This is a genomic window from Streptomyces sp. CA-111067, from assembly GCF_050956065.1.
In the GTDB taxonomy this organism is placed as follows: domain Bacteria; phylum Actinomycetota; class Actinomycetes; order Streptomycetales; family Streptomycetaceae; genus Actinacidiphila.
Window position 1 is genome coordinate 1,194,163 of sequence record NZ_CP192103.1, and the last position, 55,818, is coordinate 1,249,980.

A 55,818-nucleotide genomic window follows, 5' to 3' on the forward strand; every position below is an offset into this window, starting at 1 on the left:
TCGGAGGCGGCCGACACGGCCAGCGTGACCAGCAGCGGCCCGACGGTGAACAGCACCTCCTGGGCGGCGGCGTCCAGCGCGTACGCCTTCTGCACCTGGTCCTCGTGCCGCAGCACGGCCGGCCACAGCGCCCGCAGGCCGCCCTCCAGCGGCGGGGTGGCGAGACCGGCCAGCACGACGGCGAGGACGGTGACCGGCAGCGGGCTCGGGCCGACGGCGGCGAGCAGCGCGAAGCCGGCCGCCGACAGCAGGGCGGCGGCCGTCATCACCCGGGGCTGGCCGCGGCGGTCGACCGCCCGGCCCAGCAGCGGCTGGCCGATCGCGACGGCCAGCCCGTAGACGGCGGACAGGGTGCCGGCCAGGCCGTAGCCGGACCCTTGCGAGCGCAGGAAGAGCACGATGGCGAGCGCCGCCATGGCGTTGGGCAGCCGGCCGAGCAGGGTGCCGCCGAGCAGCCGTGCGGCGTGCGGAGTCCGCAGCAGATCCCGGTACCCGCTCGCCGCCATCGCCCGCCCCTTTGGTGTTACGTATAACGCTCAGGGTCATACGTACCATGGCGGCAGCTCCTGGTCCACCCGCGCGGAGCCGTCGATCCGACCGAAAGGCCCGATTCCATGAGCGTGACCGGTCCATGAGCGTGACCGGGCGGCCCACCTCACGGGACGTGGCGCGGGTCGCGGGGGTGTCGCAGGCGACGGTGTCGCTGGTGCTCGGCGGGAAGTGGCGCGGCCGGGTCTCCGAGCGGACCGCGGCGGCCGTGCGGACGGCCGCGGACGAGCTCGGCTACCGGCCGAACCTGGCCGCGCGCAGCCTGCGGCTCGGGCAGACCAGGACGGCACTGCTGGTGGTGCCGGCACTCACCCACGAGTACTTCGCCCGGATCTACACCGGGGCGGCCCGGGTGGCCGCGGAGCACGGGTTCGGGGTGGTGCTCTACCCGTCGCCGGCGGGCATCGGCCCGGCGCCCGACCCGTTCGGCTCGGCGCGGGCCGCGATCGACGGGGTGATCGCCTCGTCGATGGCCGCGGACGCGCTCTCCGGGATCGGCGACGGGGGGCTGCCGCTGGTGATGCTGGACAGCGAACCGGCGCCGGCCGGCGGCGCCCCGACGGTGAACCTCGCGGTCGCGGACGGGATCAGGCAGGTGACCCGGCATCTGCTGGGCCTGGGGCACCGGCGGTTCGCGCACATCGCGGCGGACGTGGACACCTGGACGTTCCGGGTGCGGACGGAGACGGTGGCGGCGGAGCTGGCGGGGGTGGACGGGGTGCGGCTCCGCACGGAACGCTGCGCGCTGGACGTGGAGGCGGCGCGGGCCGCCGCGCGGCGGGCCCTCGGCGGGCCCGGGCCGCGGCCGACGGTGCTTCTGTGTGACGGGGATGTGCTCGCCGCGGGCGCGTGCAAGGCCGCGCGGGGGCTGGGGTTGCGGGTGCCGCAGGACCTGTCGGTGTCGGGCTTCGACGATCTGGCGCTGGCCACGGCGCTTGATCCGGAGCTGACGAGTGTGGCGCTGCCGGCGGAGGAGGTGGGCGCGGCGGGCATGTCCGCGCTTCTCGCCCTGCTGGCGGGCTCGCCGGTCGTCCCGGCTGAGCTCCCCGTCGAGCTTGTCGTCCGGTCTTCAACGGCGCCCCCGCCGCCCTCGCCGTAGGGGTTGCGGCGCCTCCCCCGGCCGCGCCGCCGTCGTGGCTTGTCGCGCAGTTCCCCGCGCCCCTATGGGGCGCGTCTCCCGGTCGGGTGTGCCCCGTAAGGGGCGCGGGGAACTGCGCGAACGGCCCCCACCGGGGCGCGGACGGGAACGAGGCCGCAACCCCTGCGGCGGGAACGCCTACGGCGGAGAAAGCGTCAGCTCTCCTCTTCCTCCTCGTCGGAGGGGTCGTCGGTCTTGGCCGTTGCCGCGCTCTCCGTGTCCAGGAGGCGGGAGAGCTGGCGGCCGAGGATGCGCTTGAACTTGCGTTGCTGGGGGCGCGTGCGGTCCAGGACGGCCACCTCCAGCTGTTCGGCCGTCAGCTGGCGGTCGCTGCCGTTGTTGTCGCGGCCCAGGGACTCCACCGCCAGCGCGAGCGCCTCCGCCAGGGTCATGCCGTCCCGGTGGCGCTGGTCGAGGTAGCTGCCGATCTGGTCGGAGTTGCCGCCGACGGCCACCGCGCCGTGCTCGTCGACGATCGAACCGTCGTGCGGCAGCCGGTAGATCTGGTCGTCCTCGGCGGCCGAGCCGACCTCCGCGACGATCAGCTCCACCTCGTAGGGCTTCTCGCCGACGCTGGAGAAGATCGTGCCCAGCGTCTGGGCGTAGACGTTGGCCAGCCCACGGGCCGTCACATCGTCCCGGTCGTAGGTGTATCCGCGCAGATCGGCGTAGCGCACCCCGCCGATCCGCAGGTTCTCGAACTCGTTGTACTTGCCGACCGCGGCGAACGCGATCCGGTCGTAGATCTCACTGACCTTGTGCAGCGCGCGGGACGGGTTCTCGGCGACGAACACGATGCCGTCGGTGTACTGGAGCACGACGACGCTGCGGCCGCGCGCGATGCCCTTGCGGGCGTACTCGGCGCGGTCCGCCATGGCCTGCTGCGGTGAGACGTAAAAGGGCGTGGACACCGGCTAACCGTGCCTTTCTGCTGTCAGCGCTGGGGGCACCCGCGGGCCCTGAGGCCGCGGCGGGAGGGTGGGCGGGGAGTACGTCACCTGACCGGCTCTCGCCTGACCCGCCGTCACAGCACCTGTGCCTGCGGTCCGTCGGGACGCTCGAGCCGGCCGTCGAGCACCGACCGGGCGATCTCGGAGACCTCGCTCTCGGCCAGCCGCCGGTAGCCCTCCTCGGTGATCACCGTGATGATCGGGAAGATCTGCCGGGTCAGGTCGGGGCCGCCGGTGGCCGAGTCGTCGTCGGCCGCGTCGTAGAGCGCCTGGATGACCGCGGTGGTCATCTGCTGCTCGGTGAGGTCCTTGCGGTAGAGCTTCTTGAGCGCGCCGCGGGCGAACACCGAGCCGGAGCCGGTGGAGGCGAAGCCCAGCTCCTCGCTGCGGCCGCCGGTGACGTCGTAGGAGAAGATCCGGCCGCGCTCCCGCTCGGTGTCGTACCCGGCGAAGAGCGGCACCACGGCGAGGCCCTGCAGGGCCATCCCCAGGTTGCTGCGGATCATGGTGGACAGCCGGTTGGCCTTGCCCTCGAGGGACAGCGTGGCCCCTTCGATCTTCTCGTAGTGCTCCAGCTCCAGCTGGAAGAGCTTCACCATCTCCACGGCGAGGCCGGCGGTGCCGGCGATGCCGACCGCGGAGAACTCGTCGGCCGGGAAGACCTTCTCGATGTCGCGCTGTGCGATCACGTTCCCCATCGTGGCCCGCCGGTCGCCGGCCAGGATGACCCCGCCGTCGAAGGTGGCGGCCACGATCGTCGTGCCGTGGGGAAGCTCCACCGCGCCCTTGAGCGGCGGCAGCGTGCGGTTCCCCGGCAGCAGGTCGGGCGAGTGGTCGCCCAGGAAGTCGATGAAGGATGACGAGCCGGGCGTCAGGAAGGCGGCCGGCAGACGCCCGGTGCTACGAGTGTTGGCTTCCACGCGATTCCTTCCACACGATCTTGAGAAGTCGTACGGGACCATACCCCGGGCCCTGAAGTCCATCCGCCCCGCGGTCGATGAGACGCGGGGCGGACGGGACGAGGGCTACTGGCCGCCCTTCTGGACGAAGGACCGCACGAAGTCCTCGGCATTCTCCTCGAGTACGTCGTCGATCTCGTCGAGGACGGAGTCCACGTCGTCCGAGAGCTTCTCGTGGCGTTCCTTGAGTTCGTCGGCGGCCTGGGTGTCCTGCTGGACTTCCTCGACCTCCTCCGTGGAACGCGTCGCCTTCTGCTGTCCGCCGTCGGTGTCCTTGGTAGCCATGTCCCTCACCCCGCTTGATTCAGTGCGCTGGGAAACCTGCCATGCACGATCTGCCTTCAAGATCAGACCCTACAAGCAGGGCCCGACATCGGCGCTCGATTACCTCAACGTACGAACACCACTGGGTTGTTTCCCGGTTCTGGACCGTTTCAGGCCGGAATCAGCCACCGGAGAGGATCCGGACCAGATCCTCGGCCGTGCGGCAGCGGTCCAGCAGCTCTTTCACGTGGTTGCGGGTGCCCCGCAGCGGCTCCAGGGTGGGGACCCGCTGCAGCGAGTCACGGCCGGGCAGATCGAAGATCACCGAGTCCCAGGAGGCGGCGGCGACGTCGTCCGCGTACTGTTCGAGGCAGCGGCCCCTGAAGTACGCCCTGGTGTCCTCCGGCGGGTTGGTGGCGGCCCTGACGACGTCGGGCTCGTCCAGCAGGCGCTGCATGCGTCCGCGGGCCACCAGGCGGTTGTAGAGGCCCTTGTCGGGCCGCACGTCGGCGTACTGGAGATCCACCAGGTGCAGCCTGGCCGCGTCCCAGCCGAGGTTGTCGCGGCGCCGGTAGCCCTCCAGGAGCTCCCGCTTGGCGACCCAGTCCAGCTCCCCCGACAGGCTCATCGGGTCGTTCTCCAGCCGGTTCAGCACGTCTTCCCAGCGTCCGAGCACGTCGAGGGTCTGCTCGTCGGCGTCGGAGCCGTAGCGCTCCTCCACGTACTTGCGGGCCAGCTCGTAGTACTCCATCTGGAGCTGTACCGCGGTCAGCTTGCGGCCGTTACGCAGCGTGACGAGCTGTCGCAGTGTGGGGTCGTGCGAGACCTCGTGCAGGGTGCGGACCGGCTGGTCCACCACGAGGTCCACCTTGATGAAGGACTCCTCGATCATCGACAGCACCAGGGAGGCGGTGCCGAGCTTGAGGTAGGTGGAGATCTCCGAGAGGTTGGCGTCGCCGATGATGACGTGCAGCCTGCGGTACTTCTCGGCGTCGGAGTGCGGCTCGTCGCGGGTGTTGATGATCGGCCGCTTCAGGGTGGTCTCCAGGCCGACCTCGACCTCGAAGTAGTCCGCCCGCTGGCTGATCTGGAAGCCCTGCTCGTGGCCGTCCTGGCCGATGCCGACCCGGCCCGCGCCGGTCACCACCTGCCGGGAGACGAAGAACGGGGTCAGGTGCCTGACGATGTCGGAGAACGGGGTCTCCCGGCGCATCAGGTAGTTCTCGTGGGTGCCGTAGGAGGCGCCCTTGTTGTCGGTGTTGTTCTTGTACAGCAGGATCGGCTGGGCGCCGGGCAGCTGGGCCGCCCGCAGCGCCGCCTCCGCCATGATCCGCTCGCCGGCCTTGTCCCACAGCACCGCGTCCCGCGGGTTGGTGATCTCCGGCGAGGAGTACTCGGGGTGGGCGTGGTCGACGTAGAGCCGGGCGCCGTTGGTGAGGATCACATTGGCCAGGCCGATGTCCTCGTCGGTGAGCTGGGTGGAGTCCGCCGTGTCGCGGGCGAGGTCGAAGCCGCGGGCGTCCCGCAGCGGGTTCTCCTCCTCGAAGTCCCAGCGGGCCCGCCTGGCCCGGTGCATCGCCGCCGCGTAGGCGTTGACGATCTGGGACGAGGTGAGCATGGCATTGGCGTTCGGGTGGCCGGGAACGGAGATTCCGTACTCCGTCTCGATGCCCATTACTCGCCGTACGGTCATGCGGCCCTCCTTGCCCGGCTCCGGCCCGTCCGGGCCGGAAAACACACCGGCTGCGGGTACCCGCTGTCGGGACCCGCAGCCGGAGGGTAGTGCTTACAGATACTGTCCGGTGTTCGCCACGGTGTCGATGGAGCGGCCGGTGTCCGCTCCCTGCTTTCCGGTCACCAGGGTGCGGATGAAAACGATCCGCTCGCCCTTCTTACCGGAGATCCGTGCCCAGTCGTCGGGGTTGGTGGTGTTGGGCAGGTCCTCGTTCTCCTTGAACTCGTCCACGCAGGCGGCGAGCAGGTGGGAGACGCGCAGACCGCGCTGGCTGTGGTCGAGGAAGTCCTTGATCGCCATCTTCTTGGCCCGGTCCACGATGTTCTGGATCATGGCGCCGGAGTTGAAGTCCTTGAAGTACAGGACCTCCTTGTCACCGTTGGCGTAGGTGACCTCCAGGAAGCGGTTCTCCTCGGTCTCGGAGTACATCCGTTCGACCACGGACTGGATCATGGCGTCCACGGTGCCGGCGGTGGATCCGCCGTGCTCGGACAGGTCCTCGCTGTGCAGCGGCAGGGTGTCCACCAGGTACTTGGAGAAGATGTCCTTGGCCGCCTCGGCGTCCGGACGCTCGATCTTGATCTTCACATCGAGCCGGCCCGGCCGCAGGATCGCCGGGTCGATCATGTCCTCGCGGTTGGAGGCGCCGATCACGATGACGTTCTCCAGGCCCTCCACACCGTCGATCTCGGCGAGCAGCTGCGGGACGATGGTGTTCTCCACGTCCGAGCTGACACCGGATCCGCGGGTGCGGAAGAGGGACTCCATCTCGTCGAAGAAGACGATGACGGGGGTGCCCTCGCTGGCCTTCTCCCTGGCCCGCTGGAAGACCAGCCGGATCTGCCGCTCGGTCTCGCCGACGTACTTGTTGAGCAGCTCGGGGCCCTTGATGTTCAGGAAGTAGCTCTTGCCCTGCGGCTTCCCGGTGACCTCGGCGACCTTCTTCGCCAGCGAGTTGGCGACCGCCTTCGCGATGAGGGTCTTTCCGCAGCCGGGAGGGCCGTAGAGCAGCACGCCCTTGGGCGGGCGAAGTTCGTACTCCTTGAACAGGTCGGCGTGCAGGTAGGGCAGCTCCACCGCGTCGCGGATCTGCTCGATCTGGTTGCCGAGACCGCCGATCTGGCGGTAGTCGATGTCGGGCACCTCTTCGAGGACGAGCTCCTCGACCTCGCTCTTGGGCACCCGTTCGTAGACGTAGCCGGAGCGCGGTTCGAGCAGCAGCGCGTCGCCGGCCCGCAGGGCGCCGTCGAGCAGCGGTTCGGCGAGCCGGACCACCCGCTCCTCGTCGGTGTGCCCGATGACCAGGGCGCGTTCGCCGTCGTCCAGGATCTCCTTGAGGGTGACGATGTCGCCGACGCGCTCGAACTCCATGGCTTCCACCACGTTGAGCGCCTCATTGAGCATCAGCTCCTGGCCGCGCCGGAGCTCGTCGAGCTCGACGGCCGGGCTGACGTTCACCCGGAGCTTGCGCCCGCCGGTGAAGATGTCCGCCGTGCCGTCGTCGTTCGCCTGCAGGAACACGCCGAATCCGGCGGGCGGCTGCGCGAGCCGGTCGACCTCCTCCTTGAGGGCCACGATCTGGTCGCGGGCCTCCCGGAGGGTGTTCGCCAGCCGTTCGTTCTGCGCGGACACGCCTGCCAGGTTGGTCTGCAGCTCGACGATCCGCTCCTCGAGAATCCTCGTGTGCCGCGGAGAGTCGGCGAGCTTGCGTCGCAGGACGGCGATCTCCTGCTCAAGAAAGGCGACCTGGCTCATGGGGTCTTCCGAACCACGAGCGGGTCGGCCGCTGCGGTTGTAGTCGTCGTCGTGGGCCGCCACGGTCCTCACCTCCTCCAAGGGGAGCTGGACGTTTCCAGACCCTACCTGGGCCGGTGGGGCTGTAAACCCCTAGATCACAAACAAGATCGCGGTGTGTCCGATCTTCACCCTTGCGTACGTCCCTTCGCCACTGGGATACCCACCGATCACGTTACGAAAGCCGCCGGTTGTATCGTCGATTCGGTCAACAGCCTCCGAGGGCGGTTGCTTCCCGAACGACGAACGGCAGGCGAGGTTTTCCGTGGGCGACGAGACGGCCGAGAAGCTTGAGGTCTGGATCGACCAGGACCTGTGCACCGGCGACGGGATCTGCGTGCAGTACGCACCGGAGGTGTTCGAGTTGGACATCGACGGTCTGGCCTACGTCAAGGGCGAGGACGACGAGCTCCGTCAGTCCCCTGGTGCCACCGTACCCGTACCCCTGGCTCTGCTGCGGGATGTCGCCGATTCGGCCAAAGAGTGTCCTGGCGACTGCATCCACGTTCGGCGGGCGGCCGACCGGGTCGAGGTCTACGGGCCGGACGTGCCGTAGCGGCCTCGCCCGCCGCGCCGGGCACGGAGGGCGTTCGCGCCGGTCAGACGCTGCCGGGCGCCGCTCCGGGTATCGCCACGTAGCGGCCGTCGCGCCACTCCCAGGAGTAGTCGCGCTTCAGGTCGGGGCAGCAGCGCGGGGTGGTGGCGCTGGAGTAGCCGAGCACGGTGGCCTTCACCGTGCGGCCCTCCAGGCGGAAGCCGGTGACGTCGCGCTGGTCCTCCGGCTTGACCAGGGTGACCGCGATCTTCGGCCTGCCGCCGGGGGTGGCCGGCGCGGACAGGATGTACACCCCGCTGGGCGGGGTGCCGGTCGAGGCGTGGCAGCGGACCACCACGGCTGTCTCGGGCCTGCCGTCGCCGTCCAGGTCGCCGGACACCTTCGCCACCACGTCCACCGGACTGCCCGCCGTGCAGCCCAGCGGATAGCTGGCCGCCCTCGGGTCGGGCGCCGCCACCGGCGCCTGCGGGCTGCCGGAGGGCTTGCCCGCGGCGCCCGGGGTGGCGTCCGCGGGCTGTACCAGGGCGACGGCGGCCACCACGGCCCCCAGCGCCGCGCCGGTGGTGATCCAGTGCACGAAGCGGCTGCGGGTGTGCGGGAGGGCCGGGCCTGCGGGCGGCTGCACTCGCCTGTCTCCTGGGGGTAGAACGGCGGGGTGCCAGGCATCGTGCCATACGTCACACGGCGGTGGAACGGCGGGGCCGCCGCGACCGCGAAACGCCGCCGCCGGCGCCCGGAACGGACAAACCAGCGGCGGCGCGGTGAAGTTGGCCGAAAACCACCCGTACGGTCAGCTCGGCGACCGCCGGCCGGGCGTCACTCCTCGGCGGCGGCACCGCCGGAGGCGCTGCCGGGCCCGGTGTAGTCCTCGCCGTAGGCGCCCTTGGCGGGGCGGCGGCGGCGCAGCGGCGGCTCGACGCCGTCGGCCAGCCGGCGGGCGGTGAGCAGGAAGCCGGTGTGTCCGATCATCCGGTGGTCGGGGCGCACGGCCAGGCCCTCGACGTGCCAGGTGCGCACCATGGTCTCCCAGGCGGCCGGCTCGTTGAACGTGCCGTGCTCCCTGATCGCCTCCACCGTGCGGGCCAGCTGGGTGGTGGTGGCCACGTAGGCGCACAGGATGCCGCCGGGCACCAGGGCCTTGGTGACCGGGCCCAGGCACTCCCAGGGCGCCAGCATGTCCAGGATCACCCGGTCCACCTCGGTGTCCGACAGGTTGTCCTGGAGGTCGCCGACGGTGAGCTGCCAGGCCGGGTGCGGGCCGCCGAAGTAGCGCTCGACGTTCTGGGTGGCGATCTCGGCGAAGTCCGCGCGGCGCTCGTAGCTGTGCAGCATGCCGTGGTCGCCGATCGCCCGGAGCAGGAAGCTGCTGAGCGAGCCCGAGCCCACCCCGGCCTCCACGACGCGCGCGCCGGCGAAGATGTCGGCCATCGCCAGGATCTGCCCCGCGTCCTTGGGGTAGACCACGGCGGCACCGCGGGGCATGGACAGGACGTAGTCGGGGAGCAGGGGGCGCAGCGCGAGGTAGGCGACGTTTCCCGTGGTACGGACAACACTGCCCTCGGGAGCACCGATCAGCTCGTCGTGCGGGAAAGCACCCTTGTGGGTGTGGAACTGCTTCCCGGCTTCGAGCGTGAAGGTGTAGTGGCGTCCCTTGGGATCGGTGAGCTGCACTTGGTCCCCGACTCGGAAGGGCCCGCGACGGCGGGCGGCACCAGTCGGTTCGGACATAGGTCCACCTTATCGGCTGAACGCCACGATCCCGACCGCGTCAGAGTTCAGGAGGGCCGGGACATGGCGGCCAGGAAGGCGCGCTCGACATCCGCCGTGGAGAGGACTCCGTAGATCTCGCCGGTGGCCTCGGTGACCAGGTACTCGGTGGCCGGGGTGGCGCGCAGCACGTCGAGAAGCTCCTCGCCCGACAGGTCAGCGGAGACGCGCATGCCGGCGGTGAGGTCCTGGGCGAGGCCGCTGACCGCGACCCAGGGGCGGCGGTGCTCCGGGATCGAGACGATCGCGGTCTCCCGGACCAGCGCGGTGGGCTCGCCCCTGCCGTCGACCACCACCAGCGCGCGGGCGCCGGCCTCGGTGGCCCGGCGCAGCGCCTCCGACAGCGGGGTGTCGGAGCCGACCGGCACCGCCCGCCGGGTGAGGGTGCGGGCCTGGAGGGCGGGGAGCCGTTCGCGGAGCCGGGCCATCCGCAGGCTGTTGCCCGCGCCGGTCCAGATGATCGCCGCCAGGATCGCCGCGAGCAGCGCGTCGGTCAGCGAGTCCACGCCGCTGGAGTCGTTGCCGTCGCCGCCGATGCCGCCCGCGTAGGACAGCAGCGGCAGCCCGATCAGCACCGCGATGGCCAGCCCGCGGCCGACCCAGGCCGCGGCCACCGTGCCGGTCATCGGCTTGCCGCTGACCTTCCAGACCACGGCCCGCAGCATCCGGCCGCCGTCCAGCGGCAGCCCGGGCAGGAAGTTGAAGATCGCGACGATCAGGTTGCTGATCATCAGCCCGGCCAGCAGCACGCCGGGCACCGTGCCGGACTCCACCAGCTGCATGCCGCCGAAGAAGACCGCCGCGAGCACCAGCGAGAGCAGCGGGCCGACGAAGGCGAGGACGAACTCGCGGCCCGGGGTGTCCGACTCCTTCTCGATCTCCGACACGCCGCCGAAGAACTGGAGCTGGATCCGCCGGACCGGCAGGTCGAAGCGCAGCGCGGCGACGGTGTGCGCCAGTTCGTGCACCAGCACCGAGGCGTAGAAGGCGACGGCGAAGAACAGCGAGACGAGGTAGCGGACCTTGCCGAGCTCGGGCAGTACGGTGTCCAGCTGGCCGCCGAAGACCCAGGTGATCAGCGCGGCGACCAGGAACCAGCTCGGGGCCACGTAGATGGGCACGCCGAAGAACCGGCCCATCAGGATGCCGCCGCCGGGATTGCCGGAGGGCTTGTCGGTTTCGCCGTCCTGGCCAGGGGCGTCGCTCTTCCGGGACGGCGGCCGACCGCTATCGCTCACTGCTTCCCCTCGATCGGAACGGACCCTCGCCGTTCGCAGACGGGCCCTCATACCGATCATGCGCGACAACGGGCTCCTAGCCCATGCTATTGCCCCGCTGTCCTGGGCGGTCATCGGCACCGCCGGGCGGTCACCGGGAGTGTCAGTGCCAGGCCGTAGGGTCTGGTGCCATGGGGACCAGCACCGAGAGCATTCCGCCGCGTCCGCCCACGTCGCTTTCGCCGTCGCGGGCGGCCGACTTCATGCGCTGTCCGCTGCTGTACCGGCTGCGGGTGATCGACCGGCTGCCGGAGAAGCCCAGCGAGGCCGCCACCCGCGGCACCGTGGTGCACGCGGTGCTTGAGCGGCTGTTCGACGCGCCCGCGGCGCAGCGCACCGCCGAGCAGGCCCGGCAGATGGTCTCCGGCGAGTGGGAGCGGCTGCTCGCCGCCCGCCCGGAGCTGGCCGCGCTGTTCGAGGCCGCCGAGCCGGCGGCGCTCGCCGAGTGGCTGGAAAGCGCCCGGCGGCTGGTCGACCGCTGGTTCACCCTGGAGGACCCGACGCGTCTGGAGCCCGCCGAGCGCGAGCTGTATGTGGAAACCGTGCTGGAGTCGGGGCTGACGCTGCGCGGGTACGTGGACCGGCTGGATGTCGCGCCGGCCACCGGCGACCTGCGGGTGGTGGACTACAAGACCGGCAAGGCGCCGCGCCCGCAGTATGCCGACGAGCCGCTGTTCCAGATGAAGTTCTACGCGCTGGTGCTGTGGCGGCTGCGCGGGGTGGTGCCGCGCCGGCTCCAGCTGGTCTACCTGGGCAGCGGAGATGTGCTCACCTACGACCCGACGGAGGCCGACCTGCGGCTCACCGAGCGCAAGCTGCTGGCGCTGTGGGAGGCGATCAGGGAGGCCACCGCGAGCGGTGACTGGCGGCCGCGCCGCAGCCCGCTGTGCGGCTGGTGCGATCACCAGGCGCTGTGCCCGGAGTTCGGCGGCACCCCGCCGCCGTACCCGCTGGCGGAAATAGCGGGTGCGCTGCCCCTGGTGGGCGAGAATGGTCCGGTCTAGCGAAGGCAGAGGAGAATCCGTGGCTATTCGCGTCCTGCTGGTGGACGATCAGCCCCTGTTGCGTACCGGTTTCCGGATGATCCTGGAGGCCGAGGCCGACCTCGTGGTGGTCGGCGAGGCCGGCGACGGGCAGCAGGCGCTCGACCAGGTGCGGGCGCTGCAGCCCGATGTGGTGCTGATGGACATCCGGATGCCCAGGATGGACGGGGTGGAGGCGACCCGGCAGATCACCGGCCCCGACCGGTCGGGTCCTGCCAAGGTGCTGGTGCTGACCACCTTCGACCTCGACGAGTACGTGGTGGAGGCGCTGCGTGCCGGGGCCAGCGGCTTCCTGCTCAAGGACGCGCCGGCCGCGGAGCTGGTGCAGGCGATCCGGGTGGTGGCGGCCGGCGAGGCGATGCTCGCGCCGAGCATCACCCGGCGGCTGCTGGACAAGTACGCGGGCCGGCTGCCGTCCGGTGAGGATGTGGTGCCGCAGCCGCTGCACACCCTCACCGAGCGCGAGGTCGAGGTGCTCAAGCTGGTGGCCCGCGGGCTGTCCAACGCGGAGATCGCCGCGGAGCTGTTCGTCAGCGAGACCACGGTGAAGACCCATGTCGGCCATGTGCTGACCAAGCTGGGGCTGCGGGACCGGGTGCAGGCCGCGGTCTACGCGTACGAGAGCGGGCTGGTCAGGCCCGGCGCGGGCTGACCCGCCCACCGCCTGCGCCCGGCGCCGCCCCCTCGACGCGACGCGCCCCCGGCCGGCCGGATCAGCTCCGGCGGCCGGGGGCGCGTTGGTGCTCTCAGGTCACTGCGACTCGCCGCGGCCCAGCTCCCAGAACTGGGTGGTGGTAGAGGAGTTGAGCGCCCACTCCACGCCCGTGATGTCGTTGCGCGAGGCGATGTACTGCTTGCCCTGCCACAGCGGCAGCATCGGGACGTCGCTGGCGATCATGTTCTGTGCCTTGTCGAAGTCGGCGTTGGCCGCGGAGCGGTCGGCCAGCTTGCGGGTCTTCGGCAGGATCTGGTTCTGGATCGCGGCGTTCTCGTAGGGCAGGTTCAGGAAGTTCTTCTTGTCGAAGAACGGCGCGATGTAGTTGTCCGGGTCGGGGAAGTCCGGCAGCCAGCTGATCGCGAAGATCTGGTACTTGCGCTGCGAGGCGTTGGCCAGGAAGGTGTTCCACTGCTCGCTCTTGGCCTGGACGTCGAACAGCCCGGTGGCGTTGAGCTGCTTGGCGATCGTCTCGGCTTCCAGCTGGTTGACCGTACCGCCGGTGTCGCGGCGGAAGTTGATGGTCAGCGGCACCTTGGCGTGGAAGCCGGCGTTCTGCAGGGTCTGCTTGGCCCTCGTCGGTGTCGGGGCGGCGCCGTACTTGTTGAAGAACGAGTTGATGTGGCTGTTGATGCCCTGCGGGACCACGGAGTACAGCGGCTCGGTGGTGCGCTTGTAGACGTCCCGGGCGATGGCCTGCCGGTCCACGATCTCGGCGATGGCCTGCCGGACGGCGACGTCCTTCAGGTTGGGCGAGGAGGTGTTGAGGAACAGGTAGCGGGCCTCGCCGCCGGGCGCCTCGGTGAGCTTGATGTCCGGGTTGGTGCTCGACAGCAGGCTGGTTATCTGGTCCGGGAGCATCGTCCGGGTCATCACGTCGATGTCGCCGGCGGTCAGCGCCGCCTCCATCTTCTTGGAGTCGCTGAACAGCCGCATCTCGATCTTGCTGTTGTTCAGCTTCAGGACGCCGTTGTAGTTCGGGTTCTTGGAGAACAGGCCCTGCTTGCCCTGGACGAAGGAGTCGAGGGTGTACGGACCTGAGCCGACCAGCTTGAAGCCCTTGTAGATCTCGGTCGGGCTGTAGACCTGGCTGTCCAGGATCGCCGCGGCCGGGGTGGCCAGCTTGGCGGGGAAGGTCGCGTCCGGCGCCTTGAGGTGGAAGACCACCTTGTCCGCGGTGGGCGCGTCGACGCTCTTCACGCCGGCTATCAGTGACGCGGGACCGGTCTGGTAGTTGATCTTCTGCATCCGGTCGATGGAGAACTTCACGTCCTCCGCGGTCAGGTCGTGGCCGTTGGAGAACTTCTGGTCGGCCCGCATCGTGCACTGGTACGTCAGCCCGCTGCTGTCGGTGTACCCGCAGGACTGGGCCGCGTCCGGGGTGGGCGTGGTGCTGCCGCGCGGGTAGGTGAGCAGCATCTGGAAGGTGTTGTAGAAGACGTTCCAGGTGGCGCTGTCGTAGGAGGTGGCGGGATCGAGAGGGGCGGGGTTCGCCTTGTTCAGCTCGATGCTGTCCGTGGTGCCGACGACGATGGCCTTCCCGCCGCCGCTCCCCCCGCCGGAGCCGCCGCAGCCGACGAGCAGAGGTGTGAGCACGCCCAGTAGCGCGGGCAGCACCAGAAGCTTGCGGTTCATCGTCGTCGTTCTCCTCTTGTCCCTGCTCATGTTCCTGTGGTGCTGCTCACTTCGGCCTCACGAAGGTGGCAGGCCACCTGTACGCCGGTGGCCGGCATCAGGCTGAGCCGCGGATCGCGTGGCGGCGCGAACTCCACCACGGCGTGGCCGCTTTCGGCGTTCATCGCCACCACGCCGTCCCAGAAGGGTTCGCGCGAGTCGGCCGCCGAAGCCTCCTCACGCAGACGCACGAGGTATTCCAGCACATCCTGCGCCGTGTGGCTTCTCCCGGGGGTGATGGAAGCGCTGCTCGCACCGGGCACCGACAGTGCCTCGACGTCCGCGAACAGGGCCTTCTCCCGCTCCGACTGCCCTGGAGAGAGTTTCAACCAGCGGTTCTCCAGCAGCGTCCGCAGGTCGCGGGACTCCCAGCCGCACTCGGCGACGGCCACCGGGCAGCGCGGGTGGAAGGAGCAGCCCAGCGGCGGCCTGGCGGCGTCCGGTATCTCGCCGCGCGGCAGTTCACGGGGCAGCGCGCGCTCCGGGTCGGGCTCGGGGATCGCGGCGAGCAGCGCCATCGTGTACGGGTGCTGCGGGTCGGCGAAGACCTGCGCGGTGGGGCCGTACTCGACGATCCGGCCCAGGTACATGATCGCGATGGTGTCGCAGAAGAACTTGGCGCTGGCCAGGTCGTGCGTGACGTAGACGTAGGTGAGGTCGAGATCACGCTTGAGGTCCAGCATCAGCTGCAGGATCTTGGCCCGGACGCTCATGTCGAGCATCGAGATCGGCTCGTCGGCGACCAGCAGTTCGGGCTCGGCGATGATCGCCCTGGCCAGCACGGCACGCTGCTTCTGGCCGCCGGACAGGTCGCCGGGGAACTTGGTGAGGAACCGTTCCGGCGGGGTCAGTCCGACCCGCTCCAGGGCGTGTACGACCCTGGCCTCGTACTCCTGGTCGCTGTCCACGAGCTGGTGGATGCGCAGCGGGTGGCCGACGGCGGTGCGGATGTCCATCGCCGGGTTGAGCGAGGCGTGCGGGTCCTGGAAGACCATCTGGAGCTTGCGGCGCAGCGGGCGCAGCCGGCGCTCGGTCAGCGCGGTGATCTCCTCGCCGCGGTAGCGGACCGAGCCGCCGGTGGCCTTGGTCAGGCCGATCAGGGTGCGGCCGAGGGTGGTCTTGCCGGAGCCGGACTCGCCGACCAGGCCGAGCACCTCGCCGCGGCGCAGCGACAGGTCGATGCCGTCCACCGCCTTGACGGCGCCGCCGTCCCGGCCGGTGAACCGGCTGAGCCCGCCGCCGCGCAGGCCGAAGTGCACTTCGAGGTCGCGCACTTCGAGCAGTGCTTCGCCGTCGGCCTGGCCGGCGGCCTCCTCCGGGTGCTGTGCGTCCTCAGGCTTCGTCAGCAACGCTGATCTCCTTCACCGCGGTGAGCGGCTCGCGCCCACCGGTTCCCAACTCGTCGGCCAGCGAGGGATCGACCTCGATGGCCTGCTGCCAGCACACGCTGCGCACCCCGGAGGCGAGCAGCACCTCGGGCGGTTCCTCGGTGGCGCAGCCGCGCATCGCCACCGGGCAGCGCGGATGGAACCGGCAGCCGCCCGGCGGTTCCGCCAGGTCGGGCGGGCTGCCCGGGATGTAGTGCAGTCCGGTGGTGGACAGCGAGATGGTGGAACGCAGCAGTTCCCTGGTGTACGGGTGCTGCGGGTTGGCGAAGACCTCACGGGCGTCGCCCTGTTCCACGATGTGCCCGGCGTACATCACCGCGACCCGGTCGCATGCCTCGGCGACGATACCGAGGTTGTGGGTGATCAGCACCAGCGAGGTGTCGAAGTTCTTCCGCAGGTCGGCCAGGATCTGGATGATCTGCGCCTCGACCAGCACGTCGAGCGCGGTGGTCGGCTCGTCGGCGACGATGAACGACGGCCGCAGCACCAGCGCGAGCGCGATCATGATCCGCTGCCGCATGCCGCCGGAGAACTCGTGCGGGTAGCTCTCGTAGCGGCTCTCCGGGATGCCCATGCCGCGCAGCGACTCCAGGGCGCGGGCCCTGATCTCCTTGCGCGACAGGTCCTTGTTGTGGGCCCGCAGCGCCTCCTCGAAGTGCTGGGAGATCCGCATCAGCGGGTCGAGCCGGGTCATCGGCTCCTGGAAGATCAGCCCGAGTTCGGGGCCGCGCAGCTTCTGCAGTTCCTTGGCGGGCAGCCCGACCAGGTTGCGGCCCCCGCCGCCGGGGCTGCCGAGCAGCACCTCGCCGTCCACCGCGGCGGCGGCCGGGGTGAGTCCCAGCACGCCGCGGCCCAGGGTGGACTTGCCGCAGCCGGACTCGCCGACCAGGCCGAGGGTCTCGCCGGGGTGCACGTCGAAGCTGACCCCGTCCACCGCGCGGACCGGGCCGCGGTCGGTGCCGTACCAGACGCGCAGGTCGCGGACTGACAGTACGGGTTCGGTCACGGTGGTCACTTGGCGGCCGTCCCTTCGTTCGCGGCGGCGACCGTACGGCGCCGGGTGTACGCCGGCAGCAGCACCTTGGAGATACGGCGGCGGCGCATGGTCGGGTTGAGCACGTCGTTGAGGCCCTCGCCGAGCAGTGTGAAGCCGAGGATCGCGATCACCATGGCCAGGCCCGGGTAGAGGCAGGTCCACCACATGCCGGCGTTGACGTCGTCGATGGCCCGGTCCAGGTCGTAGCCCCACTCGGCGGCCTGGGTGGGCTGGATGCCGAGGCCGAGGAAGCCGAGGCCGGCCAGCGTGCCGATGGCGTCGGCGGCGTTCATGGTGGTGATCACCGGCACCGACTGGATGACGTTGCCGAACAGGTACTTGCGGATCACCACCGACGGCTTGGCGCCCATCGCGCGGGCCGCCTCCACGAAGGTCGCCTCGCGGGCGGACAGCGCCGAGGCGCGCACCACCCGGAAGTACTGCGGGATGTAGACCACGGTGATGGCCAGCGCCGCGGTGACCACACCGCCGCCGGACACGCCGGAGAAGACGAAGCCGGCCACGATCGCCAGCAGCAGGTAGGGGAACGCGAACAGCGCGTCCATGACCAGGACCAGGATCCGGTCGAGCCAGCCGCCGAAGTAGCCGGCGACCAGGCCGAGCAGCACCCCGAGGATCAGCGAGAAGATCACCGCGAGCACCATCACCTCGAGGGCGGTGCGGGCGCCGAAGATCGTCCGGGACAGCACGTCGGTGCTCTGCACGGTGGTGCCGAACCAGTGGGTGCCGTCGGGCGCGCCCTGCTTGGGGAACGCCTTGCCGCCGGACCGGTAGGTGTCGAAGTTGTACGGCGCGATGAGCGGCGCGAAGACCGCGGTGATCACGAACAGCGTGGAGATCACCGCGCCGGCCCACAGCATGAACTTGGGCACGCCGCGAGCCTCGCCGATCGCGGTCCTGATCCGGCGCAGGCCGCCGAACCGGGTGCCGCCGGCCGGGGCGACCGGGCCGGTGGCGAGGGTGGAGGTCGGGGTCGGCGTGGATGCCGGTGTCGTGGAGGCCATCAGTACCGCACCCTCGGGTCGATCAGCGCGTTCACGAAGTCGATCAGCAGGCTGATCGCGACGACGACCAGGGCGAAGACGGTGACGATGCCCTGCACGGCGACGTAGTCGCGCTGGTTGATGTAGTCGATCAACTGGCGGCCGATGCCTGGCCAGTTGAAGATCTTCTCGGTGAGCACCGCGCCGCCGAGCAGCATCGCGACCTGCAGGCCGAGCACGGTGATCACCGGCACCAGGGCGTTGCGGAAGCCGTGTCTGGCCACCACGTGCCGCTCCTTGACGCCGCGGGCTCTGGCCGCCTCGATGTAGTCGCCCTGCAGCGACTGGATGAGGTTGATCCTGATCATCCTGATGAAGACGCCGACCACCAGCAGTCCGAGCGCGATCGACGGCAGGATCAGGTGCTGGAGTATGTCGGTGACCGCGTCCCAGTCGCCGCTGATCACCGCGTCCACGATCAGGATGTGCGTCTGGGTCGGCACGTTGAGCTGGACCAGCGGTGACGCCTGTCCCGAGGTGGAGCCGAACGCCAGCATCAGCAGCGGGGCGGTGACGAAGACCGGGGCCGCGTAGCTGACGGTGCTGAACAGCCGGCTGCCGACGTCCACCGCGCGGTCCCGGTTCCGGCCGGCCAGCAGGCCGATCGGGATGCCGATGACCGCGGCGAAGACCAGCGCGCCCAGCGTGAGGGTGAGAGTGGCGCCGCCGTTCTCGATGATGATGCTCCGCACGCTGCGGCGGTCGGAGTACGTGGTGCCGAAGTTCAGCGTGGCGACGGACTTCAGATAGTCCCAGAACTGCTGGTACATCGGCGCGTCGAAGCCGGCCGCGTGGCGTCTGGCGGCGAGTTCCGTGGCGTTCAGGTGGCCGCCCTGCGACGCCGATATCGGGTCGCCCGGGGCGACCCGCATCATGACGAAGACCAGGATCAGCAGGATGAGGACCATCGGGACGGCCAGCGCGATCCTGGTGAGGATGTAGCGGCGCAGCGACCCGGCCTGCTTGCTCGTGTTGCTCATGCGGTGTCTTTCGCGATGGGGGTGGTCGCAGGGGACGGCACGGCGGCCGGCCCGCGGGGGTCAGTCACTCCCCCGCGGGCCGGCCGTCGGTCACTTGGTGCTGAGCTCGGAGAACCGGAACATCGTCGGGTCCAGCGCCTTGTCCGCACCCGTCACGCCGTCACGGATGACGACGGTCTGCTTGCCCTGCCACAGCGGGATGATCGGGACGTCCTCCGCCACGATCTTCTGGATCTCGGCGAACGCCGCGTCGCGCACCTTCGGGTCGGTGGTGCCCTGCTCCTTGGTCAGCTGCTCCTGGATCTTCGGGTTGTAGTACCCGGTGCCGAGGAACGGCTCCTTGACCAGGAACGGCGAGACGTCGTTGTCGGCGTCCGGCAGGTCGGGGAACCAGCCGATCATGTACGACGCGTAGGCGTCGGCCTTCTCGTCCTTCTGGTACTGGGACCACTCGGTGGAGCTGAGCGTCACCTTGAACAGGCCGGTGGCCTCCAGCTGCCGCTTGATCGTGGTGGCCTCGTCGGCGCTGGCCGAACCGTAGTGGCTCGGCGTCCAGGCGTACGCGATGTTCACCGGGGTGCTGATGCCGGCCGCCTGGAGCATGGCCTTGGCCTTGGCGGTGTCGGGCGCGCCGTACTTGTCCTTGAACGCCTCGGTGTGGCCCTGGATGCCGTTGCCGACCATCGAGTACAGCGGGGCCACGGTGCCGTCGTAGGCCTCCTTGGCTATGCCGGCGCGGTCGATGACCTGCGCGACGGCCTGCCGGACGGCCTTCTGGTCCGAGGGCTTCACCTTGGCGTCGAAGACCAGGTAGCGCTTCTCGGTGCCGGTGCCCTCGACCACCTGGACGCCCGAGGTCTTCTTCAGGTCCGACAGGTCGGTCGGCGACAGGGTGCGGAAGGCCGCGTTCACGGTGCCGTCCTTGACGGCCTGCTTCAGCGCGGACGCCTCGGAGAAGTACTGGAGCACGAACTGCGAGTTCTTGGTCGTGACCGGGCCCTTGTACTTCTTGTTCACCTTGAAGGACGCCTGCTGCTTGGCCGTGTACTTGTCCAGGGTGTACGGGCCGGAGCCGACCACCTTGGTGCCGTCGGCCAGCTTGTCCTTGGGGTAGACCTTCTCGTCGACGATGGCGCCGGCGTCGGTGGCCAGCACCGAGGGGAAGGTCGAGTCCGGGTTCTTCAGGTGGAAGGCGACCGTGTCGGTGCCGCTGGTGGTGGTGTTGTCCAGGTTGGCCAGCAGGCTGGAGGCGCCGTTGGGCGCCGCGATGCCGATCAGCCGGTCGAAGGTGAACTTGACCGACGTGGCGGTCAGGGGGTCCCCGTTGGAGAACACCAGACCGGACTGGATGGTGCAGGTGTAGGTCTTGGGGTCGGTGAAGGAGCACGACTTGGCGGCGTCCGGCTCGGGCGTGGTGCCGCCGACCGGGAAGTGCATCACCTTCTGGAAAACGCTGTCGATGACCTCCCAGGAGCCGTAGTCGTACGCTCCGGCGGGGTCGAGTGACGACACCGAGTCGATGGTCCCGACGATCACGGCGCCTTTGCCGCCTGACGACGAGTTGTTCTTCTTGCCGTTGCACGCGGACGCGCCGATGGCCAGGAAGGCCACGGCGGCTGCGGCGACTACACGCGTTTTACGTGACATCCAGTGAATCCCCTTGCTCACATGCCGGTCGGGCGAATCGGCATTGACCAGCGAGGACACTAGCGGGATGGATGTCGTTCACTGGGACACGGGGACATTGAGAGGGAGTTACATGCCGATAACAGGACGTCGTATCCCGTTTTCCGGACGCGGAACGTTCGCCGCCGAAGGTGTTAATCCAGACATTCCGCTTCGAGTAGGAGCGGAATAAACGCGATTACCACCATGCCCGACGGCGTCTTGTCGATGCCCTGCCATGTGACAAAGGTCACACAGGCACACTCACCAGGGACCGCAGGAATGAGACATCGAGCTCGTCCAGCGAGCTGACCACCGTACGCCCGGGCGCGGGCCCGATCGGCGCCACCGACGGCACCGCCACCACCCGGCAGCCGGCCGCCTCACCTGCGGCGACGCCGGTCAGGGTGTCCTCCACGACCACGCAGGAGGCCGGGTGCGCGCCCAGCCGGGCGGCGGCCAGCAGGTACGGGTCCGGGTGCGGCTTGGTGCGGCCGATCTCGTCCCCGGCGAGGGTGAAGGCGAAGTTCTCCGCCCCCAGCGAGCGCAGCATCACCTCGATGGTCCGCCGGTGCGAGGCCGACACCAGCGCGGTGGGCACCCCGTGCGCGGCCAGCTCGGTCAGCAGCCGCCTGGCGCCCGGCATCAGCGGCGCGCCGCGGGCGATCAGCTCCTCGAACCTGGTGTTGATCGCCACCATCAGCTCCGCCAGCGGGACCGTCGCCCCGGTCACCTCGATCAGGTGCCCGACGCTGCGGGCCATCGGCCCGCCCACCACCACCTCGCGGTGCACCTCGTCCAGCACGTGCCCGAGGTCGGCGAAGACCGCCGCCTCCGCCGTCCACCAGATGCCCTCGGTGTCCACCAGGGTGCCGTCCATGTCCAGGAGCACCGCCTGCAGGACCGGGCCCTGCGCCATCCGGGTGTCGGCGACGGAAACGCTGCTTGTCATACGCCACACTCCTGCGTCGGTTGGTCCCGGCGGCCCGCGGCCTGGCGGCTGTGCCCGTTTCCGGGGGACACAGAGGCCGGTCGCCGCACCCCGGGATACGGGGAGGCGACCGGCCTCTGCCGGACCGTCAATGGTACGTCGGCGCCGTTCACACCGCTCGGCGTGCCGGCGACGGTCCGGTGCACGCCCGGCGAACGCCGCTCAGCGGGCGTTGAAGTACTTCGCCTCCGGGTGGTGGATGACGATCGCGTCGGTGGACTGCTCGGGGTGCAGCTGGAACTCCTCCGAGAGCTTCACCCCGATCCGCTCCGGCTCCAGCAGGTCGGCGATCTTCGCCCGGTCCTCCAGGTCGGGACAGGCCCCGTAGCCCAGCGAGAAGCGCGCGCCGCGGTACTTCAGCGCGAACATGTCCTCGACCTCGCCGGGGTCCTCACCGGAGTAGCCCAGCTCGGCGCGCACCCGGGCGTGCCAGTACTCGGCCAGTGCCTCGGCGAGCTGGACGGACAGGCCGTGCAGCTCCAGGTAGTCCCGGTAGGAGTCGGCGGCGAACAGCTCGCCGGCCGCCTCCGAGACCCGGTTGCCGACGGTGACCACCTGGAAGCCGACCACGTCGGTCTCGCCGGACTCCTCCGGGCGGAAGAAGTCCGCCAGGCACAGCCGCCGGCCCCGGCGCTGCCGGGGGAAGGTGAAGCGGGTGCGCTCCGTGCCGTCCTCGTGCAGCACGATCAGGTCGTCGCCCTTGGACACGCACGGGAAGTAGCCGTAGGTGACCGCGGCCTCCAGCAGCCCCTCGGACTGCAGCCGGGTGAGCAGTCCTCGCAGCCGCGGCCGGCCCTCGGCCTCCACCAGCTCCTCGTACGTCGGCCCGGTGGCGCGCGACTGCTTCAGGCCCCACTGGCCCTTGAACAGCGCGCCCTCGTCCAGCCAGGAGGCGTAGTCGGCGAGCTGGATGCCCTTGACCACCCGGCTGCCCCAGAACGGCGGAACGGGGATCGGGTTGTCGGTCGCGACGTCGGAGCGAATTTGGCCGAGATTCGCCTCCGGCTCCGGCTCCGGGACCTCGCGCGCGGCCACCCGGCGCGCCTTGAGCTCCGGCAGCACCGCGCCGGGCACTCCGCGCTTGACGCCGATCAGCGCGTCCATCAGCCGCAGGCCCTCGAAGGCGTCCCGGGCGTAGCGCACCTCGCCCTGGTAGACCTCGTGCAGGTCCTGCTCGACGTAGGCCCGGGTCAGCGCGGCGCCGCCGAGGATCACCGGGTAGTCGGCGGACAGGCCGCGCTGGTTCAGCTCCTCCAGGTTCTCCTTCATGATCACCGTGGACTTCACCAGCAGCCCGGACATGCCGATCACATCGGCCCGGTTCTCCTGCGCGGCGTCCAGGATCGCCGAGACCGGCTGCTTGATGCCGAGGTTGACCACGGTGTAGCCGTTGTTGGACAAGATGATGTCCACCAGGTTCTTGCCGATGTCGTGCACGTCGCCGCGGACGGTGGCCAGCACGATGGTGCCCTTGCCCTCGTCGTCGCTCTTCTCCATGTGCGGTTCGAGGTAGGCGACGGCGTTCTTCATCACCTCGGCGGACTGGAGGACGAACGGCAGCTGCATCTGGCCGGAGCCGAACAGCTCGCCGACCACCTTCATGCCGGCCAGCAGGGTGTCGTTGACGATCTCGAGCGCGGGCCGGTCGGCCAGCGCCGCGTCCAGGTCGTCGGTCAGGCCGTTCTTCTCGCCGTCGATGATCCGGCGCTGGAGCCGCTCGTCCAGCGGCAGCGCGGCCAGCTCCTCGGCCTTGCCCGCCTTGACCGACTTGGAGTCGACGCCCTCGAACAGCTCCATCAGCCGTTGCAGCGGGTCGTAGCCCTCCCGGCGCCGGTCGAACACCAGGTCGAGGGCGACCTCGCGCTGCTCCTCGGGGATCCGGGCGATCGGCACGATCTTGGAGGCGTGCACGATGGCCGAGTCCAGGCCGGCCTTCACGCACTCGTCGAGGAAGACCGAGTTGAGCACCACCCGGGCGGCCGGGTTGAGGCCGAAGGAGATGTTGGACAGCCCGAGGGTGGTCTGCACGTCAGGGTGCCGCCGCTTGAGCTCCCTGATCGCCTCGATGGTGGCGACGCCGTCGCCGCGGGACTCCTCCTGGCCGGTGCAGATGGTGAAGGTCAGGCAGTCGATCAGCAGATCGGACTCGTGCAGGCCCCAGTTCCCGGTCAGGTCGTCGATCAGCCGCTCGGCGATCGCCACCTTCTTCTCGACGGTACGGGCCTGCCCCTCCTCGTCGATGGTCAGCGCGATCAGCGCGGCGCCGTGCTCGACGGCGAGCTCGGTGACCTTGGTGAAGCGGGACTCGGGGCCGTCGCCGTCCTCGTAGTTGACCGAGTTGAGCACCGCACGGCCGCCGAGCTTCTCCAGGCCGGCCCGCAGCACCGGGACCTCGGTGGAGTCCAGCACGATGGGCAGCGTGGACGCGGTGGCGAACCGGCCGGCGATCTCGGCCATGTCGGCCGCCCCGTCCCGGCCGACGTAGTCGACGCACAGGTCGAGCAGGTGCGCGCCCTCGCGGATCTGGTCGCGGGCCATCTCGACGCAGTCCTCCCAGCGGCCGTCGAGCATCGCGTCGCGGAACTTCCTCGACCCGTTGGCGTTGGTGCGCTCGCCGATCGCCAGGTAGGAGGTGTCCTGGCGGAACGGGACGGTCTGGTAGAGGGAGGCGGCGCCCGGCTCGGGGCGCGGGTCGCGCGGGGCCAGGTCCTGGCCGCCGACCCGCTCCACCAGCTGGCGCAGGTGCTCGGGGGTGGTGCCGCAGCAGCCGCCGACCAGCGACAGGCCGTACTCGGCGGTGAAGGTCTGGTGGGCGTCGGCCAGCTGCTCGGGGGTGAGCGGGTAGTGCGCGCCGTTCTTGCCGAGCTCGGGCAGGCCCGCGTTGGGCATGCAGGTGAGCGGGATCCGGGAGTGCCTGGCCAGGTAGCGCAGGTGCTCGCTCATCTCGGCGGGGCCGGTGGCGCAGTTCATCCCGATGAGGTCGATGCCCAGCGGCTCCAGCGCGGTGAGCGCGGCGCCGATCTCGGACCCGAGCAGCATGGTGCCGGTGGTCTCCACGGTGACCGAGCAGATCACCGGCAGCTTCACCCCGGCGGCGGTCATGGCGCGGTGCGCGGCGGTGACGGCGGCCTTGGTCTGCAGCAGGTCCTGGGTGGTCTCCACGATCAGGGCGTCGGCGCCGCCGGCGATCAGGCCGGCCGCGTTGGCCTCGTAGCCGTCCCGCAGGGTGGTGTAGGGGGCGTGGCCGAGGGTCGGCAGCTTGGTGCCGGGGCCCATCGAGCCGAGCACCCAGCGCGGCCGGCCGTCGGCGGCGAAGCCGTCGGCGACCTCGCGGGCCAGCCGGGCGCCGGCCTCGGCCAGCTCGTGGATCCGCTCGGGGATGTCGTACTCGCCCAGGGCGCTGTGGTTGGCGCCGAAGGTGTTGGTCTCGACGCAGTCGACGCCGACGGAGAAGTACTCCTCGTGCACCGAGCGGACGATGTCGGGCCGGGTGACGTTGAGGATCTCGTTGCAGCCTTCCAGCTGCTCGAAGTCGTCCATCGTCGGGTCCTGCGCCTGGAGCATGGTGCCCATGGCACCGTCGGCGACCACCACGCGGGTGGCGAGTGCCTCCCGCAGGGCGGCGGCGCGGGCGTTGGCCGCGGATGTCGCGGAGGCGGAAGAAGGGGACGGCAAGGCCATGGAACTGCTCCCTGGGGTGCGACGGCTGTCGGCTATGCGCCTCCCGGCCGGCCGGCGGCGGAACGCGCACCCGGCAAGCGTAGCGGGCCGGGGCCCCCGGCCTCGAAGACATTCCGGCGACCGGGCGCCCGGAAGGGGGCAAGTCCGGCATCAGGGGGCGGTGAGGGCGTCCAGTTCCGCGAAGAGCGCGGCGGGCTCGGGCCGGTCGAGCCGGCCGAGCAGGGTGCGCCAGTGGGTGCGGCCCTCGCGCCACAGCGCGGCCGGGGTCGCCGCGGCGACGGCGGCCACGGTGGCGGCGGGCAGCTCGGCCTCGGCGGCCCTTGACGGGGTGAGCCAGTGGGCGGTGCTGCCGTGCGCGAGCCGGGCCATCCACAGCAGGTGGCGGGAGGCGTGCGCCAGCGCGTCCTGCGCCCGCAGCCGCTCGCCGCGGGCGGTGACGTGCAGGGCGAGCACCAGCCAGTTGGCGAACCGGCCGCACAGGTCGGCGATCTCCTCCGGGCCCGCGGGCAGCGGCGGCTGCTCGGGCAGCGCCGCGAGCACCGGGGCCAGCAGCCCGCGGCGGTCCACCACGACCATCCGGTCCACCGCGGCGCCGCGGGCCGGCCAGTCGGCGACCGAGCCGATGTCGCCGGTGCTCGCGAAGTGGAACTCGCCGCGCACCGGACCGGGGAACAGCGCCACATGGGTGCCGAACTCGTTGCGCAGCACCAGGTTCACCGGTGCGACGGCGGCGCACCAGGCGACCGGGTCCACGGCGGCCAGCCGGTCCGGTTCGAAGAACAGCCAGAACTCCACGTCGCTGTGCTCGTCGCCCTCCCCCGCCGCGAACGAGCCGTACATGAGGGCCGCGCCGAGCTGCTGCTCGGCGCGGCAGACCTCCCGCACCCGGGAGATCAGGTCGTGCTGGATCATGCGGCCCAGTATGGGTCGCGGCCGGACAGCGCGACAGCGGTTTCCACGGCGGACGCACCGGCCGGCGGCGGCACCGGCTCGGCGAAGCCCTTGTACTGCCGGTAGAGCTCGGCCTGCTCCGCCACGACGGTACGCAGCAGGGCCGCGGTCTCCGCGTCCAGCTCGTACTCCTGGCCGGTGGCCCTGGCCAGGTCCCAGCCGTGCAGGGTCAGCTCAAGGAAGAGCATGCCGGCCATCGCCTCGGCGGGCATCGAGCTGACCTCGCCCTCCCAGGCGGCCGGGTCGGCCCAGGCGGCCACCGAGCGGTCCAGCTGCTCGGCGTACCGGGCGGCCCACTGCGGGTCGGAGGTGAAGTCACGGGTGGCGAGGTCGTCGGGGTGCGGTTCGCGGCGGGCCCGCAGCTCCATGCCGATGCCGGTGTAGGCGACCAGGTGGTTGGCCAGAGCGCGGGTGTCGTAGTCGGGGCAGGGGGTGGGTCCGGTGAGCTGGTCGGGCGAGACGCCGGCGGCGACCCGGGCGGCCTCGGTGGCGGCGGATGCGAGCTGCGGGTGGAAGTTCATGTCTCCGACGCTATGGCTGGCGGCGCGCGGCGGTCTTGAAGAAACGCGACAGTAGGGTGGCCGGTATGAGCATCGGGAGGAGCATCCGGGGCGTGCTGCGGCCGGGTGCGGCCGGGTTCTTCGAGCTCCGGCGGCAGCTGCCTGACCCGGCGCTCGCGGACCTGGTGGAGTTCTACTGGAACCCGCGCTGGGATCTGCGCGGCCGGCCCGACCACGAGCAGAAGGTGCTGGCGCACCCCAATGTGCACCTGGTCTTCGAGCAGCCGGAGCCGCTGGTCTACGGGGTGCAGCGCGGGGTGTTCAGCCGGGTGCTGAGCGGCGCGGGCCAGGTGCTCGGGGTGAAGTTCCGGCCCGGTGCCTTCCGCCCGTTCGCGCCGGGTCCTGTCGCCGACCTCGCGGACCGCTCGGTGCCCGCGGCCGACGTGTTCGGGCCCGCCGCCGTCGAACTGTCTCCGCGGCTGCTGGCGCTGGACGACATCGCCGAGATGGCCGCGCTCGCCGACGCCTTCCTGCTCGGCGTGCTGCCGGCCGGGCCCGCGGACCCGCGGGTGGCCGAGGTGGCCAGGCTCGTGGAGCGCTGCGAGCTCGGGGCGGACCCGGAGCGTGCCGGCGGCCCGCCGCTGTTCCGGGTGGACGAGCTGGCCCGCGAGCTGGACCTGTCGGTCAGGCAGCTGCAACGGCTGTTCGCCGAGTACGTCGGGGCCTCGCCGAAGTGGGTGCTGCGCAGGGCCCGGCTGCACGAGGCCGCGGCCCGCGCCGACGAGGGCGCCGACATCGACTGGGCGGCGCTGGCGGCCGATCTCGGCTACGCCGACCAGTCCCATCTGACCCGCGATTTCACCGCCGCGGTGGGCGCGCCGCCGAGCCGGTACGCGAGTCGCTGAGGGGTGGGCTAGGCGTTCTGCTCCCGGCTGGCCCATAATGAGGAAATACATCGGAGGTCTGGCGGCGCCGCGGGACCTGAACCGGGGAGGGCGCTGATGGCGGTCACCGACGAGGCCATCGAGAAGATCAAGGAGATGATCGTCTCCGGGACGCTGCGTCCGGGTGACCGGCTGCCCAAGGAGAGCGAGCTGGCAGCCGAACTGGGCTTGTCCCGCAACTCGTTGCGCGAGGCGGTCCGGGCGCTGTCGCTGATCCGGATCCTCGACGTGCGGCAGGGCGACGGCACGTACGTCACCAGCCTGGACCCGCAACTGCTGCTCGAAGCGTTGAGCTTCGTGGTGGACTTCCACCGCGACGACACGGTGCTGGAGTTCCTGGCGGTGCGGCGGATTCTGGAGCCGGCCGCCACGGCGATGGCGGCGCTGCGGATCCCGGCGGAGGAGTTGGACACGCTGGAGGGCAAGCTCGACGCGCTCGGGCCGCAGCCGTCGGTGGAGGAACTGGTCGCCTCCGACCTGGAGTTCCACCGGGGGATCGTGCAGGGGTCGGGCAACTCGGTGCTCTGCTCGCTCCTCGACGGGTTGTCGGGGCCCACGACGCGGGCCAGGGTCTGGCGCGGCCTCACGCAGGAGGACGCGGTGAGCAGGACGCTGCACGAGCACCGGGCGATTCTTGCCGCGCTGCGGGATCGGGACGCGGAGGCGGCACGGTCGTGGGCGACCGTGCACGTCGCGAGCGTGGAGCAGTGGCTCCGGTCCACGCTTTAGGTTCTTTGACGGGTGCGGGCCGCCGCCGCGGGGGCTGAGGATGTCCCCCGGCTGCGGCGCCGCTGTGGCTGGTCGCGCCCACGCGGCGCCAGCCGCACGAAGACACAGCCCCGCGCCCCCTGCGGGGCTCAGCGCAGGTTGTAGACGCGGGCGGCCGTCGTGCCGAAGACGGCCGCTTGGTCGGTCGGGGGGAGGGCCGCGACGGATTGCTCGGTCAGGGCCACCACGTCGGCGTAGCAGCCGGCCAGGGTGGAGACGGGCCAGTCGGAGCCGAAGAGGACGCGGGGCGGGGTGAAGGCGGTCAGGAGGTGGCGAGCGTAAGGGAGGACGTCTTGGGGTCGCCAGGTCTGCCAGTTCGCCTCGGTGATCAGACCGGAGAGCTTGCAGCTCACGTTCGGCAGCGCCGCCAGCTCGGTGACCAGGTCCGCCCACGGCTGCCACTCCCCCGACGCGATCGGCGGCTTCGCGCCGTGGTCGAGCACGAAACGCAGCTCGGGCAGCGCCGCCACCGTGTCGATCGCGGCGGGCAGCTGCGCCGGCGTGACCAGCAGGTCGAAGGCGAGGTCCGCCGCGGCCACCGCGGCCAGTCCGGCGCGCACCTGGGGGCGGGCCAGCCATGACGGGTCGGCCTCGTCCTGGACCTGGTGCCTGATCCCGACCAGCGGGCCGGTCAACGAGGCGAGCACCGCGGGCAGTTCGGGATCGGTCAGGTCGGCCCAGCCGACCACGCCGGCGACCAGACCGTCCGACTTCTCCGCGATGGCCAGCAGTTCACGGGTCTCGTCGAGCGACCCGCTGGACTGGACGAGGACGGTCGCGTCGATGCCGTGCGCGGCCAGGTGCGGGCGCAGGTCGTCGAGGACGAAGGTGCGGTCGATGGGGGCGAGTTCCTCCCCGGTCAGCCACGGCTGCGGGCGCCGGCTCAGGTCCCACAGGTGGTGGTGCGCGTCGATCCGCATCGGTCAGGCCCCCTTCACCGGCAGCGGCACGTCCTCGTCCAGCAGCCGCTGCTCGACCAGCGCGTGCCAGAGCGCGTCCGGGATCTCCCGGGCGAACATCGCCGCGTTGTCCCGCATCTCGTCCGCGTTCGCCGCGCCCACCACTGCCGACACCACCGACGGGTGGGCGAACGGGTAGCGCAGCGCGGCGGCCCGCAGCGGCACGTCGAACTCGGCGCAGACCCTGGCCATGTGCAGCGCCCGGTCGAGCAACTCCTGCGGCGCCTCGGCGTAGTTGTAGTGCGCGCCGGGCTTGGGGTCGGCCAGCAGCCCGGAGTTGTAGACCCCGCCGACCACGACCTTGGTGCCGCGCCGCTCGCAGGCCGGCAGCAGGTCGGCCAGCGCGGTGCGTTCGAGCAGCGTCCAGCGGCCGGCGCAGAGCACCACGTCCACGTCGAGGTCGTCGACCAGCTTCGCCAGGATGTCGCTGTGGTTCATGCCGAACCCGATGGCCTTGACCAGGCCCTGGTCGCGCAGCTCGGCCAGCGCCGCGAATCCGGTGTCGTAGACCTCGGGCAGGTGGTCCTCGACGTCGTGCAGGTAGACGATGTCCACGCTGTCCACGCCGAGCCGCTCCAGCGAGCTCTCCAGCGTGGCGCGGATGCCGTCGGCGGTGAAGTCCCAGACCCGGGCGCGGGCCGGGCTGTCGGTGAAGCCCTGCCCGTCCGGCCGCTCGCCGGGGGCCAGGTCGCGCAGCCTGCGGCCGACCTTGGTCGACAGCAGGTACGAGGAGCGGTCCCGGCCGTCCAGCGCCCGGCCGAGCCGTTCCTCCGACAGGCCGAGCCCGTAGTGCGGGGCGGTGTCGAAGTAGCCCGCCCCGTTGTCGAAGGCGGCGGCCACCGCCTGCTGCGCCTCCTCGTCGCTGACCGGGTGGTAGAGATTGGCCAGCGGCGCGCAGCCGAGCCCCAGCCGGGGCAGTGCCGGTACGGGCATGGTGGAACGTCCTCCTGGGGGATGCGGTCCGCTCGGGTACCGGCCGGCCCTGGTGGGCTCCGGCCGGTACCCGAGCGGACGGCGCTCGGTTCTGCTGCCGGTTCGGTCCTGCTGCTGGTTCAGTCTGCTTTTCGGTCAGTCCTGCTTCTCGCCGCTGGCGAAGCGGGAGATGATCAGCGCGACGATGATGATGGCACCGTAGAGGAACTTGTCCCACAGCGGCGGCACTCCGCCGAGAGTGGTCACGTTCACCACCAGTTGCAGCGCGACCACACCGGTCAGGGCGCCGAACAGGGTGCCCCGGCCGCCGTTGAGGCTGACCCCGCCGATCACGGTGGCGGCGAACACCTGGAAGATCCAGCCGTTGCCCTGGGTGGAGGAGACCGCCCCGTAGTGGCCGACGTACAGCACACCGGCGAAGGCCGCGAGCAGCGAGGCGACGGCCAGCACCACCCAGGTGATCAGGTCCACCCGGATGCCGGCGGCGCGGGCCGCCTCCTTGTTGCCGCCGATCGCGTAGAGCGCCCGGCCGTGCCGCAGGTAGCCCAGGGCCAGGCCGCCGAGGACGAACAGCAGCAGGCAGATCCAGACCGCGGCGGGCGCCCCGATCCAGGAGGCACCGCCCAGGTAGGAGAAGGACTTGGGCACCTCCACGATGGACTTGCCCTGGGATATGCCGTCCTGGAGGCCGCGGAGCATGGTCAGCATGCCGAGGGTGGCGATGAAGCCGTTCACCCGCAGTTTCAGGATCAGGAACCCGTTGAAGCCGCCGATCACCAGACCGGCCAGCAGGCACAGCGGGATCGACGTCCAGCCGGGCATCAGCCCGATGCCGTGATACGTGGCCGGTCCGCTGCTCGGCATCACCAGCCACATGGCGATCACCGGGGCCACCCCGATGGTGGACTCCAGCGACAGGTCCATCCGCCCGGAGATCAGGATCATCGCCTCGCCGAGCACCAGCAGGCTCAGCTCGCTGCACTGCTGGAGCACGCCCAGCAGGTTGTCCGAGGTCAGGAACGTGGGCGAGACGATGAAGCCGATGACGCCGAGCAGCAGGATCACCGGTAGCAGGGACAGGTCCCGGTACCGGGTGAACTGGAGCCGCGGCACGGCCCGCGGTGTCTTGTCGGGTGCCGCCACATCGGCGGTCAGCTGGCTGGTGTCACTCATTCCTCGGCTCCCTCATCGCCGCCCGCGGGCAGCCCTTCCATCGCCGAGACCAGGTCCCGGTCGGTCCAACCACTGCCGAACTCGGCGATCACCCGCCCGTGGAACAGGGCGATCACCCGGTCGCAGACCCGCAGGTCGTCCAGTTCGTCGGAGACGATGACGGCCGCGTTGCCGCGTTCCGCCACGCCCCTGACCACGCCGAGCAGCGCGTCCTTGGACTTCACGTCCACGCCCGCGGTGGGCCTGATGGCCACCAGTACCCGCGGTTCGCGGGCCAGGGCGCGGGCGATGACGACCTTCTGCTGGTTGCCGCCCGACAGGTCGGCGACCGGCTGGGCCGGTCCCGAGGTCTTGATGTCGAGCGAGCTGATCATCCGCCGGGCGAACTCCTTTGTCCGCGACGGCAGTACGGTCCCGTACGGGCCGAGCTGGTCGGTGACGGTCAGGGTGGCGTTCTCCGCGACGCTGCGGCCGAGCACCAGGCCCTGCCGGTGCCGGTCCTCGGGGACGTAGCCGATGCCCGCGCCCAGCGCGTGCGGGACGCTGCCGGGCTTGACCGTGCGGCCGGCCACCAGGGTCCGGCCGCCGGTGGCCTTGCGCAGGCCGACCAGGGTCTCGCCGAGCGCGGTGTTGCCACTGGCGGTGGCCCCGGCCAGGCCCAGCACCTCGCCGGACCTGACGGCGAAGTCGATGCTGTCGAAGGCGCCGTCGAGCACCAGGCCCTCGGCCCGCAGCACCGCCTCGTCAGCCTCCTGCCCGTCGGCCCCGCCCTCCTCGTCAGGCCCGGACCCGGACCCGGCCTCTGCCTCGGCCGCCGGGTCGGCGCCGGCCTTCAGCAGTCCGGACCCCTTGGCGTGCCAGGCCAGTTCGCCCTGGGCCGCCTCGCCGGTCATGGCCTCCACGAGTTCCGCCTTGCCGAGGTCCGCGACCGGCGCGGTCACCACATGGCGGGCGTCACGGTAGACCGTGACCGTGCTGCACAGGTCGTAGACCTCCTGGAGGTGGTGCGAGATGAAGAGGAAGGCCACGCCCTGCTGCTGCAGCTCGCGGAGCTTGCTGAACAGCCGGTCGATGCCGGCCGCGTCGAGCTGCGCGGTGGGTTCGTCCAGGATGATGAACCGGGCGCCGAACGACAGCGCCCGGGCGATCTCCACGAACTGGCCCTGCTCGACGGTGAGTTCGCTGGCGCGGAGGTTGGGATCGACGTCCACGCCGTACTCCGCGAGCAGTTCGCCGGCCCGCGCGCGCAGCGCGGACCAGCGGATCCGGCCGCGGTCGAACCGGTTCAGGAACAGGTTCTCGGCGACCGTGAGATCCGGTACGACCATCGACTTCTGGTAGACGCAGGCCACCTTGGACTGCCAGGCCGCGGTGTCCCCCGGCGCGGGCGCGGGCCGGCCCTGGAAGGCGACCCGGCCGGCGTCGGGGGTGTGCAGCCCGGTCAGCACCGAGACCAGGGTGGACTTGCCCGCACCGTTGCGGCCGACGAGCGCGTGCGAGTCGCCGGCCGCGACGGTGATGCCCACGTGGTCCAGCGCGACGGTGGGACCGAAGCGCTTGACCACGCCCTCGGCGTGCACCGCGGGCGGCGGCTGCACGGGAGGCGACGGATGGGAGGACGGTGGTGCCTGGCTCATGGGTCAGCTCTTTCCGAGCTGGTTGGCCCACAGTTTGGCGTCGTCCACGTTGTCCTTGGTGACCAGCGGGGCGGGCAGCTGGTCCTCCAGGCCGTTCGGGATCTTGATGATGTTGGAGCCGTGGTCGGTCGGACCGGGCGCGAACTTCTTCCCGGCCAGCGCCTCCTTGGCGTAGTACAGGGCGTACTTGGCGTAGAGGTCGGCGGGCTGCGAGATGGTCGCGTCGATCTCGCCGGCCTTGATCGCCTTGAACTCCTCCGGGATGCCGTCGTTGGAGATGATGGTGATGTGGCCCGCGGTGCCGGCCGGCTTCAGCATCCCCTTCTGCTTGAGCAGGGCGAGGGTGGGCTGCAGGAAGACGCCGCCGGCCTGCATGTAGAGGCCGTTGAGGTCGGGGTTGGAGGCCAGCGTGGTCTGCAGCTTCGCCGAGGCGGTGGCGCCGTCCCAGTTGGTGACCAGCGGGATCACCTTGATGTTCGGGAACTTGGTCTTCATGCAGGAGGCGAACGCCTCGGACCGGTCGCGGCCGTTGATCGAGGACAGGTCGCCCTCGAACTCGGCGACCTTGCCCTTGCCGCCGAGCTGCTTGCCCAGGTACTCGCAGGCGTTGGTGCCGTACGCCTTGTTGTCGGCGCGCACCACCATGTACACCGGGCCCTTGTCGGGGCGGGTGTCCACGCTGATCACCGGGATCTTCTTCTTCGCCATCTGGTCCAGCGTGGAGGCGATGGCGCCGGTGTCCTGCGGGGCCATCACGATGGCCTTGGCACCCTCGTTGGCGAAGCTCTGCACGTTGGCGACGAGCTTGCTGATGTCGTTCTGCGAGTTGGTGCGGGGCAGCGCGGAGACGTCTCCGGCCTTGACGCCCTTCTCTATGTAGCCGTTGTAGGAGTTCCAGAAGTCGCTGTCCGAACGCGGGAGGTCGATACCGACCTTGCCCGAGCTGCCTGCCTTGCTGTCGCTTCCTCTGTTGCAGCCCGCGAGCGCGGTGACCGCGAGAAGTGCGGCACAGGCGGCCACGGTCGTCGTGCGCAGTCTCATCGTCGAGCCCTGCCCTTCGAAGTAGGTGTGTGTGTCGGCTCTGGGTTGGTACGGGTGCTGCGGTACTGCCGGTTACTGCTCGTTACTGCTGTGCTGCTCGGAACGCCGGTGCCGGTCAGTTGGCGGGGCGCAGGCGCAGGCCCTGCATCCCGCCGTCCACGGCCAGCGAGGCGCCCGTCACGCTCGCGGCGGCCGGGCTCGCCAGATAGGCGACCGCCGCGGCGACCTCGTCGGCGCTGACCAGCCGGCCCAGTGGCTGCCGGGCGTTCAGTGCGGCTCGCTCCAGGGCCGGGTCCTCGGCCTGGTCGAGCAGCCGGCCGATCCAGGGGGTGTCGGCGGTCCCCGGATTGACGCAGTTGACCCGTACGCCCTCGCGTACGTGGTCGGCGGCCATCGCCAGGGTCAGCGAGAGGACCGCGCCCTTGCTCGCGCTGTACAGGGCCCGCTGTGGCAGGCCCGCGGTCGCGGCGATGGAGCAGGTGTGGGTGATGGAGGCGCAGCCCGGCCGGTCGGCGGCGCCCTCCCGCAGGTAGGGCAGGGCGGCACGGGCGGTCCTGACCATCCCCAGCACGTTGATGTCGAACACCCGGCGCCACTCGTCGTCGGGGTTGTCCTCGACGGTGCCGATGGCGCCGATCCCGGCGTTGCTGACCAGGATGTGCAGCCCGCCCAGCTCGCCGGCCGCCTCGCCGACGGCGGCCCGTACCGCCTGGTCGGAGGTGACGTCGGCGGTCACCGGGTAGGTGCCGTCGGGGGCGCCCTCGGTGTCGCGGTCGAGCACCGCGACCCGGGCGCCGCGGGCGGTGAGCAGCGTGGCCACGGCGGCGCCGATGCCGGAGGCGCCACCGGTGACCAGGGCGGTCAGGCCGGCGAAGTCCTGCCCGGGGGCGGCGGGTTCGGGGGTTCGGGGGGTTGTCATCGGGTCAGCTCCTGTCGGTCCTGCCAGACCGGTCCGTCCGGGAAGCGGTAGTCGGCCAGGGTCTCGGGCACCATACGGGCCGAGAAGCCGGGTGCCTCGGGAGTGCGGTAGCGGCCGTTCTCCACCACCGCGGGATCGGTGAAGTGCTCGTGCAGATGGGGTACGTATTCGATCACCCGGTCGTCCCAGGTGCCGGACACGGCGACGTAGTCGAACATCGACAGGTGCTGTACCAGCTCGCACAGGCCCACGCCGCCGGCGTGCGGGCAGACCGGCACGCCGAACTTGGCGGCCAGCAGCAGAATCGCCACGTTCTCGTTGACCCCGCCGACCCGGGCGGCGTCGATCTGGACGTAGTCCACCGCGCCGGCCTGCAGGAGCTGCTTGAACACCACCCGGTTGGCGACGTGTTCGCCGGTGGCGACCGGGACCGGCTGCCCGGCCCGCACCGCGGCGTGCGCCAGGACGTCGTCGGGGCTGGTGGGCTCCTCGATCCAGTACGGGTCGAAGGGCGCCAGCGACCGCATCCAGGACACCGCCTCGGCCACGTCCCAGCGCTGGTTGGCGTCCACCGCGATCCGTATGTCGGGGCCGACCGCCGCGCGGGCCAGCCGCATCCGGCGCAGGTCGTCGTCGAGGTCGGCGCCGACCTTCAGCTTGATCTGGTTGAACCCGGCGGCGACCGCCTCCTTGGCCAGCCGGGTCAGCTTCTCGTCGGAGTAGCCGAGCCAGCCGGGCTCCGTGGTGTACGCGGGGTAGCCGCGGCGGCGCAGCTCCGCGGCGCGCTCGGCCCGGCCGGGCTCGGCGCGGCGCAGGATCTCCAGCGCTTCCTGCCGGGTCAGCGCGTCGGACAGGTAGCGGAAGTCGACGAGGTCCACCAGCTGTTCCGGGCTCATGCCGGACAGCAGCTCCCAGACCGGCTTTCCCGCCTGCCGGGCGGCCAGGTCCCAGGCGGCGTTGACGACCGCGCCGGCCGCCATGTGCATCACGCCCTTCTCCGGACCCAGCCAGCGCAGTTGGGAGTCGTGGGTGAGCAGCCGGTAGAAGGCGCCCAGATCACCCGTGACACTGTCCACCGGGCGGCCGACGACGTAGGGTCGGAGCGTTCTGATCGCGGCGGCGACCACGTCGTTGCCGCGGCCGATCGTGAAGCACAGTCCGTATCCCGCCAGGCCGCCGGGCGAGTCCGTACGGAGCACGACATAAGCGGCGGAGTAGTCGGGGTCGGGGTTCATGGCGTCCGAGCCGTCGAGCTGCTCCGAGGTCGGAAAGCGGATGTCGTACACATCGACCTCGGTGATGGTCGGACTCATGCAGACTCCCGTCGCAAGACATCGGATCTTTTCTTGATGATCCGATGTATATCTGCGTGCACGGTCGTTCGTCCAGGGGGCGACGAGAACTTTATCGATAAGAGATCGGACGTATTCCCTGCTCGGGAGCCACCCACCCGCACCGGGCGTACCTGCCGCCACGGTGGGGATCATCCTGCTACGCGCTGCGACTGCGGACCAGGTAACCCGTAGGCTGGTGCAGCACGCAGAAGAACAGCAGCCGGAAGGGGACGGCATCGCCCCCGCCGGCCGGAAGGAGGCGCTGGGTGATCGAGCTCGAGGGAGTACCCGAGCTGATCGACCCGGTCATGGTGGCCGCGTTCGAGGGCTGGAACGACGCCGGGGACGCAGCCTCCACCGCGGTCGGCCACATGGACCGGGAGTTCAAGGGAGAGGTCTTCGCCGCGCTCGACGCGGAGGACTACTACGACTTCCAGGTCAACCGGCCCACCGTGTGGATCGACGCCGGGGTGCGGCGGGTCACCTGGCCGACCACCCGGCTGTCGGTGGTCCGCATCCAGACGCCCAAGCCGCGCGACCTGGTGCTGGTGCGCGGGATCGAGCCCAGCATGCGCTGGCGCTCGTTCTGCAACGAGATCCTGGGCTTCGCGCACGAGTTGGGCGTGGAGATGGTGGTGGTGCTGGGCGCCCTGCTGGGCGACACCCCGCACACCCGGCCGGTGCCGGTCACCGGGGTCACCTCGGACCCGGACCTGGCCACCGCGCTCAACCTGGAGGAGTCGCGGTACGAGGGGCCGACCGGCATCGTCGGCATCCTCCAGGAGGCGTGCACGCATGTCGGCATCCCGGCGGTGAGCCTGTGGGCGTCGGTGCCGCACTACGTGTCGCAGCCGCCGAACCCGAAGGCGACGCTGGCGCTGCTCAACCGGCTCGAAGACCTGCTCGACCTGCGCATCCCGCAGGGCGAGCTGCCGGAGGACGCCCGCGCCTGGCAGGTCGGGGTGGACCAGCTCGCCGCGGAGGACACCGAGGTCGCGGAGTACGTGCAGACCCTGGAGGAGGCGCGGGACACCGCGGAGCTGCCGGAGGCGTCGGGCGAGGCGATCGCCAAGGAGTTCGAACGCTATCTGCGCCGCCGCGACCCGCAGACCGGCGGCGGCTACGCGAGCGAGGGCGGCGACGGAGTCCCGCACTTCCGGGACCGCCCGCCGCCGGCCGGCCGCAAGGACGAGGACGTCCCCCCGGATCCGGAGGACCCGGACCCGGAGGAGTAGCCGCGCCCGTCCCTTACAGGGCCACGCCCAGCAGCGCGTCGACCGCGCGGGAGGCGAGGCCCGGGGCGCCCGGGTCCGTGCCGCCCTCCGCGGCCTGGCGGGCGCACCACTCGTCCACGGCCGCCAGAGCGGCCGGAGCGTCCAGGTCGTCGGCCAGCGCCTCGCGGATCCGCTCGACCAGCGGCTCGGCCGGCGGGCCGTCCGGGCGGGAGACGGCGGCGCGCCAGCGCGCCAGGCGCTCGACCGCCTCGGCCAGCACCCGGTCCGTCCACTCCCAGTCGGCCCGGTAGTGGTGGGCGAGCAGCGCCAGCCGGATCGCGGCCGGGTCGACGCCGGCCGCCCGCAGCGCGGAGACGAAGACCAGGTTCCCCTTGGACTTGGACATCTTCTCGCCGTGCAGCGCCACCATGCCGGCGTGCACATAGGCCTTGGCGTACGGGTACTCCCCGGTCAGCACCTGCGCGTGCGAGGCGCCCATCTCGTGGTGGGGGAAGGCCAGGTCGGACCCGCCGCCCTGGACGTCGAAGCCCATCCCAAGGTGGTCGAGCGCGATGGCCACGCACTCGATGTGCCAGCCGGGCCGCCCGGGGCCGAGCGTCCCGCCGTCCCAGCTCGGCTCGCCCTCACGCGCGGACAGCCACAGCATCGGGTCGAGCGGGTTCTTCTTGCCCTCGCGGTCCGGGTCGCCGCCGCGCTCCGCGGACAGCCGCCGCATGGCGGCCGCGTCGAGCCCCGACACCTTGCCGAAGTCGGCGTCGCACTCGACGGAGAAGTAGATGTCGCCGTCCAGCTCGTAGGCCGCGCCGGCCTCCCGGAGCCGCTCGATCAGCGGCACGATGCCGGGGATCGCCTCGACCGCGCCGATGTAGTGGGCCGGCGGCAGCATCCGCAGTGCGGTCATGTCCTCGCGGAAGAGCGCGGTCTCGCGCTCGGCGAGTTCGGTCCAGTCGGTGCCGGTGGCGGTGGCCCGCTCCAGCAGCGGGTCGTCGACATCGGTGACGTTCTGTACGTAGTGGACCTGGCGCTTCGTGTCCAGCCACACGCGCTGCACGAGGTCGAACGCGGTGTAGGTGGCCGCGTGCCCCATGTGGGTGGCGTCGTAGGGGGTGATCCCGCAGACGTAGATGCGGGCGACCGGACCGGGGTCGATGGTCAGCGGACCACCGGTCGAGGTGTCGTGGAGACGGAGAACGCGTCCGGTGCCGGGAAGGGCGGGGACGTCGGAAGCTGGCCAGGCATGCATGTCATGAGATTAACCGGGTGGTCGGCTGTCAAAACGACCGGGCGCGGCGCAACTGCCCCGGTCAGACCGGCGGCCAGGGAATCGACGGCCACCGGCCGCCCGGCGCGGGGTGCACGCCGGCCGCCAGCAGGGCCGCGACCCGGTCCCGTACCGCCTGCGTCTCAGCCGCGGTGATCAGGCCGCCGAGCGCCTGTCCCAGCGGGCCGTCCAGCTCCGCGGCGAGCCCGGTGAGCACCCCGACGGCCTCCTCCGGGAGCGGTTCGCCGGCCCAGCCCCACAGCAGGGTGCGCAGCTTGTCCTCGGTGTGGAAGGTCACACCGTGGTCGATGCCGTAGAGCCGGCCGTCGGCGGCGGTGAGCAGATGGCCGCCCTTGCGGTCGGCGTTGTTGATGACGGCGTCCAGGACGGCCAGCCGGCGCAGCCGGATGTCGTCGGCGTGCACCAGCAGCGCGGTGCGGCCGTTCTCCAGCTCGGCCTGGACCACCGCCTTCCAGCCGGGGGCGGGTTCCAGCTCCTCGGTGAGCGCCAGCAGCGCGCCGGCGTCACCCTCCGCGACGCCGCCGCCGTCACCGTCCTCGGCGCCCTCCGCCGCCTCGTCCTCGGCGGGCGACTCGATCCAGAGCTGGACCATGCCCTCGCCGTACGGCCCGTCGCGCAGCACGGTGGGCGGCACCAGGCCCCAGCCGGTGGCCTCGGAGACCAGGTAGGCCGCGACCTCGCGCTGGGCGAGGGTGCCGTCGGGGAAGTCCCACAGCGGGCGCTCGCCGGCGACCGGCTTGTAGACGCAAGGGACGGTGACGCCCTCGTGGACGGTCTCGCAGAACAGCACCGCGTTGGACGCGTCACGCACCCGTCCGCGTACCGCGAGCTCGCCGTCGGTGAGGGCCGCGGTGCCGGGGCTCAGGCCGACCTCCGGTACCCGTTCTGACGCGGACATACGTGCCCTTCCGGATCCAGGGGGAGGCTGCACAGCGGGCAGGGCGGCCGGCCGGCCGAGACCACGTCGAGCGCGCGTTTGGCGAAGGACCGGGCCTGGGCGCCGGTGAGCAGCACCCGCAACAGCGGCGGCCCGTTCTCGTCGTCCTGGAGCAGTTCCTCCTCGGCGGCCTCCAGGTCGTCCTCCTCGCCGGCCAGCTCGACCAGGGCCTGCGCCTCGATCACCATCCGGTCGTTGGCGCCGTCCCAGGCCAGTGCCATGGTGCCGACCCGGAACTCCTCCTCGACCGGTACGTCGAGCGGTCCGCTGTCGGCCATCTCGGTGGGGGCGACGGCCGGCACCGGGGCGTTGCCGCCGGTGCGCCGCACCACCTCGTCGAGGAGTTCGTCGATGCGTTCGGCGAGCGCGGCGACCTGGGTCTTCTCCAGTGCCACGCTGGTGGTCCGGCCCGAGGCCGTGGCCTGCAGAAAGAACGTTCGCTGACCCGGCTGGCCAACGGTACCGGCCACGAAGCGGTCCGGGTGTTCGTAGAAGAAGACCTGGCGGGGCACGTCCTGCTCCGTTTGCTCGGCTGTGTGTCTGTGCGGCGTCTGCTGCGGACGGTGTCCCACCCGCCTGGTCGCCGGACCACCACCTTACTGCGGAAGCTGATCACGAGGTGCCGGTGGAGCCCCCCACCACCGCGTCGTCCGCCGCCGGGCCGGCCGCGGCGCCGCCCTCGGGGCCGGCCGCCGGGCGGGGCGGCGGGGTGAGCGCGGTGAGTTCGCCGGTGTCGCCGAGCCGCAGCAGGAACGGCCGGTGCGGGGTGTAGCGGATCACGGTGACCGAGCAGGGGTCGGTGCTGATCCGCTGGAAGAGGTCCAGGTGCATGCCGAGCGCGTCGGCGACCAGCGACTTGATGATGTCGCCGTGCGAGCAGAGCACGTACAGCGCGTCGGGCCCGTGCTCGGCCTCGATCCGGTCGTTCCAGTCGCGCACCGCGTCCACCGCGCGGGCCTGCATGCCGCGCAGCGACTCGCCCTCGGGGCCGGGGAAGACCGCGGCGGAGGGATGCCGCTGCACGGTCTTCCACAGCGGCTCGTCGGCGAGTTCGCCGAGCTTGCGGCCGGTCCAGTCGCCGTAGTGGCACTCGCCGATCCGGTCCTCGGTGTGCAGCGGCAGTTCGGGACGGGTGTCGAGCAGCGGGCGTACGGTCTCCTGGCAGCGCTGCAGCGGGCTGCTGACCACGGCGGCCAGCGGCAGCGCGGCGAGCCGGGCGGCGAGTGCGGCGGCCTGGTCGCGGCCGGTGTCGTCGAGGGCGACGCCAGGGCTCCAGCCGGCCAGCACTCCGTCGGCGTTGGCGGTCGAACGGCCGTGCCGGACAAGGATCACGGTGGGCATGCCCGCCACCGTAACCCTTCCGCGGCGGGCCCGTTGTGCTGGGTGACGGCCGTGGCGGGGAAGATCCCCCCGAGCCCCCACCACGGCCGCTGAATTCCTGCGATCCGCTGTCGCCGGCACACCTCTGGCTGTCCCACCCCCTGGGTAAGGTGCAACAGGGGTCGAGGGGCCCCTCAGCGTCGGTATCGCGAAGCAGGTGGAGATGTTCGGCAAGGCGACGAAGAGCCGACCGGTCGCACGCCGGTCCGGCCCCGCCGGTTCCGACTGGGCACCCTACGGCCGGCTCGAAGACGCCGCGGGCGCGTACTTCCTGCACGCGGACGTCGCGCTCGACGCCATCGCCGGGGTGATCGGCCGCCGCCGGGTGCGCGGCTTCACCCTGGAGCGGGTGGTGGATCTGACCGAGGCCGGCGCGTCGGTGTGGCAGGAGGCCGCGGTGTGCGACGGGCGGCGGCTGATCCTGTGGCACAGCGAGGAGCTGGCCGACGCCAAGGCGCCGGGCGGCACCGTGCTCGACTCGTCGGTGCAGGTGCTGCCGCTGGACTCGATCGGGCATGTCGGGATGCGCACCCTGGTGGGGCACGACGAGCTGGGGCGGCGGATCGACCGCGGGGTGTACCTGGTGCTGGCCACCGCGATGCCGCACGAGCTGCACGCGGTGCCCGCCGACTCCGACTCGCCGCTGCCGGCGGCCTCGGCGACGATCCGGCCCGAGGCGTTCCGGTTCAGCAAGTCGCTGGATGACGGCGGGCCCGGCCAGATAGCCCGGCTGATCGACTTCGGGCGGCTGCTGGGGCGGCTGGTCCCGAACTGACCGCGGCGCGGCGGGCCGGCCGGTCCGGGCGGCGGGGCACTATCCGGACAGCCGGGCGAGAGCACATTTCCGCCATCGGTCCAGGATCTGAGAATTAACCCGCGGCGGGGAATGTTCCGATTGCGTCACTCCGCGCGACGGCGGAGAACTCCGCGACCTGGGCTTTTCCCCGGCGGCGGTACATCCGGATGAACCGTTGGTGTGTCCACGGTGTTTCACTGATGTCAGCTACTGTCACAACAGCCTCCGCGGCATCGCCCTTGACATCGACATCAGGCCCGTGTCACGGTTTTGCCAGCGGCCGAACTGTGTCCGATTCCCGTCTGCGGCAACCGCACTGACGGCACGGCAGATCGCAGCGGATCGCCGAGCATCTCCACACATCGCAGGCGACTCGCGCCGCCCCCGCATTCGGCCGCAGAAAGCCGGATCGCGCATTCCGTTCAGCAGAGGTCCCGTCGGCCCGTCGGCCGCCGGGGCCTTTTCGTGCTGCCCGCGGGCCGCCCCGCGCGCGGCCGGCACCCCGCCTATTCCTAAGCCGAACCCGACAGGGAGAGGACGACCTCGCATGAGCAGGTTCACCGGCAAGACGGCTCTCATCACCGGATCAAGCCGCGGCATCGGCCGCGGTATCGCGGAGCGGCTGGGACAGGAGGGCGCCCGGGTCGCGGTGCACTACCGCGCCGACGACGCCGCCGCCAAGGAGGTCGTCGCGGCCGTCGAGGCGGCCGGCGGCAGCGCGTTCGCCATCCAGGCCGAACTGGGCCTGCCCGGCGACGCGGAGAAGCTGTGGGCGGCCTTCGACCAGGGCGCCGACGGCCTGGACATCCTGGTCAACAACACCGGCAGCGAGCCCCGTGAGATGGGCATCGCGGCCACCACCGCCGGCGGCTTCGACCAGCTGTTCGCGGTCAACGCCAAGGCGCCGTTCTTCGTCTCCCAGCTCGGTCTGGACCGGCTGCGGGACGGCGGCCGGATCATCAACATCTCCTCCGGCATGAGCCGCGACCCGGGCGCCCAGCCCGACTACGTGGCCTACGCGATGACCAAGAGCGCGCTGGACACCCTGACGGTGGCGCTGGCCAAGCAGCTCGCGCCGCGCGGCATCACCGTCAACTCCGTGGCCCCCGGCCTGATCGAGACCGACACCACCAACGCCAAGCTCTTCAACGAGCAGATGCGGCAGTTCGCCACCTCGATGATCCCGCTCGGCCGGCTCGGCAGGACCGAGGACGTGGCCGGCACGGTCGCCTTCCTCGCCTCGGCCGACGGCGGCTGGGTGACCGGCCAGTGGATCGACTGCTCGGGCGGCATGTCCCTTTGAGCCGGAACCTCGATCGAGGAGACGTGTGATGGCGTCGACCGATGCCCTCGAACTACCGCTGCTCACGCCCGGAGTGCTCTCCCCGCGATACGAAACCGGCACGCTGCCCGAATTCCACCGCATGCTGGCGGCGGCGGGCAGCCGGATCTTCACTCGTACCGAACGCATAGCGCTGGAAAGTCTCGACGGCTGGCACCGGGACCCCGACAGCGGCTGGCTCCGGCATCGCAGCGGCAGGTTCTTCTCGATCGAGGGTCTGCGGGCGCGAGTGGCCGGCGCTCCCGTCGCGGAATGGTGCCAGCCGATCATCAACCAGCCGGAAACCGGGATACTCGGCATCCTGATAAAGGAGTTCGGCGGGGTGCCGCACTGCCTGATGCAGCTGAAGGCCGAGCCGGGAAACCGTGGTGGGCTACAGCTGTCGCCGACCGTGCAGGCCACCCGCAGCAACTACACCGGTGTGCACGGCGGCAAGGCGGTGCCGTACCTGGACTACTTCCGGCAGGCGCCGGCGCACCGGGTGATCGCCGACATCCGCCAGTCGGAGCAGGGCTCGTGGTTCCTGCGCAAGCGCAACCGCAACATGATCGTCACGACCACCGACGACGTGCCCGAGCAGGACGGCTTCAGCTGGCTGAGCCTGCGCCAGGTGCTGCGCCTGCTGCGGCACGACGACCTGGTCAACATGGACACCAGGACGGTGCTGTCCTGCCTGCCGCTGGCTCCCGGCGGCCGGCCGCGACAGCCGGGGCGGGACGACGGGTTCACCGCCGCGCTGCTGCGGTCCTGCGACCCGGCGGCCGGCAGCAGGCACCCCGGCCGGGAGATCCGCTCCTGGATCACCGAGGTGCGCAGCCGTACCGAGGTGGACGTGGAGTCCGCGCCGCTGGACCGGCTGGCCGGCTGGCGGCAGGACGGCCGCAGCGTGCGGCACGACTCCGGCCGCTTCTTCGAGGTGATCGGGGTGCGGGTGGAGTCGGCCGGCCGGGAGGTCGGCGGCTGGACCCAGCCGATGCTGGCCACCGTGGAGGACGGGCTGCTCGCGCTGCTCGTCACCCGGATCGACGGGGTGCTGCACGCACTGATGCACCTGCGGGTCGAACCGGGCCTGGTGGACGTCGCCGAACTCGCCCCGACCGTGCAGGCCACGGTCGGCAACTACGCCGAACTGCCCGCCGCCGCCCGGCCGCCGTTCCTGGACGAGGTGCTGGCGGCCGGCCCGGAGGCGATCCGCTTCGACAGCATGCTCTCGGACGAGGGCGGCCGGTTCTTCCAGGTGAGCAACCGGCACCTGATCGTCGAGACCGGCACCGCGCACCGGCACCCGGACTACCGGTGGATGCCGGTGCACCAGCTCGCCGGGCTGCTGCGGCACTGCCACTACCTGAACGTGCAGGCGCGCAGTCTCGTCGCCTGCCTCTACGGCCTGCTCGCCGAATCGGCGGCGCGGGACGCGACGACCGGCACCGCGGCCGCCGACGGCGCGCCGGAACAGAAAGGCTGACGACCATGACGACGCCGACGCGCGGCGAAGCCGCAGGACAGGGCGATCCCACCGGGGGCGAGGACCGGCCGCTGGTGGCCGTACTCGGTGCCACCGGCTTCATCGGCTCCGCCGTACTGGCCGGGCTGGCCCGGCGGGACCTCAGGGTGCGGGCGGTGGCCCGTCGCCCCGCGGACGTGCCCGCGGACGCCGCCGCGGACATCGAGGTGGTCACCGCCGACCTCACCGACCGGCAGGCGCTGGCCGCCGCCGTGAAGGGCGCGGACACGGTGATCCACGTCCTGCTCTGCGAGGGCGGCTGGCGCGCCGCCGAGCAGCCGGGCGGCGAGCGGGTCAACGTCGAGGTGATGCGCGACCTGCTGGACCTGCTGCACAACGCGCCGCCGGAGAACGGCCGGCGCCCGCTGGTGATCTACGGCGGCGCCGCCTCGCAGGTCGGGGTGCCGCCGCGGGAGCCGCTCGACGGCACCGAGACCGACTACCCGGCGACCGTCTACGACGAGCAGAAGCTGACCGCGGAGCGGCTGCTGATGCGGGCCACCGCGGCCGGCTGGGTGCGCGGGATCAGCCTGCGGCTGCCGACGGTCTTCGGCGAGGGCACCGTGCCGGGCACCGCCGACCACGGGGTGGTGGCGGCGATGGCCCGCCGGGCGCTGGCCGGCGAGCCGATCACGCTGTGGCACGACGGCACGGTGCGCCGGGACCTGGTGCACATCTCCGACATCGCCGCCGCGTTCCTGGCCGCGATCGACCGCCCGCAGCGGCTGGTCGGCAGCCACTGGCTGCTGGGCGCCGGCCACGGGGACGCGCTCGGCGACGTCTTCCGCAGCGTGGCCAGGTTCGTGGCGACCCGTACCGGCACCGAGCCGGTGCCGGTCACCTCGGTGCGGCCGCCGGCCCACGCCCCGGAGACCGACTTCAAGAGCGTGACGATCGACTCCACGCCCTTCCGCGCGGTGACCGGCTGGCGGCCGGCCGTCCCGCTCGACGAGGGCCTGGACCGCACGGTGGCCGGCCTGCTGAGCGGCTGACCGGCCTTTCCCCCGTCCCACCGCCGAACTCCGCACCCGTTGTACGCCCGAGAAGGGGAGAGCGTGACCACCTACGTCTGGGACTACCTGCCCGAGTACGAGAACGAGCGCGAGGACATCCTCGGTGCCGTCGAGAAGGTCTTCAGCTCCGGCCGGCTGGTGCTCGCCGAGAGCGTCAAGGGCTTCGAGGAGGAGTTCGCCGCCTACCACGGCGTCGGGACCTGCGTCGGAGTGGACAACGGCACCAACGCCATCAAGCTCGCCCTCCAGGCGCTCGGCGTCGGCCCGGGCGACGAGGTCGTCACGGTGTCCAACACCGCCGCGCCGACCGTCGTCGCCATCGACGGCGCCGGCGCCACCCCGGTCTTCGTGGACGTCAACGAGGACGACTTCCTGATCGACACCGATCAGGTCGAGGCGGCTGTCACCAGCCGCACCAAATGCCTGCTGCCGGTGCACCTCTACGGCCAGTGCGTGGACCTGGCGCCACTGCGCGCGCTGGCCGACCGGCACGGCCTGGCCCTGCTGGAGGACTGCGCGCAGGCGCACGGGGCACGGCAGCACGGCCGGCTCGCCGGCACCACCGGCGACGCCGCCGCGTACTCCTTCTACCCGACCAAGGTACTGGGAGCGTACGGGGACGGCGGCGCGGTGCTCACCTCGCGACCCGAGGTCGGCACCGCGCTGCGCAAACTGCGCTACTACGGCATGGAGAAGACCTACTACACCGTGCAGACACCGGCCCACAACAGCCGTCTGGACGAGGTACAGGCCGAGATCCTGCGCCGCAAGCTCACCCGCCTGGACGCCTACACCGCCGCCCGCCGCGAGGTCGCCAGGCGCTACGCGGAGGGCCTCGGCGACACCGGCCTGGTGCTGCCGAAGGTCAACGAGGGCAACGAGCACGTCTACTACGTCTACGTGGTCCGCCATCCGCGCCGCGACGAGATCATCGAGCGGCTCAAGGCCCACGACATCAGCCTGAACATCAGCTATCCGTGGCCGGTGCACACGATGTCCGGCTTCGCGCACCTCGGCTACCGGCAGGGATCACTGCCGGTCACCGAGAAGCTGGCGGGCGAGATCTTCTCGCTCCCCATGTACCCGTCGCTGCCCGCCGGTCTACAGGACAAGGTCATCGCGGCGATACGAGAGGTTCTGACATGAAAGTACGTGAACTGGCGGTCACCGGGGCCCTGGAGTTCACGCCCGAGGTCTTCCCCGACGGGCGCGGGCTGTTCCTCTCCCCCTTCCAGGGGCCGGCCTTCACCGAGGCGACCGGCGGGCGCTTCCCGCTGGCGCAGAGCAACCACAGCAGGTCCAAGCGCGGGGTGGTGCGCGGGGTGCACTACACCGCCACCCCGCCGGGATGCGCCAAGTACGTGTACTGCCCGCGGGGTTCGGCCATCGACATCGTGGTGGACATCCGGGTCGGCTCGCCGACGTTCGGGCAGTGGGACTCGGTGCTGATGGACCAGCGGGACTTCCGGGCGGTGTACTTCCCGGTCGGCCTCGGGCACGCGTTCATCGCGCTGGAGGACGACACGGTGATGTCGTACATGATCACCAGCAGCTACGTGCCGGAGAACGAGCTGGCGCTGTCGGTCACCGACCCGGCGCTCGGCCTGCCGATCCCGACCGACGTCACCCCGGTCTACTCCGACCGGGACATCGCCGCGCCGACCCTGGCGCAGGCGCGCGAGCGCGGGCTGCTGCCGGACTACCGGCAGAGCCTGGAGATCGAGCGGCGAGAGAGCGGACGCTGAGATGAAGGGCATCATCCTGGCCGGCGGCAGCGGCACCCGGCTGCGCCCGCTCACCGGCACGCTGTCCAAGCAGATCCTGCCGGTCTACGACAAGCCGATGATCTACTACCCGCTCTCGGTGCTGATGCTGGCCGGGGTCAGGGAGATCCTGCTGATCTCCTCGCGGGACCACTCGGAGATGTTCCGCACCCTGCTCGGCGACGGCTCCCGGCTGGGCCTGCGGATCGAGTACGCCGAGCAGGACCGGCCCAACGGCATCGCCGAGGCGCTGATCATCGGCGAGGACTTCGTCGGCGACGACCAGGTCGCGCTGGTGCTCGGCGACAACATCTTCCACGGCCCGCGGTTCTCCGCGCTGCTCGGCGACGCCTACCGGGAGCTGGACGGCTGCGCGCTGTTCGGCTACCGGGTCAGCGATCCGCAGCGGTACGCGGTCGGCGAGACCGACCGCGCCGGCCGGCTGCTGTCGCTGGAGGAGAAGCCGGCCAAGCCGAAGTCCAACCTCGCGGTGACCGGCCTGTACATGTACGGCAACGACGTCCTGAAGATCGCCAGGACGCTGGCCCCGTCGGCCCGCGGCGAGCTGGAGATCACCGACGTCAACAAGGTCTACCTGGCGCAGGGCCGGGCCCGGCTGACCGAGCTGGGCCGCGGCTTCGCCTGGCTCGACATGGGCACCCACGACTCGCTGCTGACGGCCGGGCAGTACGTCCAGCTGGTCGAGCAGCGGCAGGGCGAGTGGATCGCCTGCGTCGAGGAGGTGGCGCTCAACCGGGGCTTCATCACCGCCGACCAGTGCTACCGGCTCGGCGTGGAGATGGCCGGCACCGCGTACGGCTCCTACGTCCAGGAGATCGCCGGCCGCGGCGGCGCGCTGTCCCCCGCGTGAGGGTCCCGACCAGCCGAGGAGGTGCACGGCATGCGGATACTCGTGGCCGGCGGCGCCGGGTTCATCGGTTCGCACTTCGTCCGGCAACTGCTGGGCGGCGCTTACCCGGACCTCGCGGGCGCCGAGACGGTCGTCCTTGACAAGCTCACCTACGCGGGCAACCCCGCCAACCTGGCCGCGGTCCGCGGCCACCCGCGCTACCGGTTCGTCCTGGGCGACATCTGCGACGGGGATCTGGTCGGCTCGCTGCTGCGCGGCACCGACCTGGTGGTGAACTTCGCCGCCGAGACCCATGTGGACCGCTCGATCGACGACGCCGGCGCGTTCGTCAGAACCAACGTCCTGGGCACCGACACCCTGCTGCGGGCCGCGGCCGGCGCCGGGTCCGGCCTGCGCCTGGTCCATGTGTCGACCGACGAGGTGTACGGGTCCATCGCCACCGGCTCCTGGCCGGAGGACCACCCGCTCGCGCCCAACTCCCCCTACGCCGCATCCAAGGCGGCGTCGGACCTGCTGGCGCTGTCCTACCACCGCACGCACGGGGTGGATGTACGGGTCACCCGGTGCTCCAACAACTACGGGCCCTACCAGTACCCGGAGAAGCTGATCCCGCTGTTCGTCACACGGCTGCTGGACGGCAGGACCGTCCCGCTGTACGGCGACGGCGGCAACGTACGGGACTGGCTGCATGTGGACGACCACTGCCGGGCCGTCGCCGCGGTGGCCGCCAAGGGCCGGGCCGGCGAGGTCTACAACATCGGCGGCGGCACCGAGCTGGCCAACACCGAACTCACCGACGAGTTGTTGCGGCTGCTCGGCCGCGACCGCTCGTCGGTGGTGCGGGTCGAGGACCGCAAGGGCCACGACCGCAGATACGCCGTCGACCCGGCCAAGATCGCGGCCGAGCTCGGCTTCCGGCCGCGGGTCGGGTTCGCCGACGGCCTGGCCGGCACCGTCCGCTGGTACCGGGAGCACCGCTCCTGGTGGGAACCCCTGGCGGCGGCCGCCGCGGCCAAGGCGACGGAGAACGAGAGCGACCGCAAGAGCACCGAGTAGACCCGAGGGAAAGAGAGAGGTCCATGCGGATCCTGTTCACCACCACACCGACGTTCTCGCACACCACCCCGATGGTTCCGCTGGCCCAGGCGGCCCGGCTGGCCGGGCACCAGGTGCTCTTCGCGGGCAGCGGCGTCACCCTCAAGACCGCCGCCGGGGCCGGGCTGCCGGTGCTCGACGCGGGCGGCGGCCACGACCTCCAGGAGATCCACCGCAGCTTCGTGTCCAACCCGGCCAACCACATGCTGCCGTCCGACGAGGCGGTCAAGGCGTTCGTCGGCATGATGTCGCAGATCGGGCAGCTGATGCTGCCCAGCCTGGTGCAGACGGCCAGGGAGTGGGGGGCCGACATCGTGGTCACCCCGGCCTGGCTGCCCTGGGGCATGCTGGCCGCCCGCGCCTCGGGCGCGCTGTCGGTGCTGCACGGTATCGGGCTGCGCTACCCGGCGGTGCCGTGGATGGCCATGCAGCCGCCGGAGTTCGTCCGGCAGCTCGGGGTCACCGAGTTCCCCGACCACTGCGACGCCGAGGTGGCGCTGAGCCCGGCGTCGCTGGAGGCGTTCAGCCCGACCGCGCCCGGCGACGTGCCGTTCCCGGTGCTGAACATGCGGCCGTGCACGTACAACGGCTCCGGGCAGCTGGAGCCGTGGCTGCTGCGCAAGCCGGACGGCGACCGGCCGCGGATCGCGATCACCATGGGCACCGCGACGGCCGTGCACAGCTGGCCCACCGTGCTGAAGGCGGTCGTGGAGGGGACGGCCGACCTCGACGCGGAGGTGGTGCTGCTGCCCGGCGGGGTGGACGTCGCCTCGATCATCGGCCCGCTGCCCGGCCATGTGAAGGTGCTGGACTTCGTGCCGCTGAGCGCGGTGCTGCCGCGCTGCGACGCGCTGGTCCACCACTCGGGTATGAACTCGATGTTCTCCGCGCTCGCCGCGGGCGTGCCGCAGATCCCGCTGCCGGTGGCCGCGGGCGACGCGCCGGTCAACGCGATGGTGGCCGGCCGGCGCGGCACCAGCGTGTCGGTGGACCGGACCGCCGTCACACCCGAGGCGATCGGCAAGGCGCTGCGCGAGGTGCTGCAGACCTCGTCGTACCGCACCGCGAGCGAGGAGGTGGCCGCGGAGATGGCGGCGATGCCGTCCCCGTACGAGGTGGTGGGGCAGCTGGTCGAACTGGCCGGCGCCCGCACCCGCTGAGCCGGGCCCCTGGTTCGCCGGGGCGGCGAGCGCGCCGCCCCGGCACCGCCGGCCGGGCCCCAACGCCCTTGAGAGCCGCAGGACTTCAGGACTGTAAGGAGACGACCCGATGCTCCCGATACGTCGCGCCACCGTGGCCGACGCCGCCGCCCTCACCGAGCTGCGCGCGATGATGCACGACGACATCAACGGCCCGCACCCGCGCGAGTGGATGAAGGCCTGCGAGGAGGTCACCGCCGACCGCCTCGGCAACGACCCCGACTTCTACGCGTACGTCGCCGAGGACGGCGACAACGGCGTGGTGGCCTGCGTGACCGGCGAGATCCGGCCGCGCTTCCCCAACCCCGAGTCGGCCGCGAGGATCTTCGGCTTCGGGATCGCCCTGTGCACCCGCCCCGAGTACCGCCGCCAGGGCCTGGGCGGCACCCTGCTGCACACCCTGGCCGAGCGGTTCATCAAGGAGGGCTGCGAGCGGGTGAGCATTTTCGCGTCCAAGCAGGGCGCGCCGCTGTACCGGCTGATCGGCTACGAGGACCTCAGCGACGTGGCGCTGGCGATGAACCGCTTCGTGGACCATCCGCTGCCGGTCAACCGGTACACCAGCACTCCGGTGCCGCCGGAGCTCTAGGCCGAGTCTGAGCGGTGACGGGTCAGGCCAGGCCGGCGTGCTCCAGTGCCTGGACGCCGGCCCGCAGGCCCGCCACCCGCTCCTCCAGGGTGAAGCCGGCCGGGGTGAGGTTGAGCGTGTTCACCCCGGCGTCGGCGTACGCCCGCATCCCGTCGGCGATCCGCTCGACGGAGCCCAGCAGGCAGGTGGATTCGATCAGCTCGTGCGGCACCGCGGCGGCGGCGCCGGCCTTGTCGCCGGCCAGGTACTTCTGCTGGATGTCGGCGGCCTGCTCCTCGTACCCCATCCGCCGCGCCAGCTGGTTGTAGAAGTTCTGCTTGGCGCTGCCCATCCCGCCGACGTACAGGGCGGTGTACGGGCGGAAGATGTCGGCGAGCGCGGCGACGTCGTCGCCGAGCGCGAGCGGCAGCGTCGGGGAGACGTCGAAGCCGTCCATGGTCAGCCCGGCCTTCTCCCGGCCGGCCCTGATGTGCCGCAGCGCGGTGTCCTCCAGATGCGCGGCGGACGGGAAGATCAGCAGCGCGCCGTCGGCGATCTCGCCGGTCTGCTCCAGGTTCTTCGGGCCGATGGCCGCGATGTAGAGCGGGATGTGCTCGCGCTCGGGGTGCACGGTGAGCTTGATCGGCTTGCCGGGGCCGCCGGGCAGCGGCAGCGTCCAGTGCTCGCCCTGGTGGGTCAGCCGCTCCCGGGACATCGCCTTGCGGACGATCTCCACGTACTCGCGGGTGCGGGACAGCGGCTTGTCGAACTTCACGCCGTACCAGCCCTCGGAGACCTGCGGCCCCGAGACGCCCAGGCCCAGCCGGAACCGGCCGCCGGTCAGCGAGTCGAGGGTGGCGGCGGTCATCGCGGTCATCGCGGGGGTGCGGGCCGGGATCTGGAAGATCGCCGAGCCGACGTCGATCCGCTCGGTCTGCGCGGCGACCCAGGCGAGCACGGTGGCGGCGTCGGAACCGTACGCCTCGGCGGCCCAGCACACCGAGTAGCCGAGCCGGTCGGCCTCCTGGGCGACGGCGAGGTTGTCCGCGTCCATGCCCGCGCCCCAGTAGCCGAGGTTGATTCCGAGCCGCATACCGCTCCCCTTTGCTGGCCTCTTCCGGCCTGTACTGACCGGTAACGTCGTTGTCACCCCGGACTTTAGCGCCCTGTGAGCCTCTCGCGACCTGTCGGGTACGTCACTGCCGCCCATTCGGCCTGTGCGGGCAGTAATCTCAGCGCCCATGGAGCATAGGCATCTCGGGCGCACCGGGCTGCGCGTGTCCCGGCTCGGGCTCGGCACGCTCACCTGGGGTCGCAACACCGGCGAACGCGACGCCGCGGATCTGCTCAAGGCGTTCTGGGACGCCGGCGGCACGCTGGTCGACACGGCGGACGTGTACGCCGACGGCGGCGCGGAGTACCTGCTCGGCCGGCTGATCGAGGACCTGGTGCCGCGGGCCGACCTGGTGATCGCCACGAAGGCGGGCAGCGTGCCCGACCCCGATCGGCGGTTCGACACCTCGCGCGGGCATCTGCTCTCCGCGCTGGACGCGTCGCTGCAGCGGCTCGGAACCGACTACGTGGACCTGTGGCAGGTGCACGCCTTCGATCCCGGTACGCCGATCGAGGAGACCCTCCAGGCACTGGACATCGCTGTCAGCTCCGGCCGGGCGCGGTACGTCGGGGTCTCCAACTTCTGCGGCTGGCAGCTCGCCAAGGCCGCGACCTGGCAGCTGGCCGGGCCGGGGCGGACCGTGCTGTCCAGTACGCAGATGGAGTACTCGCTGCTCCAGCGCGGAGTGGAGCGCGAGGTGCTGCCCGCGGTGCTCGACCTCGGGCTCGGGCTGCTGCCGTCCTCGCCGCTCGGCCGCGGCGTGCTCACCGGCAAGTACCGGGACGGCATCCCGCAGGACTCGCGGGGCGGCTCGGAGGACCTCGCCGGCTTCGTGGACCCCTACCTGGACGAGACGGCGGGGCTCATCGTGGACGCGCTCGCCATAGCCGCCGACGGGCTCGCCGTCACGCCGCTCCAGGTGGCGCTCGCGTGGGTGCGGGACCGGCCCGGGGTCACCGCGCCGATCCTCGGCGCGCGCAACGCGCAGCAGCTCGCGGCGGCTTTGTCGGTGGAGGCCCTTAGTCTTCCTGATGAGATCTGCCAGGCGCTGGACGATGTCTCGGCGCCGCTGCACCGCTATCCGGACCACGATTGGAGCACGCTCTGACCGGGTCCGCCGCACCACGGAGGCCGCTCGCTGTGACCGACACCACCCCCGCCTCCGGCGCGGACCGCCCCTCCCCCCGCCCGGCCCCCGACCTGGCCGGCCTGGCCGCCGCGGTCCGCTCGATCGAACGAGGCGAGAACCCCTCGGCCCCCGCCCCCCGCGGCGACGCGGCGGAGGCCCGCCGCAAGCGCCGCGAGGCGATGGCAGCGGAGGCGGAGGCGATGCAGGCAGCCGAGCTCGCCGCGGCGCAGGGCGCCCCGCCCGGCGAACCGGCTGCCGCGGCGGCGCCCGGAGAGCCCGAACCCCCGGCCGTGGCGGCCGAACCGGCTGCCGCCGAGGCCGAGCACGATGCGCCGGCCGCCGCCGAAGGCGAAGGCGACACCATGGAGCCGTCCGCCGCCAACGCCCCGGCCGCGAGAGCCGGTTCGGCCAACCCGGAGGCAGACGCCGGCGACAGCCCGGCCGCCCCATCCGCAGGGGGTAGTTCGACCGCTACGAGCGAACCCGCACCGCCCGGAGCGGAAGCGGAGCCCGCGCGGCAGGCGACCGACGGCCCCGCAGCCCCGGGCGCGGGAGCAAGCGCGGTCTCGGCGGCCCCGGGCCGCGGAGCGGCAGGTGACGCCGCCGGCCAGGGCGCAGCCCAAGGCTCGGACCCGAGCGCCGCAGGCCGCGTGCCGACAGGCAGCCTCACCGCCCCGGGCGGAGCCCAAAGCCCGGGCGGAGCCCAAGGCACAGACCCGAGCACCCCAGGCGGCGTGCCGGCAGGCAGCCTCACCGCCCCGGGGGGAGCCCAAAGCCCGACTTCCCGGGGCGAAGCCCGACGAGCCCCGGTCTTGGACCCTGAGGCCATCGCCGCCGCGCGGGATGTGCTTGTCGCGGGTGGGGCGCCCGGGGAGTTGGCGGAAGAGGCCGTGCGGGTGCTCGGGGAGGGGGCCGGAGGGGCGCTGCGGGGGGATCCCTGGCTGGTGCTCGGGGTTGGCGGGGTGCGCGTCGAGGACGGGGACGCGTTCGCGCGGAGCGTGCTCGGCGGGGAGTGCGGGCCGGGGGACGAGCGGCGGGGCAGGGCGCTGGTCGGGCGGGTGCTGGAGGATGCCGCGCGGCACGGGCACACGGCGGTGCCGTCCGCCGAACTGCTCGCCGCGCTCGGCGGTCACGCCGTTCCCGATCCGCCCGCCGCGATGTCCGCCGCCGTCGCCGAGGGCCAGGTCTTGGTCTTCCGGGACGCGTCGCAGCCCCTCCCGGAAGCCGCCCCCGACGACGAGGAGGAAGCCGAAGCCGACGTCCCCCTGCTGATCGGCCTCGACCGCTACGCCCTCGCGGAGGAGAGCCTCGCCGACGGCCTGATCCGGCTGCTGCGCTCCTTCGACACCGAGGCGGACTGGGAGCAGGCCGCCACCGCCGCCCCCTCCCCTTCCGCGGCGGAGCTGATCCGGGCCGCCGCGTCCTCCGGCCTGGTCGTGCACACCGGCGGCGAGGCCGCCCGGCACGAGCCGGCCGCCCTGGTGTCCGCCGCCCGCGCCGCGGGCCTGCGCGCGTACGCCGCCGCGTACACCGACGACAGCCGCCGCAGGCTCGCCGAGGCCGTCGGCGATGACGCCGCCGTGACCGTCGCCGGCCTGCTGGCCGGCCGCCACGGCCCCGGCCGCGCCCCTGACGGCACCCTCGCCCTGGACCTGCTCGCGGTGTTCGACGCCCCGCAGTTGGGCGTCGAGGAGGCCGCCGACCTGGTGGAGGCCGTCCCGGACGGCGCCCGCCTGGTGCTCAGCGGCGATCCGAACGTGCTGTGGTCGGCCGGCCCCGGCCGCGCGTTCGCCGACCTGCTCGCGGCCAAGTGCTGCCCCCGCGTCTCCTCCCGCACCCCCGACCCCGGCCCGATCGGCGAACTCGTCTCGGGCATCGGCGTGGGCGAACTCGCCGCGGTCGAGGCGCCGGACAAGGAGGTCGTGGTGGTCCCGGTCCGCGACCCGCGCGAGGCCGTGCTGCGTGCCGTCCAGCTGGTCGCCGACTCCGTGCCGCGGGCCATCGGCGTGCCCCCGGAGCGCACCCAGGTGATCACCCCGGCGCACGGCGGCGCCGTCGGCACCCGCGTGCTGAACGCCGCGCTCAAGGAGCGGCTGAACCCCGGCCCCGGCCGGTTCGGCGGCTTCGACCCCGGCGACCGGGTCGTCCACGTGCCGTTCCCGGGCCGTACGCTGCCCGGCACGGTGGTCGGCGCCGAGCCGGACG

General features: G+C 71.6%; 50 protein-coding genes (2 of these 50 cut by a window edge). 19 read left to right on the forward strand and 31 right to left on the reverse strand.

What is annotated here, in order from left to right:
• Window positions 1–506, reverse strand: the 5' portion of a protein-coding gene (locus ACQPW6_RS05155) for an MFS transporter (RefSeq protein WP_433888331.1). It extends 745 nt beyond the left edge of the window; the window shows 506 of its 1,251 coding nt (coding positions 1–506); its start codon is at window positions 504–506; the stop codon falls past the left edge of the window.
• Window positions 507–631: 125 nt separating this feature from the next.
• Here ACQPW6_RS05155 and ACQPW6_RS05160 point away from each other — a divergent pair, with 125 nt between their 5' ends.
• The gene (locus tag ACQPW6_RS05160; protein ID WP_433888332.1) at window positions 632–1,648 is read left to right on the forward strand and encodes a LacI family DNA-binding transcriptional regulator; all 1,017 of its coding nucleotides are present in this window, start codon (window positions 632–634) and stop codon (window positions 1,646–1,648) included.
• Window positions 1,649–1,842: 194 nt separating this feature from the next.
• Here ACQPW6_RS05160 and prcA read toward each other — a convergent pair whose 3' ends face one another.
• The 5 genes from prcA to arc all read right to left on the reverse strand — a co-directional run bounded on the left by prcA (window position 1,843) and on the right by arc (window position 7,413).
• Window positions 1,843–2,598 carry a proteasome subunit alpha gene (gene prcA, locus ACQPW6_RS05165; protein ID WP_433888333.1) on the reverse strand — a complete coding sequence of 252 codons (756 nt, stop codon included), beginning with the start codon at window positions 2,596–2,598 and terminating at the stop codon, window positions 1,843–1,845.
• A 113-nt stretch (window positions 2,599–2,711) separates the two neighbouring features.
• Window positions 2,712–3,557: a proteasome subunit beta gene (gene prcB / locus ACQPW6_RS05170; protein WP_433888334.1), complete on the reverse strand. Its 846-nt coding sequence runs from the start codon at window positions 3,555–3,557 to the stop codon at window positions 2,712–2,714.
• Between the two features lie 105 nt (window positions 3,558–3,662).
• Entirely contained in the window at window positions 3,663–3,881 is a 219-nt protein-coding gene (locus tag ACQPW6_RS05175) for a ubiquitin-like protein Pup (RefSeq protein ID WP_433888335.1), read from the reverse strand.
• Window positions 3,882–4,041: 160 nt separating this feature from the next.
• On the reverse strand, window positions 4,042–5,553 hold the full coding sequence (dop, locus tag ACQPW6_RS05180) for a depupylase/deamidase Dop (RefSeq protein WP_433888336.1): 1,512 nt from the start codon (window positions 5,551–5,553) through the stop codon (window positions 4,042–4,044).
• A 93-nt stretch (window positions 5,554–5,646) separates the two neighbouring features.
• Window positions 5,647–7,413, reverse strand: a complete 1,767-nt coding sequence (arc, locus tag ACQPW6_RS05185) for a proteasome ATPase (RefSeq protein ID WP_433888337.1) — start codon at window positions 7,411–7,413, stop codon at window positions 5,647–5,649.
• 241 nt (window positions 7,414–7,654) lie between these two features.
• On the opposite strand from arc, the gene ACQPW6_RS05190 reads away from it, so the two are divergent.
• Window positions 7,655–7,945 (forward strand): ferredoxin, encoded by a 291-nt coding sequence (locus ACQPW6_RS05190; protein ID WP_433888338.1) that lies wholly within the window; start codon window positions 7,655–7,657, stop codon window positions 7,943–7,945.
• A gap of 43 nt (window positions 7,946–7,988) precedes the next feature.
• Here the strand turns inward: ACQPW6_RS05190 and ACQPW6_RS05195 are convergent, their stop codons facing one another.
• From ACQPW6_RS05195 to ACQPW6_RS05205, 3 genes are all read right to left on the reverse strand, one after another.
• Complete coding sequence (locus tag ACQPW6_RS05195; RefSeq protein WP_433888339.1) at window positions 7,989–8,570, reverse strand: hypothetical protein; 582 nt, start codon at window positions 8,568–8,570, stop codon at window positions 7,989–7,991.
• 191 nt (window positions 8,571–8,761) lie between these two features.
• Window positions 8,762–9,673: a tRNA (adenine-N1)-methyltransferase gene (locus ACQPW6_RS05200; RefSeq protein WP_433888340.1), complete on the reverse strand. Its 912-nt coding sequence runs from the start codon at window positions 9,671–9,673 to the stop codon at window positions 8,762–8,764.
• Window positions 9,674–9,720: 47 nt separating this feature from the next.
• Complete coding sequence (locus tag ACQPW6_RS05205; protein ID WP_433888341.1) at window positions 9,721–10,950, reverse strand: site-2 protease family protein; 1,230 nt, start codon at window positions 10,948–10,950, stop codon at window positions 9,721–9,723.
• Between the two features lie 170 nt (window positions 10,951–11,120).
• On the opposite strand from ACQPW6_RS05205, the gene ACQPW6_RS05210 reads away from it, so the two are divergent.
• Window positions 11,121–11,993, forward strand: a complete 873-nt coding sequence (locus ACQPW6_RS05210) for a RecB family exonuclease (RefSeq protein WP_433888342.1) — start codon at window positions 11,121–11,123, stop codon at window positions 11,991–11,993.
• A 19-nt stretch (window positions 11,994–12,012) separates the two neighbouring features.
• Window positions 12,013–12,684, forward strand: coding sequence for a response regulator (locus ACQPW6_RS05215; protein ID WP_433888343.1), 672 nt, complete (start codon window positions 12,013–12,015; stop codon window positions 12,682–12,684).
• A gap of 99 nt (window positions 12,685–12,783) precedes the next feature.
• On the opposite strand, the gene ACQPW6_RS05220 is transcribed toward ACQPW6_RS05215, so the two are convergent.
• The 10 genes from ACQPW6_RS05220 to ACQPW6_RS05265 form a co-directional block, all read right to left on the reverse strand.
• Window positions 12,784–14,382, reverse strand: a complete 1,599-nt coding sequence (locus ACQPW6_RS05220) for an ABC transporter substrate-binding protein (RefSeq protein WP_433888344.1) — start codon at window positions 14,380–14,382, stop codon at window positions 12,784–12,786.
• Between the two features lie 26 nt (window positions 14,383–14,408).
• Entirely contained in the window at window positions 14,409–15,770 is a 1,362-nt protein-coding gene (locus ACQPW6_RS05225; RefSeq protein ID WP_433888345.1) for an ABC transporter ATP-binding protein, read from the reverse strand.
• Window positions 15,754–16,824 carry an ABC transporter ATP-binding protein gene (locus ACQPW6_RS05230; RefSeq protein WP_433888346.1) on the reverse strand — a complete coding sequence of 357 codons (1,071 nt, stop codon included), beginning with the start codon at window positions 16,822–16,824 and terminating at the stop codon, window positions 15,754–15,756. Before ACQPW6_RS05230 ends, ACQPW6_RS05225 begins: the two co-directional genes overlap by 17 nt.
• A complete protein-coding gene (locus tag ACQPW6_RS05235; RefSeq protein WP_433888347.1) occupies window positions 16,821–17,870 on the reverse strand; it encodes an ABC transporter permease in 1,050 nt (349 codons plus the stop codon). The genes ACQPW6_RS05230 and ACQPW6_RS05235 overlap by 4 nt, the downstream gene beginning before the upstream one ends.
• Entirely contained in the window at window positions 17,870–18,889 is a 1,020-nt protein-coding gene (locus ACQPW6_RS05240; protein ID WP_433888348.1) for an ABC transporter permease, read from the reverse strand. The genes ACQPW6_RS05235 and ACQPW6_RS05240 overlap by 1 nt, the downstream gene beginning before the upstream one ends.
• Before the next feature lie 90 nt (window positions 18,890–18,979).
• Entirely contained in the window at window positions 18,980–20,536 is a 1,557-nt protein-coding gene (locus ACQPW6_RS05245) for an ABC transporter substrate-binding protein (protein WP_433888349.1), read from the reverse strand.
• 268 nt (window positions 20,537–20,804) lie between these two features.
• Entirely contained in the window at window positions 20,805–21,506 is a 702-nt protein-coding gene (locus tag ACQPW6_RS05250) for an HAD family hydrolase (RefSeq protein WP_433888350.1), read from the reverse strand.
• Window positions 21,507–21,707: 201 nt separating this feature from the next.
• Window positions 21,708–25,226: a methionine synthase gene (metH, locus tag ACQPW6_RS05255; RefSeq protein WP_433888351.1), complete on the reverse strand. Its 3,519-nt coding sequence runs from the start codon at window positions 25,224–25,226 to the stop codon at window positions 21,708–21,710.
• Window positions 25,227–25,376: 150 nt separating this feature from the next.
• Window positions 25,377–26,138 (reverse strand): hypothetical protein, encoded by a 762-nt coding sequence (locus ACQPW6_RS05260; RefSeq protein ID WP_433888352.1) that lies wholly within the window; start codon window positions 26,136–26,138, stop codon window positions 25,377–25,379.
• Entirely contained in the window at window positions 26,135–26,698 is a 564-nt protein-coding gene (locus tag ACQPW6_RS05265; RefSeq protein WP_433888353.1) for a TIGR03086 family metal-binding protein, read from the reverse strand. The genes ACQPW6_RS05260 and ACQPW6_RS05265 overlap by 4 nt, the downstream gene beginning before the upstream one ends.
• A 65-nt stretch (window positions 26,699–26,763) precedes the next feature.
• Between ACQPW6_RS05265 and ACQPW6_RS05270 the strand changes: the two genes are divergently transcribed.
• Both ACQPW6_RS05270 and ACQPW6_RS05275 read left to right on the forward strand, forming a co-directional pair.
• A complete protein-coding gene (locus ACQPW6_RS05270) occupies window positions 26,764–27,582 on the forward strand; it encodes an AraC family transcriptional regulator (protein WP_433888354.1) in 819 nt (272 codons plus the stop codon).
• A 96-nt stretch (window positions 27,583–27,678) separates the two neighbouring features.
• The gene (locus ACQPW6_RS05275) at window positions 27,679–28,350 is read left to right on the forward strand and encodes a FadR/GntR family transcriptional regulator (RefSeq protein ID WP_433888355.1); all 672 of its coding nucleotides are present in this window, start codon (window positions 27,679–27,681) and stop codon (window positions 28,348–28,350) included.
• A 128-nt stretch (window positions 28,351–28,478) separates the two neighbouring features.
• Here ACQPW6_RS05275 and ACQPW6_RS05280 read toward each other — a convergent pair whose 3' ends face one another.
• The 7 genes from ACQPW6_RS05280 to ACQPW6_RS05310 all read right to left on the reverse strand — a co-directional run bounded on the left by ACQPW6_RS05280 (window position 28,479) and on the right by ACQPW6_RS05310 (window position 36,364).
• Window positions 28,479–29,309, reverse strand: coding sequence for an amidohydrolase family protein (locus ACQPW6_RS05280; protein ID WP_433888356.1), 831 nt, complete (start codon window positions 29,307–29,309; stop codon window positions 28,479–28,481).
• Window positions 29,310–29,312: 3 nt separating this feature from the next.
• Window positions 29,313–30,281 carry an aldo/keto reductase gene (locus ACQPW6_RS05285; RefSeq protein WP_433888357.1) on the reverse strand — a complete coding sequence of 323 codons (969 nt, stop codon included), beginning with the start codon at window positions 30,279–30,281 and terminating at the stop codon, window positions 29,313–29,315.
• Between the two features lie 135 nt (window positions 30,282–30,416).
• Window positions 30,417–31,454, reverse strand: a complete 1,038-nt coding sequence (locus ACQPW6_RS05290) for an ABC transporter permease (protein ID WP_433888358.1) — start codon at window positions 31,452–31,454, stop codon at window positions 30,417–30,419.
• Complete coding sequence (locus ACQPW6_RS05295) at window positions 31,451–33,091, reverse strand: sugar ABC transporter ATP-binding protein (protein ID WP_433888359.1); 1,641 nt, start codon at window positions 33,089–33,091, stop codon at window positions 31,451–31,453. The genes ACQPW6_RS05290 and ACQPW6_RS05295 overlap by 4 nt, the downstream gene beginning before the upstream one ends.
• Before the next feature lie 3 nt (window positions 33,092–33,094).
• Entirely contained in the window at window positions 33,095–34,132 is a 1,038-nt protein-coding gene (locus tag ACQPW6_RS05300) for a sugar ABC transporter substrate-binding protein (protein ID WP_433888360.1), read from the reverse strand.
• Window positions 34,133–34,247: 115 nt separating this feature from the next.
• Window positions 34,248–35,051: an SDR family NAD(P)-dependent oxidoreductase gene (locus ACQPW6_RS05305; RefSeq protein WP_433888361.1), complete on the reverse strand. Its 804-nt coding sequence runs from the start codon at window positions 35,049–35,051 to the stop codon at window positions 34,248–34,250.
• Window positions 35,048–36,364, reverse strand: a complete 1,317-nt coding sequence (locus ACQPW6_RS05310; protein WP_433888362.1) for an L-fuconate dehydratase — start codon at window positions 36,362–36,364, stop codon at window positions 35,048–35,050. Before ACQPW6_RS05310 ends, ACQPW6_RS05305 begins: the two co-directional genes overlap by 4 nt.
• A 287-nt stretch (window positions 36,365–36,651) precedes the next feature.
• Between ACQPW6_RS05310 and ACQPW6_RS05315 the strand changes: the two genes are divergently transcribed.
• On the forward strand, window positions 36,652–37,620 hold the full coding sequence (locus tag ACQPW6_RS05315) for a PAC2 family protein (RefSeq protein ID WP_433888363.1): 969 nt from the start codon (window positions 36,652–36,654) through the stop codon (window positions 37,618–37,620).
• Between the two features lie 13 nt (window positions 37,621–37,633).
• Here the strand turns inward: ACQPW6_RS05315 and mshC are convergent, their stop codons facing one another.
• The 4 genes from mshC to ACQPW6_RS05335 all read right to left on the reverse strand — a co-directional run bounded on the left by mshC (window position 37,634) and on the right by ACQPW6_RS05335 (window position 41,180).
• Entirely contained in the window at window positions 37,634–38,863 is a 1,230-nt protein-coding gene (gene mshC / locus ACQPW6_RS05320) for a cysteine--1-D-myo-inosityl 2-amino-2-deoxy-alpha-D-glucopyranoside ligase (protein WP_433888364.1), read from the reverse strand.
• Between the two features lie 61 nt (window positions 38,864–38,924).
• On the reverse strand, window positions 38,925–39,800 hold the full coding sequence (locus ACQPW6_RS05325; protein ID WP_433888365.1) for an SCO1664 family protein: 876 nt from the start codon (window positions 39,798–39,800) through the stop codon (window positions 38,925–38,927).
• Window positions 39,764–40,351, reverse strand: a complete 588-nt coding sequence (locus ACQPW6_RS05330) for a DUF3090 domain-containing protein (RefSeq protein WP_433888366.1) — start codon at window positions 40,349–40,351, stop codon at window positions 39,764–39,766. Before ACQPW6_RS05330 ends, ACQPW6_RS05325 begins: the two co-directional genes overlap by 37 nt.
• A 100-nt stretch (window positions 40,352–40,451) precedes the next feature.
• Window positions 40,452–41,180 carry a histidine phosphatase family protein gene (locus ACQPW6_RS05335; RefSeq protein ID WP_433888367.1) on the reverse strand — a complete coding sequence of 243 codons (729 nt, stop codon included), beginning with the start codon at window positions 41,178–41,180 and terminating at the stop codon, window positions 40,452–40,454.
• A 202-nt stretch (window positions 41,181–41,382) separates the two neighbouring features.
• Between ACQPW6_RS05335 and ACQPW6_RS05340 the strand changes: the two genes are divergently transcribed.
• The 10 genes from ACQPW6_RS05340 (at window position 41,383) to ACQPW6_RS05385 (ending at window position 51,391) form a co-directional block, all read left to right on the forward strand.
• Complete coding sequence (locus ACQPW6_RS05340; protein WP_433894431.1) at window positions 41,383–41,994, forward strand: hypothetical protein; 612 nt, start codon at window positions 41,383–41,385, stop codon at window positions 41,992–41,994.
• A 568-nt stretch (window positions 41,995–42,562) separates the two neighbouring features.
• The gene (locus ACQPW6_RS05345; RefSeq protein ID WP_433888368.1) at window positions 42,563–43,318 is read left to right on the forward strand and encodes an SDR family NAD(P)-dependent oxidoreductase; all 756 of its coding nucleotides are present in this window, start codon (window positions 42,563–42,565) and stop codon (window positions 43,316–43,318) included.
• A gap of 28 nt (window positions 43,319–43,346) precedes the next feature.
• Window positions 43,347–44,822 carry an NDP-hexose 2,3-dehydratase family protein gene (locus ACQPW6_RS05350; RefSeq protein ID WP_433888369.1) on the forward strand — a complete coding sequence of 492 codons (1,476 nt, stop codon included), beginning with the start codon at window positions 43,347–43,349 and terminating at the stop codon, window positions 44,820–44,822.
• A gap of 5 nt (window positions 44,823–44,827) precedes the next feature.
• Window positions 44,828–45,853 carry an NAD-dependent epimerase/dehydratase family protein gene (locus tag ACQPW6_RS05355; protein ID WP_433888370.1) on the forward strand — a complete coding sequence of 342 codons (1,026 nt, stop codon included), beginning with the start codon at window positions 44,828–44,830 and terminating at the stop codon, window positions 45,851–45,853.
• A gap of 63 nt (window positions 45,854–45,916) precedes the next feature.
• A complete protein-coding gene (locus ACQPW6_RS05360) occupies window positions 45,917–47,020 on the forward strand; it encodes a DegT/DnrJ/EryC1/StrS family aminotransferase (RefSeq protein WP_433888371.1) in 1,104 nt (367 codons plus the stop codon).
• Window positions 47,017–47,619 carry a dTDP-4-dehydrorhamnose 3,5-epimerase family protein gene (locus tag ACQPW6_RS05365; protein WP_433888372.1) on the forward strand — a complete coding sequence of 201 codons (603 nt, stop codon included), beginning with the start codon at window positions 47,017–47,019 and terminating at the stop codon, window positions 47,617–47,619. Before ACQPW6_RS05360 ends, ACQPW6_RS05365 begins: the two co-directional genes overlap by 4 nt.
• Window position 47,620: 1 nt before the next feature.
• Window positions 47,621–48,508 (forward strand): glucose-1-phosphate thymidylyltransferase RfbA, encoded by an 888-nt coding sequence (gene rfbA, locus ACQPW6_RS05370; RefSeq protein ID WP_433888373.1) that lies wholly within the window; start codon window positions 47,621–47,623, stop codon window positions 48,506–48,508.
• Between the two features lie 30 nt (window positions 48,509–48,538).
• Window positions 48,539–49,564 carry a dTDP-glucose 4,6-dehydratase gene (gene rfbB, locus ACQPW6_RS05375; RefSeq protein ID WP_433888374.1) on the forward strand — a complete coding sequence of 342 codons (1,026 nt, stop codon included), beginning with the start codon at window positions 48,539–48,541 and terminating at the stop codon, window positions 49,562–49,564.
• Between the two features lie 23 nt (window positions 49,565–49,587).
• The gene (locus ACQPW6_RS05380) at window positions 49,588–50,763 is read left to right on the forward strand and encodes a glycosyltransferase (RefSeq protein WP_433888375.1); all 1,176 of its coding nucleotides are present in this window, start codon (window positions 49,588–49,590) and stop codon (window positions 50,761–50,763) included.
• 109 nt (window positions 50,764–50,872) lie between these two features.
• Complete coding sequence (locus ACQPW6_RS05385) at window positions 50,873–51,391, forward strand: GNAT family N-acetyltransferase (protein WP_433888376.1); 519 nt, start codon at window positions 50,873–50,875, stop codon at window positions 51,389–51,391.
• A gap of 22 nt (window positions 51,392–51,413) precedes the next feature.
• Here the strand turns inward: ACQPW6_RS05385 and ACQPW6_RS05390 are convergent, their stop codons facing one another.
• Window positions 51,414–52,463, reverse strand: a complete 1,050-nt coding sequence (locus ACQPW6_RS05390) for an LLM class F420-dependent oxidoreductase (protein ID WP_433888377.1) — start codon at window positions 52,461–52,463, stop codon at window positions 51,414–51,416.
• Window positions 52,464–52,611: 148 nt separating this feature from the next.
• Between ACQPW6_RS05390 and ACQPW6_RS05395 the strand changes: the two genes are divergently transcribed.
• Window positions 52,612–53,592 (forward strand): aldo/keto reductase, encoded by a 981-nt coding sequence (locus ACQPW6_RS05395; protein ID WP_433888378.1) that lies wholly within the window; start codon window positions 52,612–52,614, stop codon window positions 53,590–53,592.
• Window positions 53,593–53,813: 221 nt separating this feature from the next.
• Window positions 53,814–55,818 carry the 5' portion of an AAA family ATPase gene (locus tag ACQPW6_RS05400; protein WP_433894432.1) on the forward strand. The gene runs 320 nt beyond the window's last position, so 2,005 of the gene's 2,325 nt are visible here — the first part of the coding sequence; the start codon lies at window positions 53,814–53,816; its stop codon lies off the right edge, out of view.

What these genes read in the sequence shown, in the direction of transcription:
- ACQPW6_RS05160 (WP_433888332.1), top strand. Translation starts at nt 632, where the DNA reads ATGAGCGTGACCGGGCGGCCCACCTCACGGGACGTGGCGCGGGTCGCG.
- ACQPW6_RS05175 (WP_433888335.1), bottom strand. Translation starts at nt 3,881, where the DNA reads ATGGCTACCAAGGACACCGACGGCGGACAGCAGAAGGCGACGCGTTCC.
- dop (WP_433888336.1), bottom strand. Translation starts at nt 5,553, where the DNA reads ATGACCGTACGGCGAGTAATGGGCATCGAGACGGAGTACGGAATCTCC.
- ACQPW6_RS05200 (WP_433888340.1), bottom strand. Translation starts at nt 9,673, where the DNA reads ATGTCCGAACCGACTGGTGCCGCCCGCCGTCGCGGGCCCTTCCGAGTC.
- ACQPW6_RS05210 (WP_433888342.1), top strand. Translation starts at nt 11,121, where the DNA reads ATGGGGACCAGCACCGAGAGCATTCCGCCGCGTCCGCCCACGTCGCTT.
- ACQPW6_RS05220 (WP_433888344.1), bottom strand. Translation starts at nt 14,382, where the DNA reads ATGAACCGCAAGCTTCTGGTGCTGCCCGCGCTACTGGGCGTGCTCACA.
- ACQPW6_RS05235 (WP_433888347.1), bottom strand. Translation starts at nt 17,870, where the DNA reads ATGGCCTCCACGACACCGGCATCCACGCCGACCCCGACCTCCACCCTC.
- ACQPW6_RS05240 (WP_433888348.1), bottom strand. Translation starts at nt 18,889, where the DNA reads ATGAGCAACACGAGCAAGCAGGCCGGGTCGCTGCGCCGCTACATCCTC.
- ACQPW6_RS05245 (WP_433888349.1), bottom strand. Translation starts at nt 20,536, where the DNA reads ATGTCACGTAAAACGCGTGTAGTCGCCGCAGCCGCCGTGGCCTTCCTG.
- ACQPW6_RS05250 (WP_433888350.1), bottom strand. Translation starts at nt 21,506, where the DNA reads ATGACAAGCAGCGTTTCCGTCGCCGACACCCGGATGGCGCAGGGCCCG.
- metH (WP_433888351.1), bottom strand. Translation starts at nt 25,226, where the DNA reads ATGGCCTTGCCGTCCCCTTCTTCCGCCTCCGCGACATCCGCGGCCAAC.
- ACQPW6_RS05260 (WP_433888352.1), bottom strand. Translation starts at nt 26,138, where the DNA reads ATGATCCAGCACGACCTGATCTCCCGGGTGCGGGAGGTCTGCCGCGCC.
- ACQPW6_RS05265 (WP_433888353.1), bottom strand. Translation starts at nt 26,698, where the DNA reads ATGAACTTCCACCCGCAGCTCGCATCCGCCGCCACCGAGGCCGCCCGG.
- ACQPW6_RS05270 (WP_433888354.1), top strand. Translation starts at nt 26,764, where the DNA reads ATGAGCATCGGGAGGAGCATCCGGGGCGTGCTGCGGCCGGGTGCGGCC.
- ACQPW6_RS05275 (WP_433888355.1), top strand. Translation starts at nt 27,679, where the DNA reads ATGGCGGTCACCGACGAGGCCATCGAGAAGATCAAGGAGATGATCGTC.
- ACQPW6_RS05280 (WP_433888356.1), bottom strand. Translation starts at nt 29,309, where the DNA reads ATGCGGATCGACGCGCACCACCACCTGTGGGACCTGAGCCGGCGCCCG.
- ACQPW6_RS05285 (WP_433888357.1), bottom strand. Translation starts at nt 30,281, where the DNA reads ATGCCCGTACCGGCACTGCCCCGGCTGGGGCTCGGCTGCGCGCCGCTG.
- ACQPW6_RS05290 (WP_433888358.1), bottom strand. Translation starts at nt 31,454, where the DNA reads ATGAGTGACACCAGCCAGCTGACCGCCGATGTGGCGGCACCCGACAAG.
- ACQPW6_RS05295 (WP_433888359.1), bottom strand. Translation starts at nt 33,091, where the DNA reads ATGAGCCAGGCACCACCGTCCTCCCATCCGTCGCCTCCCGTGCAGCCG.
- ACQPW6_RS05300 (WP_433888360.1), bottom strand. Translation starts at nt 34,132, where the DNA reads ATGAGACTGCGCACGACGACCGTGGCCGCCTGTGCCGCACTTCTCGCG.
- ACQPW6_RS05305 (WP_433888361.1), bottom strand. Translation starts at nt 35,051, where the DNA reads ATGACAACCCCCCGAACCCCCGAACCCGCCGCCCCCGGGCAGGACTTC.
- ACQPW6_RS05310 (WP_433888362.1), bottom strand. Translation starts at nt 36,364, where the DNA reads ATGAGTCCGACCATCACCGAGGTCGATGTGTACGACATCCGCTTTCCG.
- mshC (WP_433888364.1), bottom strand. Translation starts at nt 38,863, where the DNA reads ATGCATGCCTGGCCAGCTTCCGACGTCCCCGCCCTTCCCGGCACCGGA.
- ACQPW6_RS05325 (WP_433888365.1), bottom strand. Translation starts at nt 39,800, where the DNA reads ATGTCCGCGTCAGAACGGGTACCGGAGGTCGGCCTGAGCCCCGGCACC.
- ACQPW6_RS05335 (WP_433888367.1), bottom strand. Translation starts at nt 41,180, where the DNA reads ATGCCCACCGTGATCCTTGTCCGGCACGGCCGTTCGACCGCCAACGCC.
- ACQPW6_RS05340 (WP_433894431.1), top strand. Translation starts at nt 41,383, where the DNA reads ATGTTCGGCAAGGCGACGAAGAGCCGACCGGTCGCACGCCGGTCCGGC.
- ACQPW6_RS05345 (WP_433888368.1), top strand. Translation starts at nt 42,563, where the DNA reads ATGAGCAGGTTCACCGGCAAGACGGCTCTCATCACCGGATCAAGCCGC.
- ACQPW6_RS05350 (WP_433888369.1), top strand. Translation starts at nt 43,347, where the DNA reads ATGGCGTCGACCGATGCCCTCGAACTACCGCTGCTCACGCCCGGAGTG.
- ACQPW6_RS05355 (WP_433888370.1), top strand. Translation starts at nt 44,828, where the DNA reads ATGACGACGCCGACGCGCGGCGAAGCCGCAGGACAGGGCGATCCCACC.
- ACQPW6_RS05365 (WP_433888372.1), top strand. Translation starts at nt 47,017, where the DNA reads ATGAAAGTACGTGAACTGGCGGTCACCGGGGCCCTGGAGTTCACGCCC.
- rfbA (WP_433888373.1), top strand. Translation starts at nt 47,621, where the DNA reads ATGAAGGGCATCATCCTGGCCGGCGGCAGCGGCACCCGGCTGCGCCCG.
- rfbB (WP_433888374.1), top strand. Translation starts at nt 48,539, where the DNA reads ATGCGGATACTCGTGGCCGGCGGCGCCGGGTTCATCGGTTCGCACTTC.
- ACQPW6_RS05380 (WP_433888375.1), top strand. Translation starts at nt 49,588, where the DNA reads ATGCGGATCCTGTTCACCACCACACCGACGTTCTCGCACACCACCCCG.
- ACQPW6_RS05385 (WP_433888376.1), top strand. Translation starts at nt 50,873, where the DNA reads ATGCTCCCGATACGTCGCGCCACCGTGGCCGACGCCGCCGCCCTCACC.
- ACQPW6_RS05390 (WP_433888377.1), bottom strand. Translation starts at nt 52,463, where the DNA reads ATGCGGCTCGGAATCAACCTCGGCTACTGGGGCGCGGGCATGGACGCG.
- ACQPW6_RS05395 (WP_433888378.1), top strand. Translation starts at nt 52,612, where the DNA reads ATGGAGCATAGGCATCTCGGGCGCACCGGGCTGCGCGTGTCCCGGCTC.